Below are 57671 nucleotides of genomic sequence, written 5' to 3'. Positions count from 1 at the left end.
AACTCCGGAACCATTGATGCACCTTTTCAGACAATAACGAAGGCCAGGGATGTAGTACGTACTATAAACCAAAATATGACCGGTGACATTTATGTTTATTTAAGAGGAGGAGACTATCGTTTAACCAGTACCATTACTTTTGGCCCGGAAGATTCAGGGACAAACGGATTCAGGATATTATACCAGGCATATCAGGGTGAAATACCTGTTTTAAACGGTGCAACAAAGGTTACAGGGTGGACTCAATATAACGGAAATATATATAAGGCTACCTTGAACCGCAATACCAAATTGAGATACCTTTTTGTAAATGACAAGAGAGCTCAGATGACCAAAAAAACCGTGAAAGCCCAAGGCGGATATGGGACTTATACTGTTACAAAAGGACAGGCCAGCTGGGCTTGGACAAGCGGCAGCAATAGTGACGGAGTTAAGTATAATGCGTCCGATGTACCGGAAATCACAAGCAATAAGGATGACCTTGAGATAGTAAACGGTTCAACTTGGAACGAAAATATTGTTTGTACAAGGGATGTTATTACGTCCGGTACTTCCAGAATACTTCTTTTACAGCAGCCATATGGAGCAATAGCGCAACTGCCCGGTTGGGGTGCAGCTTTTACCACTACCAGTACCCATACAATTTACAATGCATTTGAATTTTTAAATTCTCCGGGACAATTCTATTTTGATAAGACTACAAAAACCCTATATTATTATCCACGCTCAGGTGAGAATATGACTACTGCTGATGTTGAGGCTCCTGTTTTAGAGAGGCTCATAGACATCTCAGGGAAGTCAAATACAAACAGAGTTAAGAATATTACCTTCCAGGGTATTACCTTTGCAAATACGGACTGGAACCTCATTAAAGTCGGAGACTCCTACGGCAGAACAACTTGCCAGAGTGCTGACGGATTTATAGCTTATTATAATGGTAATTGGCATGACACCAAATACACTCTTCTGGATACATATCCAGGCATGATAAACGTAAGCAGCAGTGATTCAATTAACTTTACAGGCAATGTAGTAAAGCACAGTGCTGCCGACGGAATTACTATGGTAAACGATGTTATAAATTCAAATCTTATCGGTAACTATATTTATGACATCACGTCAAGCGGTATTACAGTAGGCCATCCACAGCATGTGTACTTGGGAGATGGCGGAGAACACCAGAAGTACGCACCGGGGGTAGAAGGTATTTGCACCAATGTTGTAATCAACAATAATATGCTGTGGGACTGCAGCACTGCTCCCGGATTCGGGGGATGCGCCGGTGTTACGGCATTCTTTGTAAACAAGCTCAAAGTAACGTATAACACGGTTCACACCACAGGCTATAACGGTATTACACTAGGGTGGGGCTGGTGTAATTTCCTGGACTCAAATACCTGTAAGGACAACGTAATAAATAATAACCGTGTATATAATGCATTAAACAGGCTCCATGACAGCGGAGCAATATATACAATCGGGCAAATGCCTTATACTACTATTAATGAGAATTATGTCAAGGGAATTCCTGATAACTCAACTGGACCAACTTATGGTTTGCATAACGATGAAGGAAGTGCATACATAACTGAAAATGACAATGTACTTGATATTAGTCCGGGGGTAACATATACAATCAACTGTGAGGATTACGGTCAAAAACACGACTTAACAATACTTAGAACCTATGCAACAGTTAACAAAATGGGTAAAAACCCTCCAAGCAGCACAATTGATACACCTATTGCAGTTCCGGATAATGTATGGCCTTTAGCACAGTACAATATAGCTTTGAAGGCTGGAGTTCAGGAAACATACAGAAGCATTCTGCCAAATAATCTGTTCCCGGTTCAGGATTATGTATTTCCTGCAAGCTGTGCTACAAAATGTGGAGCTGATTTAGATATAAGAAGTAGCGGTAATGCAGGAAATTCAGTATGGTTTGCTCCCGCCGGGACAACAAATTTTGTTGTGGGGCCAACTATGACCAAGGCAGCAGGAACTGCTACATCAATTGTAACACCTGAAACAGCAGGGACGTACAAATTATTTGTAGTAAATTCGTTAGGTGCTAAGATTGGTGAATCGGATGCATCGCTGAGAGTAAGCGGTTCGGCTTCACAAATTGAAGCTGAGAGTTTCTCCTCACAATCAGGAATTCAAACTGAAAACTGCAGCGAGGGCGGACAGGACGTAGGATATATTGAAAATGGAGATTATACAGTTTACAACAATTTTGATTTCAGAAACGGAGTTACGGCTTTTAAGGCCAGAGTAGCCAGTGGTGCCAGCGGAGGAAATATTGAAATCAGGCTGGACAGTATTACAGGGCCATTAGTAGGAACGTGTCCTGTGACCTCCACAGGGGGATGGCAGACCTGGGCTGACGCTACATGCAATGTCAGCGGTGCCAGTGGAATACACAATTTGTACCTTAAATTCACCGGAGGCAGCGGATACATATTTAACCTTAACTGGTTTCGGTTTACAGGTGGAGTCACACCCCCTGTACTTACAGGAGATGTCAATGGAGATGGTAGCGTTGATGCAACAGACTATGCCATGATGAAAAAGTACCTTCTCGGTTTAATCGATGATTTCCCTGTAGAAGACAAACTCAAAGCGGGTGACCTGAATAAAGATGGTGTTATTGATGCAATTGATTTGGCCCTGCTAAAGAAAAACCTGCTAAGCGGTATTTAGAAATTATAAAAGTGTTAATACCAATAAAAGCATCTATCAAATGATAGGTGCTTATTTCTTTACTATTTACCAATAATAGGATAATATTTTGATATAGGTGAGATACTTAGCTCATAAATTTGAATTTTTGGAGAATTCATATGAAGATTGAACATGTTGCATTATATGTAAATGATTTAGAAAATGCGAAGGATTTTTTCATTAAATATTTCAATGCTAAATCAAATCAAGGATACCATAACAAGAAAACGGATTTTAGGTCATACTTTTTGACCTTTGACGATGGGGCAAGGTTAGAAATAATGAATAAACCCAATATGTCTGATAAAGATAAATACTTAAACCGGACCGGTTATATTCATATTGCCATTAGTGTTGGGAGTAAGGAAACGGTTGATATCTTGACTAACAAATTAAAAAATGATGGATTTGAGGTTGCTAGTGAACCAAGAATGACAGGCGATGGTTATTACGAAAGTTGTATTGTTGGCTTTGAAGGAAATCAAATTGAAATAACTTTATAAACGTAACAACTCACTGGTGTGCTTTAGAAGGAGATATAACCCACATATTAGTTCGATACGGAAAATGTTAAAAATCTATTATTTATTTTCCTATTTTTTGTGACATAGGGTTGGCAAACCATCAAAAATTTTGTCTATAAATTTACTGCAATATATATTTACATAACAAATTATTTGTGTTACAATCAAGCTAAACCGATTAAGCAAAATACGCAACTAGTTTTGCTAATTGCTAAACCGCTATAACAAAATTTATTCTATTACATTTGTACAATATGGCGCCGGACGAATGTCAATATGGAATAAAACCAGCGGTAGTTCAATTGTTAAAGTCTAAAATGCTACTAATTAAAAACAAAGGACATTCAGGAGTGTGAAAAAATGTATCAGACGGTCAATGGTGCAACTCTCTACTACAACGAATATGGTTCGGGAGATAAATATATTTTGTCTTCCCAAATGGGTTTTGATTCTGATGAAATAGGATGGCCAATGGATCTGGCCGATGAAGGCTTCCATGTTTTTACGATCCAAATCAGAGGTTATGGAAAATCAACACTTGTTTCCGAGGATCTGGGCGGTGAGTGGTATAATATCTGGGCAGATGATGTTTATGAATTTGCTAAAAGCAAGGGAATAGAAAAGTTCCTTTATACCGGACAGTCCCATGGTGCAGGTATAGGCTGGCATCTGGCGCTGAGGCATCCGGAAGTTCTGGTTGGCTTTGCGGCTTTGGTGGGCGGACCTCATTCCAGAAAAGGCGGGGAGACTTCTCCCGGAAGACTTAAAACTATTATGTCCGCAGATGATCCCGAAGCAAGGATAAAGCGTGCTGAGGCAACTAAAATATATTTTCTTTCCTTTGCGGAGAAATTTTCCGATAATCCACAACTGAAGGCAGAATTTGAAAGGAAAGCTGAAAAAGCATATGAATGGGAACTTGAAAGGACAGCTGATGAAGTCCGTGTTAATCCCAGAAAACCGCTTTCATACCTGAAAACAGATGAGGAAGTTTATCAGGAGCTATCCAAAATTCAGATACCTGTTTTAATGATTAACGCGTATATGGATAAAATAGTGCCGGTAACAGATATTTTATGGCCGGTAAAAGTAATCAAAAATTCAAAATGCATAATTTTCAATAATGCCGGTCACGATGTCCATTATGATTGCCGTAATGATGTGAGGCGTGAAATAGCTTTATTTGCTTCAGAGTTATTCTAGATTTTACATATTAAATCAAGTAGGATGTTATGTTTACCAATTACTCAAATAATTCCAGAGGAGGAAAATCGAGTATGAAAAAGTTTATGAAAGTAATTAGCTTGTTAGTAATTACATCACTTTTATTGGTGAGTGTAGCGTGTTCAGGCTCAGGAAGCCCGGCTGACACAACGAATACAGCTAATGAGTCTGCTCAAGCATCAGGTAACGAAACGGCAAGTGATAAGCAGGGTGGAGTTTTAAGGATAGCATACGGTGATAAATTCAATTGTATAGGGTATCCGGCAGGAAGTACGACATACTATGAAAACCAAGTAATGGATGCAGCTTTAGAAACTTTGGGAAGATATGATGAATCAGGCGTTCTTGTTCCATATTTGGCCGAGGGATTTAAAATGGATGCCGATGCATTGACATTAACCATTAACTTGCGTAAGGATGTTAAGTTCCATGACGGTACGGTATGTGATGCGGAAGCAGTAAAATGGAACTTTGAAGAATTTAAGGCATCAGGACGTAGCGAAATCAATGATGTTGCCAGTATCGAGGTTAAAGATCCACTGACATTGGTGCTTCATCTTTCAAAATGGAATAATTCCATTGCAGATGCTGCCTTGTTTACAGCAGGAAGAATTATTTCACCAACTTACTTTAAAGCAAATGGAAAAGATGTAGCAATTGCAAACCCTGTTGGAACAGGACCATTTAAGTTTGTTAAATGGGAACGTGATGCTAGGATTGTTTTTGAAAAAAATAAAGACTACCGTGTTAAGGGACAACCATATCTTGATGGCATTGAAGTTGTTTTCATGCCCGATACTACAACCATTGTTTCTGCTATGAGAGCAGGAGAAATTGATGTAATTGCAACTGTTGACGGCACTGTAAGTGATGCAATGGAAGTTGACGGCCGTGCTCCTATAAGTCGTCCTCTTACAAGCGGAACTATTATGAATGGTCTTATGCCTACCAGCAATGACCCGTCACTACCTTTCCATAAATTAAAGGTGAGACAGGCAATTGCCCATGCCATTGATAAAGAAGCTATCGTTGCAATGAATAAAAAGCTTGGATGGGCATACTCAAATCAATGGACGCCTCCTGGATCATGGTCATATAACGAGGCTACTGTCGGCTATCCTTATAATGTGGCAAAAGCAAAGCAGTTACTTGCAGAAGCTGGCTACCCAAATGGCTTTACTTGCAAAGGATATGTAAATTCAGGTGATGTTAAATTAATGGAAGTTACCCAGGCATATCTTGCAGAAGTTGGTATTAAGATGGAAATTGTACCTATTGAATCAGCAAAAGAGAATGAGATGACCGGAATCAAAGGAACATGGGACGGCATTTTGCGTTGGGCTGGAAGAGGAGAAGCAGATATTGCACCGGTATATGCCAGAACTTTGACAGATGAGGGCGTTCGATGTGTTGGTGGAGTTATCCATCCTGAAGATATAAAGAAATTAATTGATTCTGCAGTAGCAGCAAAAACATTTGATGAAAAAGTGGCGATAAGCAAAGAGCTGTCAAAGAAAGTAATCGATGATTACTGCCTGCTTATCCCATTTGCTTCAATTAGCAGTCAGGTTTATTCAACAGATAAGGTTAAGGACAGTCATTTAGGATATTATCATATCTCTCACTGGACACCTGAACTTGTCTGGATAGAAAAATAATCGGATGCATTTCTGAATTTATATGAAGGCTGACCGGTGCAACCTAGAAACGTATCGGTCGACTTCATACTTGGAAACCTCGTTAATCTATTTTAAATAATAAGTGATATTAGTTAAGAACCTGCAGATTGGGGGCACATTGAAGGATGGCTCAATTTATTATTAAAAGGCTGATACAATCAGTTATTGTTATATTTATCGTTTCGATATTTACATTCCTACTGACTTACCTTATGCCGGGAGATCCTGTGTACGCAATGCTCGGCGGTGATATCACCCAGGAACAGTATGATATCGCTTACAAAGAGATGGGTCTTGATAAACCGATTTTTATAAGATATGTAAATTGGTGCGGAAACATCTTGGAGGGCGATTTCGGAAAATCATACAAGTACAGGATGCCTGTTATAGACCTTATAAAAGAAAGATTGCCAATTACCATGTATTTTGGGGTATTGTCAATAATAATAAGTACTACGTTGGGCATAATTCTAGGCATTCTTTCCGCAACAAAAAGAGGAAAATTAACCGATACCATTATTACATTACTGGCCAATCTGGGTGCGGTTATGCCTTTATTCTGGTTAGCTGTACTGGGGATGTCACTTTTCGCAATGCAGCTTAAATGGCTTCCCTCATATGGTTTTACATTTCCGACAGATAATTTTGTAACTAGTGTTAAGCAGACAATTTTACCTTTATTTGCATTGAGTGTTGGTGCTATTGCAGGTACGACACGCCAAATGAGGTCAAGCATGCTGGAGGTTATCCGTCAGGATTATATCAGGACAGCCAGAGCAAAGGGCGTTAAAGAATCCAAAGTCATTTCAGGACACGCATTAAAAAATGCCTTGATACCTATTGTTACATTAACAGGTATGTCTTTTAGAAATGTAGTCTCAGGATCTACTTCCGTTGAAATTATATTCAGCATTGCAGGAACCGGCCAGTTGCTGGTATCCAGTGTACTTAGCAAGGATGTTGCAACAACACAGGCATGTATTCTCATTGTAGCCGTCGTAGTGAGTATAGCAAATCTTATTGTCGATATTTCCTATGGCTACATTGATCCACGCATTCGTATACAGTAGGAGGTCGTAATATGAACAAGAGAGGGACAAGTCACTTCATGTCCGGCATCACAAGATTTTTAAAGCGGTTGTTCGGGCGCAGGATTGTAATTTTCGGTACAGTTCTGGTTGTATTATTTGTTATGACTGCACTACTTGCACCATACATCAGCCCACATAATCCATACAAGCAGAACCTGGCATTGTCATTTGCCAAACCGTCTGCAGAGCATATTCTGGGAAATGACGAGCTGGGAAGAGACATATTGAGTCGCTTGATTTACGGAACAAGAACATCCCTGTCAATTGGTTTTATTGCAGTTATGATTGCTGCAGGCTGCGGAATCATTCTTGGATTGGTGGCAGGTTACGTGGGAGGGGTAGTAAATTCAGTTATATCTCGTATTATGGATGCACTATTGTCAATTCCGGCTATCATGCTGTCACTGGGTCTTGGAATAATTTTTGGTTCAGGTATGGCAAGTCTTATGGTGATTCTGGGATTATCAACTATACCTACATATACAAGGTTGATGTGTGCTCAGGTGCTTGCAATACGTAATTCTGATTATATAAATGCGGAAAGGGTATTGGGAGCCGGCAGTATTAGAATTATGTTTTCTCATATTTTACCTAACTGTTTATCTCCGATAATCGTTCTTTTTACAATGAATATCGGTGGAACAATCCTTGCAGAAGCCAGCTTAAGCTTTTTAGGCCTTGGAGTAAAAGCGCCCATGGCGTCCTGGGGGGCTATGGTAAACGAAGGATATAGCAGGCTAATTACAAATCCTGTGTTTGCACTTGCGCCAGGTGTCTGCATTATGTTACTTGTGCTTGGATTCAATATTTTGGGAGATGGTCTGAGAGATATTCTTGATCCGCGCTTACGCGGGTCTATATGAGGAGATGCAAATGAAACATTTACTACAAGTCAATAATTTGAGCGTTTCGTTTAGAATTGATGATTCTGTTACAAAAGCTGTAAATGACGTATCCTATTATATAGATCAGGGCGAAACAATCAGCTTTGTAGGTGAGAGCGGGTCGGGGAAAAGTGTGAGTCAGTTGGCTGTATTGCAACTGATTTCAACACCGCCCGGGAGCATTGATAATGGATGTGTAATGCTCGAAGATGAAGAAGTGTTTAAATATTCGGCCAATGGTCCGGAAATGCGAAAAATACGTGGTGGAAAAATTGGAATGGTATTCCAAGAGCCGATGACCTCATTAAACCCCGTAAAAACCATTGGCAGCCAGCTTATGGAGCCAATATTAATCCATACTGGCGTTAAAGACAAGGAAGCCAGAAAACGTGCTATTAGTCTTTTAAGTCAGGTAGGAATACCTGATGCGGAGAAAAGAATGGGCGATTACCCCCACCAGTTTTCCGGGGGTATGCGCCAGAGGATCATGGTAGCCATTGCTATTGCTGGCAATCCAAAGCTTATTATAGCTGATGAGCCTACAACTGCACTGGACGTTACCACTCAGGCCCAAATACTGGAGCTGTTGAAAACTGTATCAGAGAAAAATGGTACTTCTCTGCTCATCGTTACACACAATTTGGGTATTGTAGCCCGCTATGCCCAGCGTATCTATGTAATGTATGCCGGAAGGATTGTGGAGTCCGGCTTATCACGGGACATTTTTGCCCATCCGTCACATCCTTATACAAGAGGGCTGTTGAATGCGATTCCAAGGTTGGATGACAGCAAGGAAAGAAAACTTCAGCCAATTGATGCTCCGGCAAAAATGCCACTGGATGATGGAAAGCGTTGTCCTTTCCTGCCCAGATGCAAATATAAATGCGACATGTGTTTTAGTCAGGGTATACCGGATTTGACCGAGTCAGTTGAAAATGGACATTTTGCAGCTTGCCGCCTGAGTCGTGAAGAACTTGACCAGATAGATAAAAACAGTCAGGATAGCACCAGGATAGATCGCAGGGAACCGCTTAAGGACAACATACTCGAAATCAATAACCTGTCTGTTCATTTCCCTATTAAGCATAGCGTACTGAGTTCGAAATCTACCAAACTTACTGCAGTAGACAAGGTTTCATTTAAAGTAAGACGTGGCGAAACTTTCGGTCTGGTTGGCGAATCCGGTTGCGGGAAGACAACTGTTGCAAGAAGCATCGTGCGCTTAATCAATGACAGTGAAGGCGAGATTAAATTTAACAATCTTGATTTTAACGTTCTCAAGTCATCTGAACTGCGCAGACAAAGGCATAAAATACAAATGATATTTCAGGATCCATATAGTTCGCTGGACCCCAGGAAAAGTGCAGGAAGTCTTGTGGGAGAGCCGTTAAAAATCCATAAACTTATTTCTTCCGGGCAGGAATATGATCGCAGGGTTGATGAACTCTTTACGCTTGTAGGATTATCGCCATCTCTAAAAAACAGAGTGGCTCATGAGTTTTCAGGAGGCCAGAGGCAACGTCTGGGAATTGCTCGTGCGTTGGCCAGCAACCCGGATCTGATAGTATGTGATGAACCTATATCGGCTCTCGATGTATCCATACAGGCGCAAATTATAAACTTGCTGGAGGATCTGCAACAGGAATTGGGATTGACCTATTTGTTTATTGCCCATGATTTATCTGTAGTAAAGCATATAAGTGATACCATTGCTGTAATGTATCTGGGAAAAATCGTAGAATCAGCACCTTGCGAAGAGCTATACGCCAATCCGATGCATCCTTATACACAGGCATTACTGGCGGCTGTTCCCATACCGGACCCAGAAATTGAATTAACCCGTGAAAAAATTATTTTGCCCGGAGAAGTCAAAAGCTTGATGAATAGGCCTGCCGGATGTTGCTTTAGCGACCGATGTCCTTATACTATGGACATTTGCCGGAAACAGGTTCCTTTAGTTAAGAACTATGGAAACGAGCACTACGTTGCATGCCATAAATTGGAGCAATGAAAAAAAGATGAAATAACGACATTTATTGTTTAGCGTGCAATAGAATTTTACTTGATATATAATTATGTATAATCAACTGCACGCAATGGAGATATATTACATGAAAAAATTAACTATAATTGCGACAGGAGATATTATTCTCGGGAAAGAACCGGAACAATTTTTTTCCAGTGTCGATACCGAGATAACTAAAGCTGATATCGTACTTGGCCAGCTTGAAGTTCCATACAGCGACAGAGCACCCGAACTTGCGGATTTAGAAAGACAATTAAAGAATCTGGCTCCCCTGTCGGGAAGGTTTGATGTTCTCTCCTTGGCGGGGAACCATATTTATGACGCAAAAGATATTGGTGTAAAGGATACTCTAGGTTGGCTTGAGGGAAATAATGTAACTTACACCGGAGCTGGGTTGAACATCGAACATGCGAAAAGACCTGCTATTGTTGAAAAAGAAGGCGTACGCCTTGGCGTTCTCAGCTACAACTGTACGGGACCTAAGGTTATGTCGGCAACTGAAACAAAGCCCGGATGTGCTAATGTAGATATTATAACACATTATGAATTGGGAGATGTAGCTAATCCGGGAGGAAACCCGACCAAAATATACACATACCCGGAACCGGAATCTTTCAACAGCATGTTGGAAGATATACGTGAATTGCGCAAACAATGCGATGTTCTGGCTGTGTATCTTCATAAGGGAATCGTACATAAGCCGGTAGAACTGGCCGACTATGAGCAGGTGGTGTCGTATGCAGCCATTGACGCCGGAGCGGATGTGATTTTTAGTTCTCACTCACATATATTGCACGGTATTGAAGTATATAAAGGAAAAACGATTTATCATGGACTAAATAATTTTATTGCATGGGTTCCTTCATTAAGCCCAAATTTCAGAGCTGAAAAAGGAGTCCGTAACGAGGTTTTTGATCCCGAGCAGTGGGCGCGTAAGCGTATAGAAATGTTTGGCTTTGTGCCGGACCCGGAATATCCAACTTACCCATTCCACCCGGAATCGATTTATACAATCATTGCTAAATGTATAATCGAGGATGGTATAATTAAACAGACCCGCTTTATTCCAATGATCGTAAATAAAGCAGGAGTGCCCGTGGTGGTAACCCGTGAGTCCGGAGGGGAAGAGGTCTTGGAATATATGGTCAAAATAACATCCGGAGCAAATTTGAATGCCACCTATGAATGGGATGAGGATGAAATAGTTATAGGATACAGGTGATATTATGGTAAGTATTTATGATATAGCGAATGCTGTGGGGGTCTCAGCCAGTACGGTGTCTTTTGTACTGAATGGCAGGGCTGAAAAAATGAGGATTTCCAAGGCGAAACAAAAAATGATACTGGAAGTTGCCAACCAGATGGGATATATCCCGAATATGACAGCTCGAAAATTAAGTTTACGTAATATCCAACATATGCCTGAGATTGCACTATGTTGGTCGCCTGCGCAGCATTCACAGTTTCTGAATACTTTTATCGATATGCTTCAGGATATGACCTTTAGCGGAGAGGTAAGGGAAATGCGGTTCACAATACTGCCATATAAAAATGGTGAGCTGGAAAAAATGGAACCTGTTTTATCGGCGAACTATTATAATGGCATTATTGTACCGCCCGTATCCAAAGAGGATATTGAATTTTTGACTAATACGAGCATTCAGGTTCCGACAGTCCTCTTATATGGTGACATTCCCCAATATCATCAGGTATCGGTGGACAATCTAAGGATAGGAACGGATATTGCCGCTATTTTTGGCAGGCATGGTCATAAATCTGTGGGAGTCATGCAACCTGTGTACAAACATTCAAGTATTACCATAAATCAGAGAATTTCAGGCTTTATGAAAACTTGTAGCTGTCTGGGAATGGAAGCAGAGTTGATTACCAGCGGATTGGATTGTCCTTCATCAAATAAAGTAGAAGAAGGAAAGATTGCAGCTAAAAAGATGGTTAAGGGAAATAACCTTCCTTCAGCGATATATATCCAAAACGACTCACTAGCCCTGGGAGCACTCTCTGTTTTCTGCGAACACGGAATTCGTATGCCGGAAGATATGGAGATAATTGTTTACGGTAACAATGATTCATTGGAGATTCATCATCCATCTATCACAACTGTTAATTATCCGACAGAAGAGATTGCGAGGACATGTATCACGCTTATGGCAAATGCATTGGACATGCCCGGTTCTGCACCGGTGCATAAAATTATTGATACACCTTTTGTTTTTCGTGAGAGCTGCCCGCGTTAATAACGGGCATCATACCATTTCATAAAAACTGTTCTTAATTCCGAATATTACAATTTTATTATAGAGGAAACTGCTGTTTCCTGTCATCGTGTTTTTGCCTTGGTGGCGAAAAATTCTTTTCCTGCCGAAGGAGGGTATGCTTTCGGCTTTTTTTGCATTCTGAAATATTAAATTGACAGCATATGGAGGTAGAAAAATCGATATGAATAATGACAATGTTCTAATTGAACAGGAAGAATCAGGCACCGTTAAAAGTGAAAAGCTATGGACGGTGCCATATATAACATTAATAAGTTTGGGAACTTTTGTTGGCATCAGCTTTTACATGGTCATGCCCCTTCTTACTAAATATGCAATAAAACTGGGGTCATCACTTCCTATTGCTGGTGTTATAGTAGGGATGTTTTCCTTTGTTGCATTGTTTGCAAGACCGGTTTCCGGTATTATTTCAGACCGGTTGAATAAAAAGGTAGTCTTTATCGTCTCAACAGCTTTAATAGGCCTATCCCTTTTAGGATACACTATTTCAACGAATGTAACTGTATTGATTTTCTTTCGTGTTACTCATGCACTGGCTTTTTCCGTAAACGGCATAGTCAACCTTGCACTGGTATCAAAGTTTATTCCAAGGAAGAGAATAGGAGAAGGTATTGGATATTTTGGACTGGGGCAAATTATTGCTACCGCGGTAGGCCCAACTCTTGGGCTGTATATAGGAGAAAAATATGGCTTATCGGTTTCGTTTCTGATTGCAGGAATTATTATGATTTGTGTGTCTGCATTGATGTTCGCACTGCCCAATACAAAGCATAAAAAGGAAAGCTGTGAAAAACAAAAGAGAAGAATTTGCTTTTCGGATTTTATTGCCATGAATGTATTGCCCTATGCATTTTTCGGGGCGGTTTTTTCTATGCTCAATGGTGTTATAGGTTCATACCTGGTCCTCCTTGGTGACGAAAGGGGAATAAAAAATATAAGCTTGTACTTCACCGTCAATGCCATCAGCCTGATTCTTGTCAGAACATTTGCAGGCAAGATTTATGATAAATATGGGATTTCGACCGTAATTATCCCGTCATTCATTCTTGCGTTAGTAGCCTCCATGTTTATCGGATATGCCCAGACACTGGCCATTATTTTGGTAGCATCAGCATTGAAGGCTTTTGCTCAGGGTTCGGGACAACCTACGATACAGGCCGAATGTATAAAAATGCTTCCGGAAGAAAAAAGCGGGGTTGCCACAAGCACATACTACATTGGAGCAGACCTTGGACAGGGTATTGGTCCTATGTTGGCCGGAGTTATAGCATCAACATGGAATTATAAAATTATGTTTGTAGCATGTGCGGGTGTATTTTTGGTATCACTGATTCTATACTTGCTATTTCAACATAAGAAAAACTTTTCGCTCCAACAAAAGATATAGTCTTAGTTTGTATTTAAAGCCCGCCTAAGCCGTATCTGACGGTTTGGGCGAGCGTGGTGTATTAACCTCCTGATTGTTGTATTTTTCAAATCTATTTCTTTTACATATCTCTTTAAGATACATTCAAATTTTATTAGATGCCATTTCAGATATTTCTCATTAAAAAATCATTGACTCTCACATTATGGTACACTTTATACTAGAAATGAGCTCAGGAAAACACACATATGTGAGGTGTAATAATGTTAAGAATAGGTGATTTTTCAAGGTTATCAAGGATTAGTATACGAATGCTACGGCACTACGATGAATTGGGATTATTGGTGCCTAAAAGTACAGATTATTATACAAGCTATCGCTATTACAGTGAGGAACAGTTGCTGATTGCATCCAGAATTACGGCACTCAAGGAAATGGGTTTCAGTCTTGCAGCTATTTCTGAGATATTGAAAAACTATAATAATCCTAAAGCATTGTCGGAGTTTTTGACAATAAAACGAGCTGAAGTTCAGGCACAAGCCGAAGAAATCAGTCAGCGTTTACTTCTCCTTGATACAGCCATAATGAGGTTAAGAAAGGATGATAACGCTATGAATTATAATGTTATATTAAAAACATTACCTGAAAGATATGTTGCAAGTGTAAGAAAAATAATACCGTCATATAATCAAGAGGGGATACTATGGAATTTGCTGATGACGGAAACAGCACCAGATATGAATCTTCAGCAGGTTTGCTGCGGTGAAAGTCTTGCTATTTTTCATGATGAAGGATTTAAGGAAAACGATGTAGATGTAGAAATACAGATGCCAGTAAAAGGACTGTATAAGGATACTGAGAATGTGGTATTCAAAATGGTTCCGGCAGTGGAATTTGCCTCTGCCACTTATAAAGGCAGCTATGATCAAATTACGGCAGTAAATCAGGCAGTTGCAGGTTGGGTAAACGATAATGGTTATGAATTCAATGGTGCAATGTTCTGTATTTACCACGTCAGTCCTGCACAAACAAATAATCCTGATGAATTAGTAACCGAGGTTTGCTATCCTGTGAAAAAGAAATAATACCCTATTATTAAAACTAAACAGTAACTCATACTTGAAACGCCGCCCAATAAAAAGGACGGCGTTTTGTCGTTATCGGGAGTAGAAAGCAAAAGAGGCTGCCTTTGGCTCAAAAAACGTTTTTGAATCGACAATTATAGTATTTTGCGGTAGACTAGGTCGAAAAATAAAGTTTTAAGGTGAGAATATTAATTAATGTTTAAATAGGATTGTTATTTTGGATAAGAAGGAGGAGAAAACTTGCTTCACATTGCAATTTGTGATGATATGAAAGAGGACAGAGATTCTCTAAAATATGTGCTGGCAGCATTTATGAATTCGAAAAAATATGAAATAGAATAAAGGAATACTATGATGGCGTCGAGCTTTTGGCAGAAAAATCCGAAGTACTTACTGGCTTTAGCCTTTTTTTCTTGATATATTTATGAGGCACTCTAACGGCATGGAGGTTGCCAAGGCCGTGCGCAGCAGTGACATATCTGCACCGATTGTCTTTCACCTCTCAGGACTACGCGTTGGATAGTTACGATGTAGAGGCACTTTCTTATTTGGTTAAGCCCTTCCAAACGGAAAAGCTGAACTAACCTTTGGAACGATTTCTCAAAGGTTATCGCCCCAGGAGTATTTTTCTTGCAGGGAGACTAGTTGTTCTTGATGGTATCGTCTTTGCCGAAAGTAATTTAAAAAAGAGTACACATCCACTTTAAGGATGGAACAAAATTAGAATTGAGAGAGAAGTTGGACACCATTGAGGAACAAATCTCAGGTCAACATTTTATACGTTGTCACCAGAGCTATGTTGTTAATTTAAACTACATAAAGTGCATTGAAAACGGAATTTTTATCACTACATTAAATACCCCTGTACTCATACGCAATAGCAATGATTTTAACCTTTTAAAGGCTGATTATAACTGGCAAGTATACTTGCACAATACCGTTATGATCCTAAAGGCACAGCAACTCGAGCCGAAATTGCAGCTGTTGTTGAGCAGTTTGATAAACATATATTTGAGTAGACTTTATGGGAGCGATTTAATGCAGACCAAGATGTTGGTGAAAAAACCGGAGCCGGTAGATAGTCGTTCACATTCTTAATACCAATTTCCCGGGGTCAACAAAGCAAACTGTTTCTACAGAAATCCTTCTACAATTTTTATACTATGTGATGAATTGTTTGCCGCTTACACAGCTCAGCAGTTCGATCCCACTTATCTCCACCAAAAGCAGCTTGAAACATACAGAAAACCAAAAGCTTGCATCGGTGGGCTTTTTCTTTTGACGTGCGTCCAGCGAAGCTGGAGCACGCTTGCTTGTGAAAGTCCGGCACGGGTAATTATCAAGAAGCCCGTTTGCTAATCCCGATGCATAGCAGGAATGGTATGTGCTGAGCGGATAGGAATTATGTGCCTCATTTTCTGGGTGGAAGCATAATTTTCAGAGTAAATACACCATCCTCAGCGCTGAAAATTGCCTGACCGCCATGGGCATCGGCGATGGCTGCGATGCTGCGCGTTCCGTAGCCATGTCCCTCAAGAGATGATTGGGGAAGTCCGCCTTTCATTACAATTACGCCCGCATAGTGGTTTTCTATCAAAATGAGCAGATTGGCCTTATGTATCGTGGCCTTGACAGACACTACCCTACGCTCGGAATCGAGACGGGCAGCAGCGAAGATGGCATTTTCAAGACCGTTTGAGAGCAAGGAGCAAAGCTCTGTGTCACTTAAAGGTAATGAACGCGGCAACTTCGCGTTTACAATCATTGTAATTCCCGAATGCTTTGCCTTGGTAAAAAAGGTTGACAAAATCAAATTTACCGTTTCGTTTTCGCAAAAGCGAATCGGGGTGATAGAATCTATATCGGACTGTGCAATATTTAGATACGTTTTGATTCTTTCTATACTACCTTCGAAAGCCATGCCCTGCAAAATTGCAAAATGATGTCGCATGTCGTGTCGGTAGGTGGCAGCAATATTCTGCATCTGCCGCAGAGACACAAGCTCTGAATGCGCACTGTAGAGCTGAGCGGCCAGCATATCCCGTTCTCTATGGGCACGTATCTGCTTTTGCATTTCGACGTAGTAAAGGATAATAAACACGAAATAAACGATTGAAAACACAGAGGGCATGAACTGAACCGCGCCATTTACGCCTCGGTAAAGCAAATCGGTATAAATCGTGGTAATATAATCGAATAAATAGTAAAACAGCGGAACAGCGCCGAGCAGGACACAGGATTTGGTGGATTTCTCCATCAGTTGCCGAAGAGTATCTGCCACATATTTTTTAAAGAGATAATATGCCAAAAACACTGCCGCGATATAGCAAATATGCTCGCTGAGCCTGCTGCTGAAAACTGCGCCTCCTATGCTGCCGATCCATCGGGGTACCTGACAGCAAAGGTAGGCCGAGAGCACGCTTACGGTGGAAATCAACCAAGTGCGTTTAAGATATATGATGAGAAAAAGAATCATTGGCAGATGGATAATCAGGGGATATAATTTTGACGTTAAATCTATGCCAAAAAACCACCAGCAGGAGGACTGCACAAAAAGGAGAATTACGCAAGAGTAGCCAACAACAAGATTGTTCTTCCGCGTATGTTCTATGCCCGCGAAGCAGACCGAAAGTGCCACTCCGAAGAGCAGAGAAAAACCAAATCGTATGAGTCCAATGTAAGTTGTTAACATTCAACACCGCCTCTCTTGTCCTGCTCCAGCTCTTCTGCCTCGGAGAACAGGAACTTTGTGTAGGCAGTTCGCACCTGAGTATAGGCCGCTCTGGACACAGGCACACGCCGCCCCGACGCGGTGATAAGCTCTCCCTGCCGTAACTCCTGCACCCACTGCAGATTCACGAGATAGGAGCGATGCACCTTCATAAAACAGGGTCTTTTCAGCAGGGCCTGTTCAAAGTCTGCCAGTCTGCCCGTTACCTCCCGCGTGCCGTCGTCAGTCAGATAAAAATACAGTTTTTTTGCGCTGACCTCTATGTATTCTATTTTCCCATAAGGGAGGCTGAACACGCTGGACTGTGTTTTGATGCATAAGGCGTCCTCCGGCTTTTTGAAATCGTCCAGCAGTCTGTCCAGAATCGGAAAAAGCTTTTCCACAGAGGCGGGCTTTAAAAGATAATAGTGTGCCCGCACGCTGTAGCTCTCCACCGCGTATTCCGGAGAGGAGGACAGGAATACAATCTGAATCCGACTGTTACGCTCTCGAATTTCGCGGGCCGCCTGCATACCGGTAACGCCTGGCATCAGAACATCCAGAAGCAACACATCGTAGTCCCCGTTTTCCATAGAAACCAAAAGCTCTACGGCGTTCTGAAAGCTTGCATAGGTGAGTTCTGCCTTGCTCTCATGCCGGTACGATTCCAGTAGAGAAGCTATCTGCAGCAGATCCCTATGATCATCGTCACAAATGGCAATTCTCAAATGCTCCACCTCTCCCCAGTTAAAATTTATAACCATATTACTATACTTTTTAAATTTCATCAACTGCCCAATTACCGTTCAGGCCGAAATCCACTACCGTTCAGGCCAGAAACAGTTTTTTAGCAATATTTCTGGTATTCTGTCGTTAAATACAAAAAAAGAGGTGTGACGCCATATGCCCACGTTTATCGCTTGCTTTGTTGCGGGCATCTGTGTGGCGGGATTCGTGACCATCTGGTTTACAACCGCCTATAAGGAGCTATTAAAAAAGAGAAACAGCCTTACCGATCTTTATGAGCAGTTGCGCCTGCACGAGGGGCTATATGCCAAGGCAAGGGACGGCCCCGATGTGAGGTCCGCAAATGGAATGGTGGAAACCAGCAGGATGCTCTGTCGAGAGGCGGCTAAAAGCTATAACCGCATTCTGCACAAGCCAATTAACCGCGTTCCGGCCCTGCTGATGGGCTTTAGGGCTGTGAACGAGGAAAACGAACAAGGTAAAAAGAGGGGAGAACCAACATGAAAAAAGAATTATCAGCGTCCTGCAAATTCTTTGCATGTGACTTGCCCTGATGCCATGAACGGTACTGACGGAGACCGATACGTTCTGCTCCGGCGGCGAACTATATCAGCTGTATAAAAAACAGGGGGTTATCGCTGATTTTATTCTGCTAAATTGAAAAATCGTGGTGCTTTATGATGATGCACTTCGCCGGACCATGGAGAAGCAACCCATCTCAAAATAAATCAAGAGATCGAAGGGAGAACAAACAAGATGAAGAAACGACTCGTGAGTCTTTTCCTCTGCCTGTGTTTGCTGATTACAACGTTTCCCGCCACAGCATATGCGGCGCAGGGTGACGGCTTGATTAGAACAGCGCAGACTACATACGAAAAGACAGAAAATCCTTTTACCGATGTAAAAAAATCGGACTGGTTTTACAGCGCAGTGCAGTACGCACGTGAGAAAGGATTTTTCTCAGGTACCTCTACAACCACATTTGAACCAAACGGAACAATGACCCGCGGTATGTTTGTAACCGTTTTGGGTCGTATGGCAGGGGTGGACACCGCAAACTACAAAGGTGAATCTGCCTTTTCCGATGTGGCAGCAGATGCCTATTATGCCCCCTTTGTCGTGTGGGCAGCAAAACACGGTATTACATCAGGTGTTGGTAACGACAAATTTGCACCTAATGAACTGATTAATCGCCAGCAGATGGCAGTATTCTTTGTACGCTATTTTGAGATCTTTGGTGTGGACTACGAAACCGGGGCCAAAATCACCACTACTCCCGCAGATATTGACAATGTTGCCGGTTATGCCAAGGATGCTGTTTTGAAGTTGTGGAAAACCGGCTTGCTGGCCGGTGACGGAGTGAATTTTAATCCTCTGGGCAATGCCAGCCGTGCACAGGCTGCAACGCTGTGTATGCGGACAGATGAGACTGTGAAAACATGGTATAAGGAACCTGGTGTACCAAAGGAGGAGACACCTGTTGTTATACCGCCTTCCGGTGGCAGTTCCTCCGGTGGCAGCTCCACAGTCTATTACGGAGTGACCTTGAAATCGGGAGAAGAATCTACGAACAAGCTTTATCCCGCCGGAACACTCCTTAACACAATGCCCGTCCCTGCTCAGAAGGGCGGAACGGTGTTCCTTGGGTGGTATTATGATAGTGCCCTGACCAACATGGTAGCCAGCACGGACATCCTTTCAAGGAATCTGACCCTGTATGCGAAATTTACTGAAGCTGTGTCACTGAGTGAGAACGGCGAGTTGAACTTCGTGACCAAGCAGGATGTTGCTGCAAACTTCACCATCAAAATGAATGCGGGCAGCGCGCCTGCCTCCGGTAAGGATTTCAAATTCCGCAACATTACAGACCCCTCTGTGACCAACGGAACGGACGGCGTAGAGCAGGAGAATGTTTCTGTCACCGGCAGCTCAGGCAGCTTTACTGTTGCTTCTGCCAATGGCGGCTTTACTCCCGGTCATACCTATCAGATCGAGTTGATAAATGATGCGCTCTCCTTTGCTGGTGAGAGCGAGGAAATACGATACTATAACTTTATTATCCAAAAGGATGAAGTTCTGAATCTGGAGCTCAAAGACGGCATAAAGTACATTGCCGCCTCCGCTCTGTCTGAAACCGACCGCAACAATGTGCTGGAATATGCCGGTTTGTATCAGGCTGTCACCGATGCCCAGGGCGTAACCACTTATACCGCCAACAATGGCAACGGCAGTTTTAAATATTCCGGCGGCGGGATCATGGTGGGAGACACTATAGCTGTTTATACCGGCAAAAAGCCAGACAAGAGGAGTGTAGAGGATGACGGCGCTGTGGCATATCTGGAGATCACACGCATCGATGGCACAACTTGTTATTATCAGTCTGCCAAGTCTGAGGATGTATTGTTTACCCCCGATTTGTTGCCCATAGATCTGGATGCCGGCGATGGTGTGACGGCCGGAAACGAGGTTGCCACCAGTGGAACCGGTAGCATCACAATTACTAACAGCAAGTTGGATTTCTCTGCGGAAACATACGCCGATATGGGTTTGAGCGCGGAGACTGTAGTGGAGCCTGGTGATTATCTTAGCTTCTTTAATAACGGTGATCTTGGCGACACGAATGCCACCAAGCAGGGTTATGGCGAAATTATCAGTATTACTACGAATGGTGGCAGCGCTATTATCACCTATGCAATAGTAGGCGAAGAATCCGTGCTCTCTGCCATGGAGCTGTACAGCGAAAGTGAGCTGACCGATGCACAGATCGAAGCCGCCTACGATGAGCAGCTCATCCGTGAAGCGGTGGAATCCCAGCTCATGTCCAGCGGCTTTATCCAGGAGGCTGGCGAGTATCTGGCCGATTTGGCCATCCAGACCGATGAGGTTAAGGAGATCTTCGGCAGTGATGACAACCTGACCCTGAAAGACTATATTATTACCTATAGTGACGGTACTCCCGTCAGCGAAGACGAGCTGTCCCTCATGGGCAACATCGTGAATAAAGAGGGCGGCATAAAGACTAGTGTGTCCGTTTCCCCTCGTCTGTCCCATTTTGAAGGCAGAAAAGGCATTCGCGCGGAAGTGGCCGTGAAATACAAATTTGATATTCAGAAATCCGGCTCGAATAAAAAGGTGGAAGTTGAACTGACTGCTTTCTTCGAGCAGGAAGTACTCTTTGGTTTCAGCGTTAGCGGCGGCGCAGTTTGGAAATGGAAATGGATCTTCCCCTACATCTCCGACTACCGCATGACCGGCAACATCGACCTTGGTACCTATACCGGCGTAGGTATTACCGCTACCGCCAAGCTGGCTGAGGATAAAGAACCCTGGGGCATGCCCTGGCCGACAAGTGCTAATGAGGCACAGGCCACCAAAAAAATCTTCAGTCTTAGTGAATCCATCAAAAAGAAGATGGAGGATGTTAAGTCTGTATTCCCAGAGGCTGAAGCCTCTTCTTCTGGCGGTCTGGCAGAAAAGTATGCGGCATTTATGAAGGACGCCAACGAGAAGTGGGTGGATCTGTTTGTAGTTAACTTGATCGACCTGCGTGGCGGGGTAGATCCCCTCCATATTCTGGCCTACGGTATTCAGGTGGACTTTGTGGTGTCCGCCAATTTGAATGTGGCCATTGGCTTGACCTTTCAGTATGAAAACTCCAAGCGTCACTCTTTCAGCTTGTCTCTGAAGAGCAAGAAGGCCGACAGCGAGACTATCGACCTGAGCACCAACGGTTATCAGTTCGACTTCTATGTCATGGGTACTCTGGGCATCCGTGCCGGTATCCGAGCCAAAGCGTTGGTGGGTTTATTCTCCACAAAACTGGACGGAATCGGGTTACAGATTGAAGCAGGCGCTTATGCCCGATTATGGGGTTACTTCTACTACTCTCTGTCAAACTATAAAAAAGGGGGAGTCTGGGAAAAGAACAGCAGCTCCTCCGGAGCACTGTTGGTGGAACTTGGTGCGTATCTGGATGTAAAATTTGTGGCCGAGGTTTTGAACGGCAAATACTCCTACGCCCCCACCATCTACGCTAAAGAGTGGCCCTTCTGGTCGGCGGGCCAGCGGGAGAACGTCTATGACTTCGCCTATGTGAAGGCTCCCACCTACGCTATCCAGAATGTAACCACGTATACTATCCCTAACACGGTATTCGAGATGAAGTGGATGGATCTGAAAACCGGCGACTTAGGTGAGGATAACAAACCCAAGACTAAAAACTTCGACGAAAATACGGAAAACAACACGAAAGACGAAAAGTATTTTGCAGTGGAGCTGTCCAACCCTGCATTTACATATAACCCAGTAAACAACCAGGTCACCGTCAGCCGAGCCTCTGGAGACAGTACACTTAACTGCGAAATGAAGCTGACTTGGAAGGGCGCTCCTCTGGCATTCTCAACAGAGACCATTAGCCGTACCATTACGCTGAAATGGAGTGATCTGCTCAATGGAAAAACCATGGTCTTTGATTCTAACGGCGGCAGCGCAGTGGATATGATATGCAAGTTGTCCGGGGCAAACATATCTGCATGGAGACCTGCAAATCCAACCAAAGCGGGTTATACCTTTGCTGGTTGGTACTCCAACAAAGATTGCACAGGGACAGCGTATACCATCCCTAACACTATGCCCAACGAGAATGTGACCCTGTATGCGAAGTGGACCCCTAATGTGGCATCGTATACCGTGGAACACTATAAGAAGGGACTGGATGGCATGTATGTGCTTGCCGAGCGCCAGACCATGAGCGGAATCAGCAACCAGGCCACTGCCGCCCAGACAAAGAGCTATGCAGGCTTTACACCAAAGACCATCCAGCAAAAGACCATTCTTGCAGATGGCAATACGGTGGTTCAGGTCTATTATGAATGCAATAGTTATACCGTGACCTTCAACTATGGTACGGAAGCGGACAACAGAAGTGTGGCCATCAAATACCCCGTGGGTGCGAAAATCGAATGGAGCAACCCCATCGCCCCCGGTTACTCCTTCCTGCGTTGGAACAACACCATCCCCACGGTTATGCCAGCCAATGACTTGACATTTACCCCTGTTTGGGGTGCACGGACGGACACAAATTACACCGTGGAGCACTATCAGGAGAACTTGAACGACGACGGTTACACTCTGGCTGAGCGGGAGGTCCTTGAGGGACAGACCGGAACCGGCGTGACCCCCGACGTTAAGGCCTACGAAGGCTTTACCGCACCTGCGGCCCAGAGCGTAACCATCAAGGGTGACGGCTCAGCTGTGGTGAAGTATTACTACTCCCGCAACAACTATACCTTTACCTATGTACTGGGGAATGGCGAAGACAATGCCGTACTTCCCATGAAGTTCGGCGATTCGGTCCTGCAGCGATATGATCCTACCAGAACCGGCTATACCTTCGGCGGTTGGATGGAAAACGGTGCGGCAGCTTCGATACCAACCACAATGCCTGCAAGAGATGTCACTCTGAGCGCACAATGGAATGTGAAGCAGTACACCATTACCTTTGATAGCAATGGTGGCAGCTCCGTATCCCCCATTACTCAGGAATACGACACAGCCGTTACCGAACCCACAGCACCTATCAGAGCAGGCTATACCTTTGCCGGCTGGAATCAGAATGGTGATGATTATACTTTCAGCACCATGCCTGCGGAAAATATCACCCTGACTGCCGCCTGGACAGCCGACAGTAATATCGCTTACACGGTGAAACACTACAAGGCGGAACTGGACGGAAGCTATCCTTCCACGCCAAGCGAGACGGAGAATTTGAAGGGCAGCACCGGGGCTACGGTCACCGCCACTGCTAAGAGTTATACCGGCTTTACCTGTGATTCCAATGTCATTGGCACGGTTTCCTCCGGTACAGTCACGGCAGATGGCAGCTTGGTATTAAAGGTGTACTACGCCCGTAATAGTTACATTGTGAATTGGAATGGTAACGGCGGCACAGTGGACACCAACGGAGCAACTACAGGCAGCGTGAAGTACGGTGCGACCATTACTAAGCCGACTAATAACCCCACCAAAACAGGGTATACCTTTAACCTGTGGTCTGGCTATACTGAAAACATGACCATGCCTGCGGAAGATACGACATTTACCGCCGACTGGACAGCAAATCAGTATACCATTACCTTTGACAGCAACGGCGGCAGTGAAGTTGCAGCTATTACAAAGGCTTATGGCTCTACAGTGACCGCTCCTACAGCACCTACTAAGGAAAACTATAGCTTTGTCGGTTGGCAGCTGAATGGTACGAATTATGCCTTCACTACCATGCCTGCGGAGAATATCACATTGGTGGCGGTATGGTCTGACAAACCGACCTATACTGTAAGCTTCGATGCCAATGGGGGTACGGTTGGCACAGCCTCTAAGTCTGTTTCTGTAGGCAGCACTTATGGTGATCTTCCTGTTCCCGCCTATGACGGGCACTATTTCCTTGGTTGGTTTACGGCAACAAGCGGCGGCACGAAAGTCACCAGTGCCACCAATGTAGAGCTTTCCGCTGACCAGACCCTGTATGCTCGTTGGGCTACTACAGGTTATACGGGCAATGTACAACTGGTGCTCTTTGTTGCAGGAATAAAAGTGACCACGGAGAACATGAACGACATCCTCGGTGATGGTTCCGCCAGCGTGCAGTTTGATCCTAGCACGGGTACGTTGCACCTTAACAGCGCGACGATAGCCGGGACCTACAGCAACGGCTATGTAAGTGCAGCAATTTACAGCGAAGAAAGTCTGACCATCGAAAACACGGGCACCAGCACAGTGACAAACACCTACAATGCACCTGCTGCTACCCTGAGCAATGTATGTGGTATTTATGCACACAGCGCACTGGTCATTCAAGGAACCGGTACTCTGACCGCCACCAGCGGCACAGGGGGAACCAGCTACAACTGCGGCATTCGAGCTGGTATCGCCGGAAATTACTTTACCATTAACGGACCCACAGTGAAAGCCTTTGCCGGCATTGCGGGAAGCGGTGGCAAGAGCTATGGCGTGAGTGTTGGTCCCATAAGTCTTACGTATACTGTCAAACTGAAAAAAGGCACCTTGGAGACTCATGGATACGATAGCGCGGCATACTGTGGTCCTCTGGACAGTACTGTTAAGTATTTTGTTGAAAATGGAAGCTATCAAAAATTTGAAACCATCACTGTCAGCGAAAGCTACGATGGTACCCCGGCAACTTCTGTAACACAGGATGAAACCTACCGGAACTACAAGTATATCACTGTCACAAATCCGTAAAGCTTTAAACAGAGGCGGGGGAGACCCCGCCTCTTTACCCCAAGGAAAGGGTGAGTACATGAGACTGCGTATATTTTTTGCCGTAGTGCTGACCGCCATGTTTTTGACCGTACCTGCTTTGGCCGCCGAGTCTGAACCTGTACGGGTGGCCGTCATCGATACCGGCATTTCTGAAACAGCCATCCCTAAGACAAATTTGTCCCCTGGGCAAAACTATATCCTGCCCAATAAAACCACCGCCGACACAGTTGGCCACGGCACGGCAATAGCTTCTATCATCGTAGGCAGCGAGGCGGCGGGGATAAAGGGGATTTGCCCGGAGGCTATCCTGGTTCCGTTGGTCTATTACGGAAAAAACCAAGATGGCGGCACCATCAAGGGTGACGGTGCCATGATGGCAAAGATAATTCGGGATGCGGTGGAGGTCTATGACTGTAAAATCCTCAATATAAGTTCCGGTGTTTTGACCGACACACCAGCTTTGCGGGATGCGGTGGCATGGGCGGAGAAACAGGGAGCATTGGTCATTTCCAGTGTAGGAAATGACGGGAATGACGCCGTTTACTATCCTGGTGCATACAGCAGCACTCTGTGTGTGGGTGCGGTGAATGAAGCGAACAGCGCTCCGGCTGACTTCTCCAACTCTAATGAGGCAGTGGATCTGTTGGCTCCGGGAGAAAAGTTGCCCACAGCCACCATGAAGGGCAATCGCCTGCTGGCTACTGGCACCAGCTTTTCCACGGCATATATTTCAGGTGTTGTAGCTAAGCTGATGACCGAATATCCCGACTTAACAACGGCACAGGTACGGCAGATTCTCTATGCCTCTGCCACAGATTTCGGCACTACCGGCTATGACAGAGCTTCTGGTTGGGGCATTTTGAATCTGGAGCAGGCGCTTGTCTATGTACGACAGGGATGTCTGTTTCGGGATGTGGAACCTTCAAAATGGTACTTTGATGGTGTGAATAAAGCGGTAAAACTCGGACTTTTACAAGGGACGAGTGCAGTTGAATTTTCCCCGAATCAGCCAACGACCCGTGCCATGCTATGGATGATGCTCTACCGTTTGCAAGGACTCAAGCCTACTAAAAACACCGCAATCTGGTATAGTGATGCTCAGTCGTGGGCAAAAGCGAATGGTATTTCTGACGGCACAAACCCCAATGGCACCATTACACGGGAACAGATGGCCGTCATGCTGTATCGTTATACCTCAGCTTTCGGTCATGATTTAGGTAACCGGGGGGATTTAAGTAAATTTTCCGATGCTGACAGCATTAGTTCCTACGCAAAGGATGCTCTTTCCTGGGCTAATGCCATCGGACTCATCAACGGAACGGGTACGCAGACTCTATCCCCACAAGGCAGTGCTACCAGAGCACAGTTGGCGGTGACTATAATAAAGTTTTATGATTTCGTATTGGGTGGAATAAGACATACGTGACAAATCTCTACATATAATGTTTCTGACATGTGGCAATAAAGATAAGCCGGAATAAAATATGCTCCCTTTTGGGTAGACAAGTAAAATAATAAAAACTTGTCACTTAGAAGGGAGCATATTATATGTACTATTAAATTTTTTGCTATTAAGCAGGTATAAATCTGAACTCTGCATGATTAGGTGCATTTGTGTTCTCGTATGTCCATAAAATAATCCATGTACCGTCTGTATTTTTCTGTCCTGATGCATTTACCACCATTTTCAAATTGGAAGCAGGGCGTAAGCTGAAGATATCATTATTATTTTCGGAGTATAATGTCCACAAATAAGGAGAACTGACCTCCTTCAGCTGAATTCCGTCTTTAATTGAATCAGAAATACCTAAATATTTGCCACTTGAGGTTTTGATGGTGTAATTACCGTCAGTTTGTCTTTTAATCTCATAGGAGGGACTTGGAGTTACATTTCTGAGCTCTGCACCTCCTGTTGTTGAAATGTTGACGTAATTATTCATGCAACGCAAGCTATAACGGCCATCTTGAAGCACCTTGGTATAGTTGCTATTATCTGAACCGTTACTTGAATTACTAACATTGATATTGTAGCGAAGTACTGTACCTGCAATATTTACACGAACCTCAATCTTTCCCGCTTTAGTCAGCGGTTTACCCCTGCCCCATGCATCAGTGAGGTATGTACTGAGTTGATCTGTTATGATAAAAAATGCCTGCTTATCATTATAGTATCTTATTTCCTTGCCGTTTTTTGTACATTTAACTGCACTGAAGCCTTCGGTTTCAAAAGGTTCGCCAAGCTTATAATTAGTTTTTGGCATTTTAATGATATAGGTTCCGTCAGCTTTTGGAGGAGTAACCTCTACCACACAGCTTGCAACATTTATCGTATCTGTGGTGTGAAAATAGACTGTAGCAGTGCCGTATTCAACTCCAACTAGCTTGGTGGAATCCTTTATTTTGACAATGGACTCGTCAGAGGAGGTAAGGTAATACTCAGGCAATTTACCCGAAGAAGATTTTAACTGAACATTGCTTATTTGTTTACCTTTCTCCAAGGGGTAATATTCCAATGCGCTGTACAATCCAACTTGCTTATCCTTTGGGGTGGTTGTAGCTGCCTTTCGTACCTGTGGGTTAGGGGCCTTTGGTGAGGCATTGGTTGTTATCTGCACAGTAGTATAAATGCTTTGGTCTATTTCACTCTGAGCAAAAATTTTATTTGTTGCACCACCTTCAAGTGCAGTAACATAGCCATCCTTTGTTACACTATACTTACCACTATTCCCGGATAACCAGATAATTTCGTCAAAGGGACTGCTTGTAGGATATACCTTGGCCGTTAGCTTAGTTGCATCACCACGGCCTAAAAATACATTCTTTTGTTCAATTACGACAGACTGTGGACGTATACCCTCAACCCATTTTGGGGAAGAAGGAGAGCTGATATCAACTTCAAACAGGTAGACATGCCCAGTGTCATCAAATTTATATTTATAGATTTTTGTATTGTTTAGATAATAAAAATCCATTCCTGCTGCCCATGGAGCAATCCAAATGATCTTATTATCTTTTAGTAATGGGTAGCTATTTGAATAAAATGCTGTTTTGTCTTTTTTGTTTCGTGCCAGTATTTTTCCGTTTTCTTCCACTGTAACAAACTCTGTGTAGGTAGTATCTCCTTTGGAGACTGAGTACACTACGACAAATTGCTTGCCTGATTTGAAGATTCGTGGGTCAGTGATAGTAATATCCTTATTACTAGGGTCAAAAGTAGTAAGCCAAATGTGCTTTGGTGACATGCTTTTTTTATTAACAACTGAAAGATATACATTGCGTCCTTTGTACCATTCACCTGCTGGACTAAACTTTCCATTTACAGGCCGGTTGTGAGTTACAGAGGTTCCTGCTACCAGATAAGTACTTTGTCCAATTTCCAAGCCTGATACAGTAGAGCCAGTTTCATTTTTTCCAGTAGCACCCTTAAATGAAAAAATATCTGACTTGTTGAAATTACCTTTGCTGTCCATAGTAGCCAGGCGAATTGCTCTTGGGTAGGCATCACCATGGGACAGGGTGACAATAGTACTTCCGTCCAGTTTCAGCATTTGATTGAAGCTATGGCTAACGTAAAAATTACTTTTTACCTGAATCGGCTTCAGGGAGCCCCCATCAAAAACAAAGAGGTTAGCAGCCTGATGATTTTTTCCGTCCTTGGATCTGAACATTTCATGGGACATATGTATATAAATCTTTCCGCTGCTTTCTACTAGTTCTGCTGTACCGGCATTAAAGGGAACGGTTATGCTGGATAATGCAGAACCAAATTGCTTTGCTTTTAGCTCGCCCTTTTTTATTACATCACCTGATTTAGAGGAAATCTTGAGTAGACTTACAACTGTCTTTCCCGCATTTTCTTCTTTATTTTTATGACCAATAACGACATAATAATTACCGTCAGAAGCAACAGCAAATGTACCAAAATAGTCGTGGGAGGGAAGGTTTATTACTGTATCTGAAATAACCTTGTAATCCTTATCAAAGATATAAGCTCTCGGTTTATTTCCATTTTTATAGCTAAATAAACCAACATTTCCGTTTTTGTCTGTAAACATTACGCTATTTTTACCGATAACCCAGTTGCCCGAAGGAGAATATTGATAGTCAAACCCGTTAACATATACATCCTTTAGTTTTGTGCGTGGATACACAACGCTTTTGTTTACCGCATTTGCAGGTAATGGCAGTAAAGGTAACACCATGCATAGTATAAGAAGGATACTAAGTAATCTTTTCTTCATCTGTTTTGTCCTCGCTTTCTGTGATTGGAATTGGATACATTCTTTATAATAAACAAGAATTACCGTAAAAAGTTTGAGTTTGCCTGAAATGTATTGGTTTGCGCCCTGAAATGTATTGGTTTGCGCCCTGAAATGTTAAAAATGTAATGTTTTATGACAAAACAGAAGTATTTTGCTATGACTTTAATGAGAAAAGGATTTATCTGACTGAAACAGAGATGAATGAAAAGGATAGTGTAAATTATAATGACAAAGCATTTTTGTATGCGGACATAAATCTCAGCAAGAAATCTAGCACAGACAATCTTAAAAAAATGTATACAAACAAGAAAGCATCTAATGGCAGAAAACAGACTGAGGGGATTTACAATTCTGCTAAAAATATTATAAAAGACAGCACTCAAAGGTATGTGGAGATATTTGGAGTAATGTCACAATTAATCTATTATCAAAAATAAAGGAATTGGAGACGCTGGATTTAAATATGAAGAGAATGATATTAGCCTTATTAATAACATTTATGTTGTTTATTGTTGTACCGTTGTCCGGTACTGTAAATGCAGCCGGAGTTTCAGCTAAGCCAGTAAATCAAGGATCTATACAAATGGAGCTTACCAGCCTACCCCATTGATTTTGTCAATGTGTTCTTAGAATTTGCGAGAATAACCAGTAATATCTGATTATTGACAAAGAACACGAAAAGACATAGAATGAACATGCGTTCAGTTTATTATACAGAGAAGGGAAAAATATGGCCCGTACACAGGAGCAAAATGATAAAATGTCATTGGCAACAAAACATAAGATTATGGTAGCAGGACTTAGATTGTTTTCACGAAAAGGCTTTTCTAAGACCAGTGTAAAAGACATTGCGCAAACGGCAGGCATAAGTACTGGCCTTATTTATTGCCATTTTTCTACAAAAGAAGAACTGTTCGGTGAAATACTGAAGAAAACTATAAAAGAAATGTCAAAGGCAGTTCGATTTCTTGATGATTCAAATATTTCTCCCACCCAAACTTTTGCTGGGTTAACAGCTAACTTATTAAAAGATATCCAATCAAGCGAAGATTTATCTGACTATTTTCTTTTGATAACCCGTTGTATTTTAGAGAAAGACGCGTTAAATCAGATGGAAGAATTTAAAAAGTCTGATTTATTATTATTCGAGAATACTGCAAAATTAATTGAAAAAGGCCAGGATTTGGGTGAATTTAAACAAGGTAATTCATATAAATTGTCACTTATGTTTTTTTCGGTAATCCAGGGAATTGCGGATATGAAGTTATTTATGGGAGATAAATACATCGCCCCTGAAGTGAGCGATATTATGGCTTTTTTATTAAAATAAGTTAATGGTGGCAACTCATTAATACAACATGACAATATCACAAAAGAATGAGGAATTGGGCGATGGATAAATGGTATAAACTTGACCATGCGGGGAAGTTGTTTCCGGCGGTTACAAATAATAAAAATACATCTACATTTAGAGTGTCTATGATATTGAATAGTCCGGTTGCTCCGCCTATATTGCAGCGAGCACTGGATACTGTGATGGAAAGATTCCCTATGATGGCTGTAAAACTTAACTATGGTGTTTTTTGGCGCTTTTTAAGTGGTAACGATAATCGACTGCTGATCAGGGAGGAAACAAACTATCCCTGTGCGCCTATTACCGTAACAGAAAACAGTGGTTTTCTATTACGGGTACTTTACTATAGACACAAAATTTCTGTTGAAATATTTCATGCACTAACCGATGGCACAGGAGCAGTGGAGTTTTTAAAAACGCTGGTATTTCAATATCTTAATCTTATGGGAGAGAAAGTTAGCGACGAGGAAGGGCTTATTTTGCTGCCAGAAACATTTTCCAGCAGATCAGAGGCTAAGGACAGCTATGATACATACTATGCATCAGCTGACAAAACTGTAAAACAAAAACAGAAGGCATATCATATCCAAGGCTCAAGGTTTGTTCCTTATGGACATAATGTTATACATGGATTAGTAAGTGCACCGGAACTGCAAAGTATAGCAAAGCAGAATGGAGTTACAATAACGGCATATCTTACCGCTCTGCTTATCTCTGCTATCCATACCAGTATGCTTCCCGATGAATATCATAAACCTATTATGATTACCATTCCGGTAAATCTCCGAAAGATATTTATTTCTAAAAGTCTCCGCAATTTTTTCACTGTAGTTAATATAGGCATGAAAGTTACCCAAGATATTACATTCACAGATATTCTTGCTGAGGTTTCAAATCAGTTAAAAGAAAGAACTGCAAAAAATTATCTGGAAAAAACTATAACAGAAAGTATGAAATTTGAAAAGAATCTGGCTTCAAGGCTTGTTCCGATAGGTCTTAAAGAGCTTGCAATACGTTATGGTTTTGATCATCTTGGAGAGAATCTTAAAACCATTACTCTTACGAATATTGGAAATATAAAGCTTCCCCAAAGTATGACACATCACATTGATGCTATGGAAGCTACAATCTACCCTACAAATAAAAGTCCTATTAATTGTGCTGTCTGTTCCGTTAATAATCAGCTTGTAATTACTTTTGCACGAAATATTGTGGAAAGTGAAATTATACGGGAATTTTTTCATTTGCTTTCATCACAAAGCGGTCTTGAAGTGCAGATTGTCAGTAATAATTGGGGGATACGTCTATGAAAAAATGTTCAAACTGCGGTGTTTCAGTTTATTCAACAAATACAAAATGCCCACTTTGCCAGAGATCCCTGTCAGACGTGGATACAACTGCAGAAAAAAACTGGTATCCGCTTTATACTGTTGCCGAAACCCGGCAGCCAAATCGTCTTCTTTCAAGATTGACTGCTTTTATTGCTATAGCCGTTATAAGTATTTGTGCCTTCACGAATTTTTTCGCAACACCAGATACTTTGTGGTGCCTCTATGTTATAGCTTGCGTACTTTACGGATGGCTTCTGATAAGACATACATTTTTATCTAAGGTACATTTAGGACAAAAAATTATCGTCCAAGTTCTTGGATTGACAGGAATACTGCTCATATTAAATATGTTAGAAGGAGGCAGCCGCTGGTCGGTAAACTACATTTTCCCGTTTTTAATCATTGGTGCCACATTTCTGATAACCGTGATTGTCATTATAAAAAAGATGCTGTGGAAGGAATTTGTTGGTTTCATTATTGCGCTCATTCTGCTTGGATTTTTGCCGTTGATTTTATACGTAATTGGTATTTCACAGATATTATGGGCTGCAGCGACATCAGAATTATATGCATTTTTGACCTTTGCGGGTATGATAATTTTTTCCGATAAAGGCTTTAAAAATGAGATGCTTCGCAGGTTTCATTTTTAACGCGTATATGCGTAAAATGGTGCCCGTAACAGATATTTCATGGCCGGCAAAAGTAATCAAAGATTCAAATGTGTTATTTTTAATAATGCTCATGATGTCCATTATGATTGCCGTGATGATGTGAGGCGTGAAATAACCTTATTTGCCTCAAATTTGTTCTAGATTTTATATTGTATTATAATAATAGACCCTTACACAAAGGTGTAATGTTCTATATTTACCATGTCAGTACTGCACAAACAAATGATCCTGATGAAAGTGTAACCGAGGTTTGCTATCCTGTATGAAGAAATAGTATAAGCTTTATATTAGACCGTTTGCCTAAATTACCAGCAGACGGTTTTTTAATTTGGAAATATTTATTTTAAAATTGGATGTTAAAATATCCCATAAACTTACATATATTTGAGTAGACTTTATGGGAGTGATTTAATGCAGACCAAGATGTTGGTAAAAAAACCGGAGCTGGTTTCAGGGTTGATAAGTAATCCTGTAAATAATAAACAAAAAGATAAGCCTGCTTCAAGTAAAAAAAATGTAAGGACAGCGGATTACAAGAAATTGTTGCAGATAATGCTCTTTGATCCTGATGCCATAACAAGAGAAGAGTTTATGTTCCTGCAATCTATAATTGGGTATCGACAGGCAGTGGATATAAGAGAGGAGTCAAAACTCCGTAAAAAACAGAGAATGTTAGAACAGGCTAATCTTGCCATGAAGCCAACTGGTTTGGGAAAACCAAAACCGGAAGTTAAAAAAGGTGAAAATGGTAAAACTGAGGCTAAAACCCCATTACAAATGAAAAAGAGTGACAGTAATACCTCCGGGTTAACTTCGGACATGCCGCAAAATTTGCGAACAGGACTTGAAAAGATATCGGGGGTTGACCTGTCAGATGTTAAAGTACATACAAACTCCGATAAGCCACAGCAACTAAGTGCATTGGCATATACTCAAGGTAGCGATATACATGTTGCACCCGGACAGGAAAAGCATCTTCCTCATGAGGGCTGGCATGCTGTACAGCAAAAACAGGGAAGAGTTGAACCTACCGTACAGATGAAGACCGGAACACTTTTAAATGACGATGGGGGTTTAGAAAGAGAAGCGGATGTGATGGGAGCGAGGGCTGTGGAAGCCGCTAAAGGTATGTCAGCAGCAGCTACCAGTGAGGTAAAAAATAGAGATAGTGGAAATAAAGGAACCGGTAATTTTGTAATACAAAAGAAGGAGGATAGTACTGGGACAAAGCCAAAAATTAAAGAATCAGACCTTGAAGAAATTCAGCTAAAGGGCATGACCAATTTTAAGGCTCAGACAAAGACCGCAGAATATTTAAAGGAAAACCCCTCCGGAGCAAGGATAAAAGTAAAATACGGAAGCTTTGCTCAAGGTACTGTTAAAATATCAAGAACAGGGGACAGCTATAGAATGCTTCCTCAAGCACTATCATTATTAAAGAGTCCATTTTCATTTCAGAGTGACATTATCAAAGCATATAAGCCTTGTCTGGTAGTAAGCTTGAATAATGGAAAGCTTGACGGGTTTTTAAGTATATGGGATGGCGCCAATGTCCCTAAAATGGGGTATCTTAAGTCACAATTCATATCTGATCCGACCATGCTTGGATTGCGGGGAATAAATCTTGACAATTCTTTACAAATAGTTAATAGTATAGACAGAGGAATACTGAAGTTTGGTATAAACAATGCAGCTGCAAAGGTTGGCAGAGCTTTCACTTGCCGAATATCTCTTAATTTTGAACCTGATTCCGGCAAGATTGGTTTTTCTGGAAGTGCAGATATAAATATCAAGGGGCTTGCAACCGGAACTCTTGGTCTGGAACGCACAACGCAGGGAAAAGTTATTGGTACTGTTGGACTTGCAGTTAATCTTACACCGCATCTTACCGGAGGAGTGCAGGTTAAGCTTGATGGAGAAAGCGTTACAGGTGAAGGCAAGGTCGGATATGCCGGTGAAAAGCTATCCGGTCAGGTGATTTTAAGAATCGGGGATAAAAATAACCTTCACAAGGATGGAAATAAACAAGCAAAGCCTTCAAAAGGAGGGAACAGTCAGAAGCCTCAATATGTGTTATCAGGTGAAGGCGATCTGATGTTCCAATTCACCAATTGGTTAAGCGGAACTGCTCATTGTGAGGTTGACGAAAAAGGAAATGTAACAATAGTCGGACAGATAGTCCCACAGGCTGAACTAATACTTTTTCAACAAAAGGATTATATTAAGCCCCTTTTCAAAGTAGAGGCAAGGGCTAGCTATGGAATTCCTATTGTAGGAAATATATTTGTATTTGCAAACCTGGGACTTGAAGCTTTTGCAAAACTTGGCCCGGCTAAGCTCTATAATATAGCTGTAAACGGTACATATTCAACTGATCCTGCAAAATCTAATGATTTTAGCATACAAGCATCCTTAAACATATCGGCCTCTGCCGGAATAAAAATGATTGCAAAAGGCGGAGCAGGACTTGAAATACTCGGACATGATATTAAGGCGGGGGTAAGCTTAACTGCAATTGCCGGACTGGCTGCTTATGCTGAGGCTACGCCAATAATAGGATACAAGGAAAATGCAAAATCCGGACAGGACAAAAAAGGCGACTTCTTCATATCTGGGGAGCTTGAAATAGCGGCACAGCCTTTCTTTGGATTAGAAGGAGACCTTTTTGTAGAGGTAGACAGTCCTTTGTTTTCACCTCTTGGAGATCATGAATGGAAATGGCCACTCTTCAACAAGAGCTATCCTCTTGGAGGAAGTTTTGGCATACTGGCAAAAGTTAATCATGTTCTGGGTTCAAATCAGGTTCCTGAGATAGAGTTTGGAAAAGTTGATTTTTCCGCTGAGAAATTTTTAACTGACCTAATGAATGATAAAACAGGTGGTAAAAAGAGCGAGGAAAAGAAACCTGGCAAATGGAATGAGAAAAATAGCAAAGCCGCACAGCCACCTAAAGTCAAAGGTAAAAGCAAGACTGATGATAAAAAGGCAAAGAAGTCTTCAACCTTAGATGTCAAAGCACCAAAATATACAAAACCGAACAAGAAGAAGGCTGTAGACCCCAATGCAAGAACGGCTGACGGTAAGACAGTCAAGCAACATCAAAATGAAACAGTAAAGCGTGGAAGCAAGGGCAAGGCCAAGTTCAACAAGAAAAAGCCTACTGATAAGACCAGCAGTGCAAAGAAGAACCGTGACCAACAGGTTATTAATGGACTTAGAGAACTTGAAACCTTAACACGCAAATATGAAAAGAATAATGGAGCTACCCTTGAGGAAATCAGGTATGATGCAAATGCAGTAAAGAAAAAATATGGTGCAATTAGTTCAATTAATATATCAGATGGCGGTAAGGACTGGGATTATAAGTACACGTACAATCCGACAGAGACAAAGGACGGGCCTAAGAAGGGTAACAAAATACTCAGTCCTAAGGCAAAATACAAGCAGGGTACTAAAACCAATGAACTATGGGTTGAAAGAGGTAAACCGGGAAGTAAAGACAATGTAGTAATGACCACAGGTCAGAAGGACATTGAAAAAGACAAAACTGTTTGGGATAAATTGGATAAACCTTCCAAAAACAAAGTATACAAGCTGAAACAGCCCAAAAATAAGAAATTTACGCAGAGGCAAACTGATGAGGCGGCGAAAGCGGCTGAGAAGTGTTTGGTAGTTAAGGCGGACCCCGGTAAGAAAACCGGCTCCATTATTGGCAAAAAGCATAACTTTAAGTTAGGTAACGAAAACCATAAGCTGTGGGTTGAAAAGCAGAACAATAAAAATGTCGTAATGGTGGCAAGCACACCAGTAAAGGCAAGGAATTCTAAATATGCTAAAGACAGTAATACTTTAAACAAAATAGATTACACTGAAAAGCAAAGTGACAAAATTCTGCAAAAAGGTAATCCACAAGAAGATGTTATAAAGGCAATAAAAAATGCGGGAGTAAGTGAGGTTAATCAAAATAAATATAATGCCTTTAGGAATAAAAGAGGTAATATAGAAGGTGATTTTGCCAATTTTGATTGGTCTGGTTATAAATTTACTGCTTCACCTCATCCAGCAAATATGCACTATGGAAATGTAAATAGCTCTCCAATTAAAAAACCAACGGGAAGATATGAAATATCGGGAGAGACTCTTGGAAATATCCATACTGATGATTGGCGTGATAATGTGCTTAAGCCAATGAAAGATGGGTACAAAGTTGAACTTCAGAAGTTTGTTCGTCAATTTGGTAAGGATAGTATTACAGCGAAAACACAAATACTGACTAAACTCAATAAAGAAGAGGATTCCAGTTGGCAAAGCAAATCAATGATTCAAATACTTGAGGATGGGGCAAAACTCCAAGTCGAGCGTAAATATAATATGGACTGGCTCAATCTTTACCTTTCTGGATGGAGTGAACACCACATTCATCCTGTTAACTGGGGCGGTAATCAAACAAGTACAAAAAATTTACAATATCTACGTGATGTAGAGCACTCTCCCATAACTGGATGGTGGAATAGCCGCTCTGCAGATATTAAAAAGATAGTTAAAAATGAAAATGGGGGTGCTTAAATGGATCGTATTGGTAAAATGATAAAGCAACTTAATGATTCTGACGAGAAAGCTGAAGAAATAATTCGAGAATTGATCGACGAGGGTGTAAGTGCTCTTCCACAAATACTAAATGCTATACGTAATGGTCCTACACCAGCACATATTTTGTTAAGACAAGTAATATTACAAATTAGCGATTCAACAATGATGGATGAAATGAAGGTTTTGCTTGATGATAAAAATTCATATATTAGGTCAATAGCATATCGTATTCTAGGTAGGTCAAGTGACCAGAGTATAACTGATAAAATTGAACAGTATTTAGAGGATGATATCTTATTAGAGAGTGATAGAGTTTGGGCCGCTAAAGCTTTAGGAGATGGGCTGCATTTTCATTCTCTGCCTATACTAAGAGAACAGATCAGGATATTGGATAAAGATGATGCAATCCATTACTATCCTGAACTTACTTTAGCCATATCGTACGCAATGGCAAGATTGGGAGATAGTTCAGCATTGCCTCACGTTTTAGAACTTTCTAAAGAACAGGATATCTCAGTTCGATTATCAGCCTTAAAGCTGTTGCGCTTTTTTTCAGGGTCTGGCGTATTTGAACAGCTTAAAAGTGTATTAGTAGACTCCATTCTTGAAATAAGAAAAGATGCCCTTGATGCGTTCTTTCTACTTGGAACCAAAAGTGCTACATATTGTATTTGGAAATTATGTAAAGATGAAAATCAAGTTATTGCTCAGCATGCAAGGAAGAGATTTGCTCAAATAACTGGTACTGAAATTCAGGATGAAGATTTAATAAAAGATTTTAATAAATACTTAGATGATAAGGGAATAGAGATAAATAATAAGGTATGCTTTAGGTCAGGTTACCCTATCAATGTACAATCACTTGTAAAGAGTATTATTGATTCGAAGCCGTCAGTGGATCTTTTAGATGAACTTTTTGCCATTACAGGTAACCGATTTGGACATGATCCAGAAATTTGGATTTACGCAAATCCGCCTGACTATAGCTCACTTGTTAGTTCCTGGTTGGTAGAAAACGGGAGCAAATATTCAATTGGTTCACTCAATAAATTGGGTTTTGCTCAAAGTTTTGCCCCGATGCTTGAGTGAATTTAGGAACTATTTAAATTTCAATTCAAATAAACCACAATCAGGTCTTAATGAAGATATATTCTCTGTTGAGACCTTTTCTTTTTGTCCCCGTAAAAGCCACAGGTGTCAGTAATGACCACCTTGCAACCCCTTGGCGCTTGCGACCACCTCTCTTTATCCAGCACCAATATAAAAGAGGGGTTCAGCTCAATTTGTTCGGGATATGTGAGGATTTGTTCAAAATAAGCGCATAAAAGAACAGTCGCCAAATTGCCCTCAAATTCCTTTTCAGTCTTGGCAAAGGTATTCATACCCTACAGCCGATTTAAAATCGGAAACAGTGGTAACACATCGCCAAACAGGGGCAAGATATTCTGGGACAGAATTCTTATAGTAATTAGGCTAAAGATTAAGCAAGAGAAGTCGGAACGAAGCAGCACCCATAGTTCATGGTGAACCCCTCCTTGACCGTCTTTTTGACTCATGATAAAATGGGACACAGCCGGGGGTTTAAGGGGGAAAATTCCTTGGAGTATCCCGATAATGCAAGACATAAAAACAAAATAAAACAACAGATACAGGCAGAGAAGATTAAACGATAATGTTTTTCTTCTCTGCTTTTTTGCATTTATCTTTTTCAGAATTTACTTGCAATCATTTCTTACTAGAGTTAACATCACACACAATTGAAATTTGTACTTTTACAAATAGTAAAAATCAAGCATCGGAGAACAGAATAAAGGCTCGTGATGCCTGAAATCACGTAATCAGTCACATGAAAAATGGATAGGCTAAAACTCCCTTGCGAGGATTAAGCTCAAGGGACAGACCTTTACAGGATATGTCCTAATCAAATCTAACGCTCATAAAGTGCGGTTGCCGGCAGATTTTATGGAGACAAACAACGAAATGGAGGAGATATTATTTATCAAAAACGTAAGATGGCTTTTATAGGTATTGATATGCATAAGGACACACATACAGCGGTGGTTATAGACTGCTGGACTAATAAGATAGGCAAAATCACATTCTCCAATAGACCGTCGACATATGATAAATTCATGACTGATCTGAAAAAGCTGTATGGTGATTTACGCCTATATTTCGATTAGAGGATACCAGAGGATTTGGAAGGAATTTTTCTTCATATCTATTAGGGCATAAGTTTACAGTTAAGCACATTAACCCTGCTTATACTGATGCTATGAGGTCAAGTGCTCCCATGTCCAAAAAGGATGACTCCTATGATGCTTTCTGTGTAGCAAAGATACTTAGGGATATGTTGGACACACTGCCAGATGAGAGCCATGATGATTTATTCTGGACAATCCGTCAATTGGTAAAACGAAGGGATTCGCTTGTACAAGGGATTATTATTGCCAAAAATCAGATAAATGCCCAGCTTACATATGTTTATCCAAGCTACAAGGAATATTTCTGTGATGTGGACACCAAAACTGCTATGTACTTTTGGGAAACATATCCTCACCCAAAGCATCTTAAAGGCGTTCAACCAAAAGCTCTTTTGGAGGAATTGAGGACGGTGCATAGGGGTACAACTGTAAAGAAAGTGAATCAAATATTGATATTATCAGAGTAGAACAGCCCTAAAGAGAAGGATTATCAAGATGAGCGTGACCTTGTTATCAGGAGCCTTGTGCGGGAATTAAAGTTCAGAAAGCAGGAAAATGAGGATATCGACAGAGAATTGGACAGGCTGATTCAGCTTACAGGCTATAAGCTTCATACCATGCCGGGCATTAACCTTATCACAGCAGCAAGCATTATTTCAGAGATAGGTAATATTGAAAGGTTTCCTAACTCTAACAAGCTGGCTCAATTTAGTGGGGTAGCTCCAATTAATTTCAGTTCTGCCGGAAAGGGTAAAGACCAACGCAGCAGACAGGGCAACAGGGTTTTAAATGCTATATTTTACTTCCTTGCAATCCAATTGGTACAGGTAAATCCAAACGGTAAAGCAAGGCATCCGGTATTCAGAGAGTATTTTGAAAGCAAGCTTAGAGAGGGTAAAAGTAAGCCTCAAGCTCTTGTTTGTGTGCCAAGAAGAGCTGTAAGGATTATTTACGGTATGATGCGGACAAAGACCGAATACAAGCCTTTTAAAAAAGTTAGAAGTTTGATTTGTTTGGAACTATCATTATGGTAAAATGGAGCAGTAAAAATTGTAAAAAATCCTCTGGAAAGAGGATTAATATAGATTGTGCTTTTATAGTGGTATAAAGTGCTTACAGGATTGAACCGCAGTATAGAATATTTATAATGCGGGAGTAAGTGAAGCTGAAAGAATTATTGATATTGAATTAAAGTATAAGGATGGTTGGACGGACGCACAGAGGGCAGAGGCATATGCAAAAGTAAAAGCATTAACAGCCGCAGACACAGTAAAAACTGCTCCTAATAGAAGTGTAACTTCTGTGTCATCAAGATATAAAAAGGCTAATGGACAAGACTCTGTTCCGAAAGAAAAAGATGTTGACCACACTGTTGATTTACAATTGGGTGGTGCGGATGATATATTGAATATGAATCCGTTAAACAGCAGTGTAAATAGAAGTTTAGGTAGTCAGATACAGAATAAGATTAAGAATGATCCAATTGGAACAAAGTATGGAAAATATACAATTAAATAAGTAAGTGGAGGTATAAAGAATTGTATAAGAATTTTTGTAAATACTTTGGAGTAAATCATAAAGCTATAAATAGCACAGTTAAAAATATTAGCAGTTCTATGCATGGCTTAGAAGAACTACAAAAAGCCTTTGGGGGACAATCTTTTAGCAAAGGTCTTTATAGAATACATACACCAGATGGTGCTGAGAAATGGAACTCTATAGTAACTGAGGCTTTTCCTGAGTTTAGGAGGAGAATAATATGCTTTGGATATGATTGGCTTGGTCGACAATTTGCTCTTGATAATCAAAGAGTAGAGAATGGTCAACAACGAGTGCTTATGTTTGAACCAGGTACAGGGGAAGTTTTAGAAATCCCTTGTAACATTGTTCAATTCCATGAAGAGGAGATACCTGAGTACACTGATTCATGCTTGGCATCAGAAGCCTTTAAAGAATGGATATCTAAAAATCCAAATGAAATAAAAATAAGTGAATACGTTGGTTATAAAACAATGTTGTTTTTAGGTGGAGAAGATATAATACAAAATCTAGAAAAAGGTGATATGGATGTTTATTGGAGCATTTGTAGCCAATTAATTCATAAAACTAAAGGATTACCTGAAGGAAGGGTAATTAAAAACCTAGGAATTTATGAATAATTATTAAGGTTCTTCTTACTAGGTCTCAATGGGGATATATTCACTGTTGAGACCTTTTTCTTTATTTCTGTTTTGTAGAAATATTGATAATGGGTTTAGGATGAATAACATTAAAATATTTGCAGATATTATTGCAACATAATTGAATTTAGTAAGGTTAGTTTGTGTTTTTAGCAATATAGAATTCAAGCATTCCGGAACTTAATTTTTCAAGCACCCTATACGGGACTGCGATAAGATGAATGTATGGCCCAGTTTTTACAAAATAGGTTAAGGAGGGAAATGGATAGTATATATAAATTAAAGTTAGAGGAAATCTTAAAAAAGTTCAGCCAAAGCCCAAAATATTTAGTCAGGATGAAGTTGCTAGTATAATGTGTAAGCCCAACCAAGATACTATCATTGGTCTATATTACCATGAACACAGGGAGTTTACTGAATATTTTAAGGGGCTAAAGATGTTAATAAAGAGATTGAGACAGCTTGGGATAGCCAATAAACATATTATGTGTAGGATATACTTTATATGTATAAAATTAAGTCGAAGCATAGCATTGGTCTTAATGGGGATATATTCTCTTTTGAAGCCTTTTGTTTCTGTCCCTAAAAGAAGTTTGGTTTTTTTGAGGAATTTGGTTATTCACAAGATCCTGAGTAAGAGAAACTGCAAGAACAGGTTGGAAAACTTGAAGATAGATTGCTTAGCGGATTTAGTGAAGAAATTAAAGCCATGTATAAAGAAATCATGGATGTAAGATTGCAGGCTGATTTTTTATGATTTAGGGTCAAGAAGGAACAGGAAAAACCATAAAAAAATCTGGAGGGTATTATGGGAAAGTATACAAGAGAGGAATTAGGAGAAGCTCTGCGTACTGTTTCTTCAATTATTAACAGATGTGAAAAAGCACAGCTTAAATTTGTGGAGGGTACCTCTCAGCATACACTGCTTTCTAACAGGATAAAAGCAATGTACATTTCCAAACTTTTGTTAATTAATGAAAATGTTATAGACATGTTTACAAAAGAAGAATTAAAAGCTGCATTAACACCCATATCTTCAGTTATCAGCAAATGTGAAAAAGCACAGTTTAAATTTGACGAGGGAACATCACATCATATTCGCTTCAATAAGATGATAAAAGCTATGTATATTTCAAAATCATTGATAGTAAAGGTATTAGAATAATTTTTATAATCCTGTTGCACTATCAAAAATAGTTTTATTAAAATCCTGTGATAAAAAGATGCCAGCTTCCAAATGGCATCTTTTTTATACCTTGCTAAATTGTCAAAATCCAAACATACTGGTATCATATAATAAACGCTTGAACATACAGGCTCAAACGGGCCGTGAATTATATATACAGGCAGACTAAAGGATTTGGAAATCAATCATGAAAAAACTAATCATTGGAATATTGGCACATGTTGATGCAGGCAAGACGACATTATCAGAGAGTATCCTTTATCTTAACGGTAAAATTGGAAAATTGGGAAGAGTGGACAACAAGGATGCATATTTGGATACCTATGAGTTGGAAAGAGCGAGAGGTATCACTATTTTTTCCAAGCAGGCCGTATTTGAAACAGGTGAGGTAAATATTACATTATTGGATACACCGGGGCATGTAGACTTTTCAGCTGAAATGGAGAGAACACTACAAGTATTGGACTATGCTATTTTGGTTATAAGCGGTGCAGACGGAGTGCAGGGACATACAAAAACACTATGGCAGTTACTGGATATGTACAATATACCTGCCTTTATATTTGTTAATAAGATGGATCAGAATGGAACGGACAAAGACAAATTAATAATAGACATGAAAAAGCAGTTAGGCGATGGGTGTATTGAATTCGGGCAGGTTGAGACAACAGAGCTTTACGAGCAGCTATCCATGTGCGATGAAACAATTCTTGAAACCTATCTGGAAAAAGGGAGTATAGAGACTGAGCAGATTAGTAAAGCTGTGAAAGAGCGAAAAGTATTTCCATGTTTTTTCGGTTCAGCTTTGAAATTGGATGGTATTGAGCAATTAATGCAGGGCATAGCAAAGTATGCAACGATACCTTCTTATGCCGAAGAATTTGGGGCTAAAATATTTAAAATAACAAGGGACGAACAAGGAAACCGTCTTACCCATCTGAAGCTTACGGGGGGAAAGTTAAAGGTAAAAGACCTCCTGACAAACGAAAAATGGGAAGAAAAAGTGAATCAAATCCGTATTTATTCGGGAAAGAAATATGAGGTAGTAAGTGAAGTAGAGGCAGGTTCGGTATGTGCAGTAACAGGGCTCAATCAGACCAGGCCGGGAGAGGGTTTGGGAATAGAGTCAGCTTCGGGCTCACCGCTGTTGGAGCCTGTGTTGTTTTACCGGATTATACTTCCGGAAGGCTGTGACCCAAGAATGATGCTTCCAAAGTTACGGCAGATTGAAGAAGAGGAACCGGAACTTAACATTGTGTGGGATGAGCAGTTACAAGAGATACATGCACAGATTATGGGAGAGGTGCAGATAGAGATACTCCAGAGCGTAATACAAAGCCGTTTTGGAGTGTCGGTATCCTTCGATGCAGGGAGGATTGTGTATAAGGAGACAATTGCGAATACTGTTGAAGGAGTAGGTCATTTCGAACCACTGAGACATTATGCGGAAGTTCATCTTTTATTGGAGCCGGGAGAGCCGGGAAGCGGTCTGCAATTTGAGACGGAATGTAGTGAGGATATATTGGGCAGAAGTTGGCAGAGATTGATTTTTACTCATCTGGAAGAAAAAGCCCATAAAGGAGTGCTTACAGGGTCAGTTCTTACCGATGCTAAAATTACTCTTGTTTCGGGAAGAGCACACAATAAACATACAGAAGGCGGCGACTTCAGAGCGGCTACTTACCGTGCGGTGCGACAAGGCTTAATGGAAGCAGAATCCATACTCCTTGAGCCTTATTATACATTTCAGCTGGAACTGCCTGAAAAAATGGTAGGCAGAGCTATGACTGATATTGAAAAAATGCACGGCGTAAGCAGTATATCACGGACAAACGGCGAAACTGTCGTTTTAGTGGGGAGTGCCCCTGTTATTACAATGAGGAATTATCAGAAAGAGGTAAATGCGTATACCAAAGGTGTAGGAAGACTATTTTGCAGCGTGAAAGGTTATGAACCCTGCCATAATGCACAGGAAGTCATAGATAGTATCGGGTATGACCCCGAAAGAGATTTGGCAAATCCTACGGGTTCTGTATTTTGTGCAAATGGGACGGGATTTTCTGTGCCTTGGGATCAAGTAAAAAACTACATGCATGTAGAAAGCTACCTTAAAAATAAAGATAATCCATTAAAAGAACAGGAAAAAAGGCATGGAATTTCTCAAGAATTGTCTATCAGTTTGGAGGAGATTGACCAGATTATCAATAGAACCTATTATGGGAATCAGGGTAAAAAGTCTGCCTGGAAAAGACGCAAAACAGCGGAGGAAAGTTATTATGAAAAGGCTTCCTATATGAGTGCACATAAGGAAATCAAAGAAGAGTACCTTCTTGTGGACGGCTACAATATTTTATTTGCATGGCCAGAACTTAAAGAGCTTTCGGATAAGAATACAGATGCTGCGAGAATGAAGCTTCTTGATTTACTCAGCAACTATCAGGGAATTCGCCAATGCCGGATTATAGTGGTATTTGATGCTTACCGCGTTCAAGGCCATCGTGAGGAAATAGTGAGTTATCATAACATCTATGTGGTATATACTAAAGAGGCACAAACGGCGGATCAGTATATTGAAAAATTCGCCCATGACAATCAGAAAAAATATAATATAACAGTTGCAACATCCGACGGTTTGCAGCAGATAATTGTAAGGGGTGCAGGTTGTGCCTTGTTATCTGCCAGAGAGTTGAAAATTGATGTGGAAGAGGCCAATAGAAGAATAAAAGAGAAGTTTCAGGAAATACAGGGAAGAGACCGCAGTTATCTGATGGATGCATTGCCGGAGGAAGCTAAACATCAAATGGAGGTATTAATTAAAGAAGACAAGGGTAGCAAATAAGTGAATCAAAGGAGCAGTTTAACATATGAAATTTTATTTTGCACCAATGGAGGGTTTGACCGGCTATATTTATAGGAATGCACATAAAACTTTTTTTGATAGCATAGACAAATACTTTTCTCCTTTTATTATTGCAAATCAAATAGATGGCTTTAAAACCAGAGATCTTAAAGATATTTTACCTGAAAATAATCAAGGGCTGGTTTTGATTCCCCAATTGCTTACAAATAATGCAAAAGACTTTACTTATACTTCAAAGAAAATTAAAAATATGGGTTATACTGAGATAAATTTAAATTTGGGATGTCCCTCCGGCACTGTTGTCTCCAAAAACAGAGGCTCCGGATTTCTTGCAAAAAAAGAAGAGCTGGATACTTTCTTAGAAGAGATTTTCTCTCAAGCAATAACCAAAATATCGATTAAAACTAGAATAGGCAAAGACCAGCCTGAAGAATTTTATGATTTAATAAATATATTTAACAAATACCCTATTGAAGAGCTTATTATACACCCAAGAATACAAAAGGATTTTTATAAAAATAAGCCTAATATGAAGATTTTCAAGGATGCCTTGACGCTGAGTAAAAATCCTGTCTGCTATAATGGTGATATTTTTACAGCAAAGGATTATACAGAGTTCTGTGATGATTTCCCAAGTGTAAATACTCTTATGTTAGGCAGAGGCCTGATAATGAATCCTGCATTGGTGTATGGTGTTAAAAATGTTACTAAATTGGAAAAGGTAGTACTAAAGGAGTTCCACGACAAAGTATATAATGATTATAATGACATAATGTCCGGGGAACGCAATGTTCTGTTTAAAATGAAAGAGCTTTGGTTTTACATGATAAATGTATTTACCGACAATGAAAAGTACTCAAAGAAAATTAAGAAAGCACAAAGATTATCTGATTATGATGAAGCTGTTTCCAGACTGTTTAAGGAACAGGAGATTGTTTAAAAGAGAAATTTATGAGGTTACAAGATAATGAAAAAGATTGATAAGTATTTAATGCCCCTTGGCATGGTCGGAGTTCTATTTTATTTTGCACATACTATTTTGGGAAATATTTTATGGAAAGAATATAATCCGATTACAACAGATATTAGTTCACTTACAGCAGATGGAGCACCTAACGCACAATTGCTAAAGATATTAAGCTTTATTTATGGTATTTGTATGGTTTTAATGGTAATAGCCTTGATTATAAAATCATTCAGACAATACCATATCATGTTAAGAATCGGATATATAATTTTGATTATAATGCAACTGACATCACTGTTTGGTTATAGTTTGTTTCCTCTAACTGAGGATAAAGCAGAGATGAACTTTCAAAATACTATGCATATTATTGTGACGGTTATTGTAGTATTTACAACAATTGCATCTGCTTTTTTGATCTCATTGGGGTATTTAAAGCAGGAAAGAATGAAGAACTTGGGGAAACTTACTTTAGTTATGGCTGTACTTATTACCATTTTCGGAATGTTTAATCCCATTTCTATGAGCTTGAAATTAGATATCCTGGGATTAACAGAGCGATTAGTGATTTACTCAATACAGATACTTATGTTTATCTTGTCATACTATTACACCTTTTTAGATAATAAGTACAAGGGTTTAGTGTAATCCAATTTTATGGTAAAATATTACTATCGTTTTGTTATGGAGGTCGATAGTGAAAATTTCGGAGCAATAACAAATCCCCAAATAGATAAAATCAGCGTAACAGAACTTAGCAGAAATATCAAAAGGGGTGCAGAAATATCAGGAAGCGGTGGTGTTAGGGTATGGCATATATTAATGAGCAATTTAAGGGGCTCAAAATTTGCTATCAAAGCATATTCAAAGGAAGGAAAAGAACTCTCTTCCGTTTATGATAATACATCCCCTTATAGTGCAGACCAAAAGCCTATGAAGATGCAAAGTACATCACAATTTTTAAAGGCTATGTTTGGCGGTATAAAGAAATAAAATTAAAGGAGACTTACAATGAATAAAATAATAGAAAATATGTTAACAAGAAGAAGCGTAAGAAACTATAAAAAGGAGCAGATACCTGTAGAAGATTTAAACACGATTCTATTGGCAGGAAGCTATGCCCCAAGCGGAATGGGGATGCAGAGCTGGAAATTTACTGCCATTCAAAATGCGGATACAATGAAAAAGGTCAATGAGGCTATCCGTCAAACCCTATTAACTATTCCGGTAGTGGCGGAAACCCATCCTTATATTGTAAGCCTTATTAAAAAAGCAGAAGACGAGAACTCCAACTTCCTGTATAATGCACCTACCTATATTATTGTCTCTAATTTGAAAGACAACGGAAACGCAATGCCGGATTCAGCATTGGCCATTGGTAATATGATGCTGGCAGCACACTCATTTGGCATTGGCTCATGCTGGCTAAACCAATTGCCGGGGCTTACTAATATGCCTTTGATTCGTGAACTAATGACGGATTTGGGAATCCCGGAAAATCATATTATATATGGGTCTGTTGTAATAGGTTATGCGGCAGAGGAACCCGCGCCGGCTGCTCCTCGTAAAGATGTAATACACATTATCTGATAACCCATGAAATTAAACAATTCGATAATAGTATCTATAAAAGCTAAAATTTAGGGTGTTAAATTACCTGAAGTTTTAGCTATTTTTTTTCACTGAACTTTCAAAAAAGGGTAATAAGTATAAAGCTTAGATAAATCAATTACAGTTTTGCCATATAGTTGACAATATGTTAAAATAAGTAATATAATAGTATTTGATATCAAATTATTACATAAATTGTATATAATATAAAAAAATAGGGAAAATCTGTTTACATATTTTGACAATACTAATCTGATGAACTGCTAAAAGAAGATTATTGTTTACCAAGGAGACTGATTATATTGAAATATATAGATGAGTTTCATATAAATATTTTGCAGGTAGTAAATATGATAATGAAATTCCCGGGTCGGAAGATGTACTTTTTCGAAAAACTTGTCAAAAAGTATTCAGAGAACCCTGAAGACTATGAGTTATTAATCACTTATGGTTTTTTCAAATATTTTGAAATCACCTCTTTAGTACAGGGTGAGGATCTGGCAAATTCAGATATATTTGAAGTCATAGAAATTTATAACAAAGCTTTAGTAATAGAACCGGATGATTGGTTTGTACATATATTAAAAATCCTTCTATACAGTAAATTACCGCTAGGAATGGTAAATGAAAACGAGATTATCAGTAATCTGGATTTGTTAATTGAAATTCAAAGTAAAGCAGAAAGAAAAGAACCGTATTTTGTTTTGCCATATATTTTTTACGCACAATATTGGTATGACAAAAATAACTTCGAAAACGTATCCCAATACCTTGAATACGTATTAAAAATGGCTCCACAAAAGGAAATCCCATTCAAACCATTAAATTGTCATTTTTTTATACCTGCGAAGGAATTATATTATCGGTTATATTATTCGGAACAGACAGGACTTGCTTTCAAATTGGAAAAAATTTGTATGATTTATTTTGAAAAAGAATCTAGAAAACTAAATCACTCAGAAGACTTAAAAATAAGGATATAATCAACCACATTGACCAAAAAGTGAATGATAATTTTGGCTTTAATCGGAGGTAGTATATGAAATTGAGTCAAGCATTGAAAAACCAGCCAAAAGTGTTGTCTTTGGAAGTAACTACGCGATGTAACCTTGATTGTATATATTGTACAAAAAAAGCAAAGAAAATTGGCGATATTGATTTATCTGCTGAATTGCTGGAGAAAATATCAACGCAACTGGAGCAGTTTGAAAGAATTATTGTATGCGGTATAGGTGAGAGCTTTTTATATCCGGAAATTTATAATCTGGTTCAGGGCAATAAAGCACAAAAATTCAGCATAGTTACTAATGGAACAATACCAATCGATTATAAGCGTCTTAATGCAAACGGAAATGTAGAAATGCTTATATTTTCTATAGACGCACTTGAGCAAGAGGTACTGAACCAGATAAGTGGAAGATATAAACTTGAAAGTCTCCTTAGAAATCTTGATGAGTATGACAAATACTATAAAGAAAATAAGGTAAAAATTAATCGGGTTCTAAACTGTACACTTAATGAACACAATCTAAAAGAAATTTTGAAACTTGTTGATTTCGCTCGTCAAAGAGGGTTTGGAACAATTCATTTTTCTTTTCCAAGGGGTAACGAGAAATTCATAGACGACAACCAACAAGAAATAAATAATATATTAAAATGTGCCGCTAAAAAGGCTGCTGAATACGGACTTTATTTTGCAGATCCGTATACAACTTGCTGTGTTTATTTAAAATGGGTTACTCCCTATATGGCAATCAATGGTGATGTGTTTTCCTGTGCCGAAACTCTTTACATTGATAAAAAAGTTGGAAACATTGATGATATGAGTTTTAGCGATATATGGTTATCAGAGAATTACAGAGCTTTTCAAAATGGTGAAGCTTGTAAAGAGTGCAAATTCTTATCAAACTGCAGATTAGAATTTAAGGATAAGTAACCAAGTCTAAGAGTGCGATCAAAAATAAGGATTTAACATAAGCAGGCAGTTAATGCTTAGAAGGAGTAAAATGACAGGCATTGAGGATTCAATAATGCGTAAAATGAAAATAAAAAATAGCACGGTTTTTATAAATATAACGAATCAGTGCAATGCAAAATGCCGGCATTGTATTAACATTGGTGGAAAAACGGTGCTAGGCGAAGCCAGTCCCGAAGAAGTAATGAATTGGATTGAAAAGGTGGCAGAGTCTAATTACAAAGCCATTAATTTTGTGGGTGGTGAACCATTTCTATTGATAGATGACTTACGACGCTACACTGAAAAGGCAGATAAATTGGGATTGACTCCGGGGGTTACAACCAATGGCTTTTTTGCAAAAAGTGAAGAGGAAGCAACCGATATACTTAATTCCCTGCCTGCACTTAAAAACATTCTAATAAGTACAGACTTGTATCATCTTGAGTGTATAGATATTAAGAATATCCATAATTTGATAAGAGCATCCTTGAAGCTAAAAAGGTTTGTTGCCGTAAATTCTGTATGTGCAAACATGAAAGATGGAGAGAAAATTAAAGAATTGTTTTCAGAATATAAAAAGGTTTTTGTAAATATAAGTCCGGTAATACGAGCAGGAGCGGCAAATGCACTTGATAGAGAATTGGAAAAGTTCAGTTTATTTCAAGATCCTGAGGCTGTCAGTGACTTTTGTGGAGTCAGGGATCATTTTGTAGACTGTCAGGGTGGAGTGAATGCATGCTGTATGGCTACACTTGGACTGGATACAAAATTCCTTTATCTTGGAAATCTGAATAAACACAGTTTTTCAGAAATTATGGAGAACAAGAGTAATAACGCAATATACAAATTGCTGGAGGAAAAGGGGCCGCGAGGATTACTGAAATTAATAGCTGGAAGTCAGTATCAGGATTTATTTAAGAACAGTAAATATACCAGTGAATGTGAGCTTTGTGTTGATATACTTAACCGTTCCTTATGTTACGAATATATACTGAAAAGATTGTCTGAAAAGGAAAATACGTATGAAACGTAATAAGAATCTTATTTTTAATATATGTAATCAATGTAATGTAAAATGCCGTCATTGCAGTAATGCAGAAACTTTGAATGATGGTAGGAAGGCTGAACCTTCGTATATTTTAAAGTGGCTGGAGGATGCATCAGAAGCTGATTTTTCAGAAGCTACTTTTGTCGGAGGAGAACCGTTTCTTTATGTTGATGACTTGATACTATACTGCAAGAAGACACATGAGCTAGGCATGAAAAGCTGTATTATTACAAATGGGTTTTGGGCAACAACTTTTGAAAGGGCGGTTGAATTATTAAAATCAATAAAAGGACTTGATTCTATATTAGTAAGCAGTGATTTATTTCATATGGAATACATAGACAGTGAGATAATTAAAAACGTTTTTAACGCTTGTATTCAGCTGAATATAAATATTGCCATGAATGCAACCTGTTCCTCTAAGGAAGATAAAAAGAAGATTTGGGATATATATAGTGAATATAAAAATTCAGTTTTTATAAATACACATATGCTTATGCCCATTGGAGCTGCTAAGAGCCTACCGGTAGAGAGATGGTGCCTTGAAGATAAAATAACTAAACTTCCTGTTGTATGTGGGATAGATAATTTTTTAGTTGATATGGATGGGGATGTTCATGCCTGTTGCAATTCTATTTTATCGAAAGAACCTCTTTTCTATGTCGGAAACATGAAAAAGGAAAGCTTATCGCTTTTACTAAAGAATTTTATAAGAAACCCTTTGTATTGTGTAATGAAGGAACAAGGACCAAGAGGCCTTGGCAAGTTTCTAGTGAACAGCCCGTACTATCAGGAATTCAGTCAGCAAGAGTATACCTGTGAATGTGATTTCTGTATAAGTGTCCTTGAAAGCAATAAATTACGAAAATATATAATTAGTAAAATTTTAACAACATAGAGGAGGAGTTTTTGTGTCAAACAAAATTCAGGCTCTCTTTAAAAGTGCAAATCCAATAGAATGTATGCAGATTCTTAACGGAGGGGTATATATAAGTCCGACTATGAAATGTAATGCCCAATGCAGGCACTGTGTAGCAAACAATATTAGAAAAATGAGCGCAGATGCTAGTGAAGAAGATGTACTGGAATGGATTGATCAGATACATGAATGTGGGATTCAGGGAGTACATTTTGTCGGGGGAGAGCCATTTGTGGTGCGACAAAGTCTTAATACCTATATAAAAAAGCTTAATGAATTAGACATGTTTGCAGGAGTGGTTACAAATGGGTTATGGGCAAAGACAGTTGAAGAGGGTATTGCTGTTCTTGAAGAGATGCCGGGATTGGATTTATTAATAATCAGCTCAGATAAATATCATTTGGAATATATCAATGCAAGTATAGTTAAAAATGCAATTGAAGCAGGAATAGCAACAGGCAAATTTGTAGTTATAAATGTTACATATGTAGAAAGCTCTGAGGTTAAGGAGATAAATCAAATATATAAAGAATACAGAGATAAAATCCTGATTCAATCAGTAAAGGCAATGCCCTTTGATGATGAAGATTCACAAAAAATAAAGCGTTCCCAGCTTTTTAAAACACCATCTAAAGTACCTGCTTATTGCGGTATAGGTAATTACTTTGTTGATAACAATGGAAGCGTAAGCGCCTGCTGCCAATCAAGCCGTTCAAAAAATACAAAATGTTTTTACCTTGGGAATATGAAAGAAAAAAGACTTTTAGAATTGCATAAAAGTTTTAAATCCAGCAACATATACAGATTCTTTAAAAAATATGGTCCAAGGGGACTGGTGGAGATATTTTTACAGAGTAATTTTTCAAATGAACTGATAGAAAAGCAATATACAAGTGCCTGTGAGATTTGTAAAGAGCTATTGGATGATAGAGAAAAGCTGGATTATTTTTTGACTCATATAAAGGAAAGGCTTGACTGAATATGAATGCTATACAATATGCCTCCGATTTTATTGAAAAGTACATAGGGCCTGTAAGTAAGCTGGTATCCAAAGTACCTCAGGCAATATCTCTTGAAGTAACCACTCGATGTCAGCTGGACTGTATATACTGTACAAGGGATAAAAACCACCCGAGGGATTTTCCATTGGAAAATTTAGAAATGCTTCGTGCACAACTTAAAGGTGTTAAAAAACTCGTAATTTGCGGAATCGGGGAATCCTTCTGCTATGTGGATATATACAATATGATCTGGCGACAAAAGGATTTAAAAGTATCTATTATAACAAATGGAGCTGTACCTATTGACTTTAAGAAGTTGAACCGTGAACGGAACGTTGAGCTATTGGTTTTTTCCATTGATGCTACAAAAGAAGAAAAAATCAAAGCTATTTGCCCCGGCTACAACTTCAATGTGTTAGTGGAAAATTTGTCAGAACTCAAAAAATATCCCAATATAGCAGGTATAATTAACACTACCATAACAGAACTGAATATAGATGAAATACCGCTATTGGTTGAGTTCGCAGCAAAACATAAACTATTGGCTGTAAATTATGAGCTACCGATTGGAAATGAAGAATTTGTAAAAGCCAATAAAGAGAGTATAAATAAAAACATTAAAGAAGCTATCAAAGTGGCAAAAAGAAATAATATTGTTTTTAATCAATTCTACCGGCTGTCATGCAATTCCGGTGGCTGTATAATTCCCAACATACAGCTTAACGGGGACTTTTATCCGTGCTGCAATGGAATGCACAAAGGAAAAAAGCTTGGAAATATATTTGAAGAAGACCTGGAGGTCTTATGGAATGGAAGGGCAGAGCCACTGCTGTCAGACAGTGAATTTTGTCTGAAATGCAGTCTGGCAAGGAATCTTTTTGAGGTACTGAATTGAAAGGAGAAAATAGCATGAGATCAATAAGTGTACATTTAACTGATCAGTGTAATAATTCCTGCATTTTTTGTGTTGTAAATTCCCATAAGGAAAAGCGAGAAGGTGTGAATAAAAAGGTTCTCTATAAATTTTTAGAGGAAAATGCCAACAAGGGATATGAATCTGTAAATATTCATGGAGGCGAAGCTACCGTACTTGATGATTTCTTGGAAATTCTGAAAAAAATACAGGAATTAGGGTATCCACAGGTAAGCCTTCAAACAAATGCACGAAAACTTGCTGACATAGAGTATGCAAGAAAGCTATATGACAAAGGGGTTAAGCTTTTTGTAGTTTCAGTCCATGGTAAGAATGCTGCTCAACATGATTTTGTTACACAGATTCCGGGAAGTTTTGAGGAGGCAATGGCAGGAATAGTAAACGTTAAAGCTCTGGGGGCAAAGGTTCGTACAAATACAGTGGTCTACAAAGACAATATAGACAGCCTTACCGATATTGCAGAACTCGTATTAAATGCCGGAGTGGATCATGTTAATATATCAGCTATTCATCCTGTAGGAAAAGCGTACCAAAACTTCCATAAGGTAACACCACGCTATACAGAAATGGTGCAGTCAGTTTATAAAATGGTTGATGCCTGCGCTAAAAGTAATAAAGTTGTTACTTTGGAGGGCTTTCCGCCTTGCATAATTCCAGGGTATGAAAAGTACCAAATTCCGTGGGATGAAAACAAATTTAAGCTACTATTTCATAATTTTGTTCTTGAAGACTATGCTACTTTTATGGAAAAGGAGACAAAGAAACAGGGACAAGAATGTAAAATGTGCATTTTCAATAAGAGCTGTGGTGGTGTATATAAAGAATATCTTGAATTTTATGAATGGGATGAATTTAAGGCAGTACAAAATATTGAGGGTTAAACAATGTACATATTATTTATAGTCACTAGTTTTTGGGCATACGGTGAGGTCACAATTGCTTGTGAATTTGCTGCAAGAGTGAGAGAATCGGGATATATACCTTACTTCTTAATTCCTCCTTCCCATGAAAAAATAATGAATAAATATAAGTTCACGTATACTACGCTAATACCGCGAAATGGGAAGGTTAACAGGCTTTTAATGCGGGATTTGGAGCATATGTATCATCCCGGACTGGTAATTCTTGCAGACTTTCTCAACTATAATTTTTGCGAAGCTCATTATGGTTTGACTCCCGGAGACTTGGAAGTTTTCTCAGGTAGGATTGGAACATTTGATGACTTTGACTGGGTGATTACCGGTAAGCAAATGGATACCTACGGATTTAAGGCAGCGAAATTCGGTGATATAGACATACGCAAGTACGGTTTCAGACTTTGTCCATGCCCTATAGTTAACCCTAACAGTGGATATCGTGAAGAAACTTACCATTATCAACTTACAACAGATACTCTGCCATACGATATTTATAGTACGGATAAGTGGAAAGCAAAGCTTGGCTTGCCAGTTAGTAAAAAGATGATACTGTTTACTTCCGCAGCATGGCAGGAATCATACAGGCAATATACTGATGTTATAGCCTTTGTAAACGCAAATAACCAAGTATTTTACCATATAATGCAAGAACTTACAAAAACGTATACTGTGATATGTGTAGGGGCTAAGGGAGGTTTCTCAAATAATCCAGAGGATGGACTAGTTTTTTTAAATCAGCTTCCACCGGAAGTTTTTGATGAGTATTTGCTGGCAACAGACCTTTTTATATCCAGAAACATCACTGCAACTTCATTGGCAAGGGCTGTGTTGTCGGGTATACCGTCAGCAAATTTTGAAAATTCTATTTTCTTCTCAGCTGAGAAACCGCTTGATAAAGAGAAGATTACATTTGAACCGGTACCATTTGTAGACGAGCTTCTCAAAAATCTTGAGAGATGTTATCCATACAGAATGTTTCCGGTAGGATGGTATAAGTTCCTAGCTCCATTGGTAAAAGGAAATTCTTATATGAAGACGTTTATACGCCTTGAGCAATTTAATGTAATAGATTCAATGAGGCAAATACACGAAGTACTGGAATGTGAGGAAAAAAGGGAAGAACTGCTGCAAAGTGCAGATCGTTACAAGAAGACACTTGAAAGCTTGCCCGATGTAAGAAGTATTATAGATTCACTAATAAATGAAAGGAGGGAATAAACATATGATTCAAAGAATTGGTTTTTTATTGGCACCATGTGAGAAGGGGATATCTCCTCATGGATATACAAATATTCCACCTTTGAGCCTTGGAATTCTGTCCGGATATTTAAAAAATGAAGGTTATGACGTTGAACTTTATGATTTGAACTCAGCTTTAGCTAAAATTTATAGAAATGATGAGCAATTTGCTTTTCTATATGACAAAGACACTGTTCTAAAGTGCTTAAAGGGAGAAGAAAACGATAAAGTAAATCTCTTTGCAGAGGAATTACTTCAAGGGGTTTCAATTAAAGATTATGATGTAATAGGAATCTCCTGCGGAGCAGACTTCTCATTTTTCCAACTTCATAGTGCTTTTCTTTTAGCAAATTATATCGAGCAGAAATATAAAATTCCGGTTATTCTTGGAGGAAACAACATTACATATCTGGGTATTTTTAAGGATACTTTTAATGAGTTGCTCAAAACTATACTTGAAGTTTTCCCATATATAATAAAGGGACCCGGAGAAGTTGTAATAGCAGAACTAATACAAGTTTTGAATGGTAAAATGCAGAAATCCATATATGAACTTGATGGAATGGTATACCTAAAGGATGGGCAGGTTTATATGAATCCTGAGCATGAGCCGGTTGTGGTGTGTCCGGACTGGTGCAATCTGCCTATGGAAAATTATTATTCGAAAATAAAAAATCCCAGCTATAACGGAAAATGGAATGAAAAAGTGGAAGAGGAAAATCTATTACAGGTTTTCAAGTGGCCATTCTTTCTGACTCAGTACGTAAGTACGGTAAGAAAAAAGCGACCCAGACCTGAATATATGGAT

At 39.8% G+C, this 57671-nt stretch carries 42 protein-coding genes and 2 pseudogenes (2 of these 44 running past the window's edge); 41 read left to right on the top strand and 3 right to left on the bottom strand.

All coding sequences use genetic code 11. The features are described 5' to 3' along the window. From L323_RS33950 to L323_RS40850, 13 genes and pseudogenes are all read left to right on the top strand, one after another. Positions 1-2703, top strand: the 3' portion of a protein-coding gene (locus L323_RS33950) for a carbohydrate-binding protein (protein WP_020816125.1). The gene continues 153 nt to the left of window position 1, outside the view; the window shows 2703 of its 2856 coding nt (coding positions 154-2856); its start codon lies beyond the left edge, outside the window; the stop codon is at positions 2701-2703. Positions 2704-2843: 140 nt separating this feature from the next. Further along, the gene (locus tag L323_RS33945; RefSeq protein ID WP_020816124.1) at positions 2844-3227 is read left to right on the top strand and encodes a VOC family protein; all 384 of its coding nucleotides are present in this window, start codon (positions 2844-2846) and stop codon (positions 3225-3227) included. A gap of 381 nt (positions 3228-3608) precedes the next feature. After that, positions 3609-4451 carry an alpha/beta fold hydrolase gene (locus L323_RS33940; RefSeq protein ID WP_020816123.1) on the top strand — a complete coding sequence of 281 codons (843 nt, stop codon included), beginning with the start codon at positions 3609-3611 and terminating at the stop codon, positions 4449-4451. A gap of 74 nt (positions 4452-4525) precedes the next feature. Then, positions 4526-6130, top strand: coding sequence for an ABC transporter substrate-binding protein (locus L323_RS33935; protein WP_020816122.1), 1605 nt, complete (start codon positions 4526-4528; stop codon positions 6128-6130). A 146-nt stretch (positions 6131-6276) separates the two neighbouring features. Continuing rightward, positions 6277-7221 (top strand): ABC transporter permease, encoded by a 945-nt coding sequence (locus tag L323_RS33930; protein ID WP_020816121.1) that lies wholly within the window; start codon positions 6277-6279, stop codon positions 7219-7221. Between the two features lie 11 nt (positions 7222-7232). Beyond that, entirely contained in the window at positions 7233-8105 is an 873-nt protein-coding gene (locus L323_RS33925) for an ABC transporter permease (RefSeq protein ID WP_020816120.1), read from the top strand. A gap of 4 nt (positions 8106-8109) precedes the next feature. Further along, positions 8110-9072: pseudogene (locus L323_RS42125) on the top strand (ABC transporter ATP-binding protein); the annotation flags it as partial. Positions 9073-9138: 66 nt separating this feature from the next. Further along, complete coding sequence (locus L323_RS42120) at positions 9139-10137, top strand: ABC transporter ATP-binding protein (protein ID WP_431602534.1); 999 nt, start codon at positions 9139-9141, stop codon at positions 10135-10137. Between the two features lie 100 nt (positions 10138-10237). Next, positions 10238-11374, top strand: coding sequence for a CapA family protein (locus tag L323_RS33915; RefSeq protein WP_020816118.1), 1137 nt, complete (start codon positions 10238-10240; stop codon positions 11372-11374). 4 nt (positions 11375-11378) lie between these two features. After that, positions 11379-12407 (top strand): LacI family DNA-binding transcriptional regulator, encoded by a 1029-nt coding sequence (locus L323_RS33910; RefSeq protein WP_020816117.1) that lies wholly within the window; start codon positions 11379-11381, stop codon positions 12405-12407. Positions 12408-12609: 202 nt separating this feature from the next. Further along, positions 12610-13833: an MFS transporter gene (locus tag L323_RS33905; protein ID WP_020816116.1), complete on the top strand. Its 1224-nt coding sequence runs from the start codon at positions 12610-12612 to the stop codon at positions 13831-13833. A 242-nt stretch (positions 13834-14075) separates the two neighbouring features. Beyond that, complete coding sequence (locus L323_RS33900) at positions 14076-14897, top strand: MerR family transcriptional regulator (protein WP_020816115.1); 822 nt, start codon at positions 14076-14078, stop codon at positions 14895-14897. A 696-nt stretch (positions 14898-15593) separates the two neighbouring features. Then, positions 15594-15995: a LytTR family transcriptional regulator DNA-binding domain-containing protein gene (locus tag L323_RS40850; protein WP_081665716.1), complete on the top strand. Its 402-nt coding sequence runs from the start codon at positions 15594-15596 to the stop codon at positions 15993-15995. Between the two features lie 313 nt (positions 15996-16308). Here L323_RS40850 and L323_RS33895 read toward each other — a convergent pair whose 3' ends face one another. Beyond that, positions 16309-17589, bottom strand: a complete 1281-nt coding sequence (locus tag L323_RS33895; RefSeq protein ID WP_020816113.1) for an ATP-binding protein — start codon at positions 17587-17589, stop codon at positions 16309-16311. Further along, complete coding sequence (locus L323_RS33890; RefSeq protein ID WP_020816112.1) at positions 17583-18395, bottom strand: LytR/AlgR family response regulator transcription factor; 813 nt, start codon at positions 18393-18395, stop codon at positions 17583-17585. The genes L323_RS33895 and L323_RS33890 overlap by 7 nt, the downstream gene beginning before the upstream one ends. Positions 18396-18510: 115 nt before the next feature. Here L323_RS33890 and L323_RS33885 point away from each other — a divergent pair, with 115 nt between their 5' ends. The 3 genes from L323_RS33885 to L323_RS33875 all read left to right on the top strand — a co-directional run bounded on the left by L323_RS33885 (position 18511) and on the right by L323_RS33875 (position 27061). After that, on the top strand, positions 18511-18858 hold the full coding sequence (locus L323_RS33885) for a hypothetical protein (protein ID WP_020816111.1): 348 nt from the start codon (positions 18511-18513) through the stop codon (positions 18856-18858). A 252-nt stretch (positions 18859-19110) separates the two neighbouring features. Then, on the top strand, positions 19111-25614 hold the full coding sequence (locus L323_RS33880) for an InlB B-repeat-containing protein (RefSeq protein WP_020816110.1): 6504 nt from the start codon (positions 19111-19113) through the stop codon (positions 25612-25614). A gap of 58 nt (positions 25615-25672) precedes the next feature. Continuing rightward, complete coding sequence (locus tag L323_RS33875) at positions 25673-27061, top strand: S8 family peptidase (protein WP_031342181.1); 1389 nt, start codon at positions 25673-25675, stop codon at positions 27059-27061. 145 nt (positions 27062-27206) lie between these two features. On the opposite strand, the gene L323_RS33870 is transcribed toward L323_RS33875, so the two are convergent. After that, positions 27207-29876, bottom strand: coding sequence for an RICIN domain-containing protein (locus tag L323_RS33870; protein ID WP_020816108.1), 2670 nt, complete (start codon positions 29874-29876; stop codon positions 27207-27209). Positions 29877-30022: 146 nt separating this feature from the next. Here L323_RS33870 and L323_RS33865 point away from each other — a divergent pair, with 146 nt between their 5' ends. From L323_RS33865 to L323_RS33735, 25 genes and pseudogenes are all read left to right on the top strand, one after another. Further along, positions 30023-30334 carry a hypothetical protein gene (locus L323_RS33865; protein WP_020816107.1) on the top strand — a complete coding sequence of 104 codons (312 nt, stop codon included), beginning with the start codon at positions 30023-30025 and terminating at the stop codon, positions 30332-30334. Between the two features lie 26 nt (positions 30335-30360). Beyond that, positions 30361-30507 carry a hypothetical protein gene (locus L323_RS41415; RefSeq protein ID WP_020816106.1) on the top strand — a complete coding sequence of 49 codons (147 nt, stop codon included), beginning with the start codon at positions 30361-30363 and terminating at the stop codon, positions 30505-30507. Between the two features lie 120 nt (positions 30508-30627). Continuing rightward, positions 30628-31227: a TetR/AcrR family transcriptional regulator gene (locus tag L323_RS33860; RefSeq protein ID WP_020816105.1), complete on the top strand. Its 600-nt coding sequence runs from the start codon at positions 30628-30630 to the stop codon at positions 31225-31227. Between the two features lie 62 nt (positions 31228-31289). After that, the gene (locus tag L323_RS33855) at positions 31290-32561 is read left to right on the top strand and encodes a hypothetical protein (RefSeq protein WP_020816104.1); all 1272 of its coding nucleotides are present in this window, start codon (positions 31290-31292) and stop codon (positions 32559-32561) included. Continuing rightward, positions 32558-33232 (top strand): DUF6320 domain-containing protein, encoded by a 675-nt coding sequence (locus tag L323_RS33850; RefSeq protein WP_020816103.1) that lies wholly within the window; start codon positions 32558-32560, stop codon positions 33230-33232. The genes L323_RS33855 and L323_RS33850 overlap by 4 nt, the downstream gene beginning before the upstream one ends. Positions 33233-33664: 432 nt before the next feature. Next, positions 33665-37819 (top strand): eCIS core domain-containing protein, encoded by a 4155-nt coding sequence (locus L323_RS40590; RefSeq protein ID WP_020816102.1) that lies wholly within the window; start codon positions 33665-33667, stop codon positions 37817-37819. Next, entirely contained in the window at positions 37820-38932 is a 1113-nt protein-coding gene (locus tag L323_RS33835; RefSeq protein ID WP_020816101.1) for a HEAT repeat domain-containing protein, read from the top strand. It abuts the gene before it with no gap. Between the two features lie 923 nt (positions 38933-39855). Then, a pseudogene (locus L323_RS33825) lies at positions 39856-41081 on the top strand (IS110 family transposase). Between the two features lie 268 nt (positions 41082-41349). Further along, the gene (locus tag L323_RS33820; RefSeq protein WP_020816099.1) at positions 41350-41565 is read left to right on the top strand and encodes an HNH endonuclease; all 216 of its coding nucleotides are present in this window, start codon (positions 41350-41352) and stop codon (positions 41563-41565) included. A 20-nt stretch (positions 41566-41585) separates the two neighbouring features. Next, on the top strand, positions 41586-42206 hold the full coding sequence (locus tag L323_RS33815; protein ID WP_020816098.1) for a T6SS immunity protein Tdi1 domain-containing protein: 621 nt from the start codon (positions 41586-41588) through the stop codon (positions 42204-42206). An 829-nt stretch (positions 42207-43035) separates the two neighbouring features. After that, positions 43036-43392 carry a hypothetical protein gene (locus tag L323_RS33805; protein ID WP_020816095.1) on the top strand — a complete coding sequence of 119 codons (357 nt, stop codon included), beginning with the start codon at positions 43036-43038 and terminating at the stop codon, positions 43390-43392. 208 nt (positions 43393-43600) lie between these two features. Next, a complete protein-coding gene (locus L323_RS33800) occupies positions 43601-46252 on the top strand; it encodes a translation factor GTPase family protein (protein ID WP_020816094.1) in 2652 nt (883 codons plus the stop codon). A gap of 25 nt (positions 46253-46277) precedes the next feature. Continuing rightward, the gene (locus L323_RS33795) at positions 46278-47213 is read left to right on the top strand and encodes a tRNA dihydrouridine synthase (protein WP_020816093.1); all 936 of its coding nucleotides are present in this window, start codon (positions 46278-46280) and stop codon (positions 47211-47213) included. Positions 47214-47240: 27 nt separating this feature from the next. Beyond that, positions 47241-47885: a DUF998 domain-containing protein gene (locus L323_RS33790; RefSeq protein WP_020816092.1), complete on the top strand. Its 645-nt coding sequence runs from the start codon at positions 47241-47243 to the stop codon at positions 47883-47885. A gap of 9 nt (positions 47886-47894) precedes the next feature. Further along, positions 47895-48230, top strand: coding sequence for a hypothetical protein (locus L323_RS33785; RefSeq protein WP_020816091.1), 336 nt, complete (start codon positions 47895-47897; stop codon positions 48228-48230). An 18-nt stretch (positions 48231-48248) separates the two neighbouring features. Further along, positions 48249-48827 carry a nitroreductase family protein gene (locus L323_RS33780; protein WP_020816090.1) on the top strand — a complete coding sequence of 193 codons (579 nt, stop codon included), beginning with the start codon at positions 48249-48251 and terminating at the stop codon, positions 48825-48827. A gap of 398 nt (positions 48828-49225) precedes the next feature. Further along, the gene (locus tag L323_RS33775; protein WP_242835301.1) at positions 49226-49831 is read left to right on the top strand and encodes a hypothetical protein; all 606 of its coding nucleotides are present in this window, start codon (positions 49226-49228) and stop codon (positions 49829-49831) included. A gap of 56 nt (positions 49832-49887) precedes the next feature. After that, positions 49888-50784 (top strand): radical SAM/SPASM domain-containing protein, encoded by an 897-nt coding sequence (locus L323_RS33770; RefSeq protein ID WP_020816088.1) that lies wholly within the window; start codon positions 49888-49890, stop codon positions 50782-50784. Between the two features lie 52 nt (positions 50785-50836). Beyond that, positions 50837-51838, top strand: a complete 1002-nt coding sequence (locus L323_RS33765) for a radical SAM protein (protein ID WP_031342179.1) — start codon at positions 50837-50839, stop codon at positions 51836-51838. Continuing rightward, positions 51828-52751 carry a radical SAM protein gene (locus L323_RS33760; RefSeq protein WP_020816086.1) on the top strand — a complete coding sequence of 308 codons (924 nt, stop codon included), beginning with the start codon at positions 51828-51830 and terminating at the stop codon, positions 52749-52751. Before L323_RS33765 ends, L323_RS33760 begins: the two co-directional genes overlap by 11 nt. Before the next feature lie 13 nt (positions 52752-52764). Then, a complete protein-coding gene (locus tag L323_RS33755; RefSeq protein WP_020816085.1) occupies positions 52765-53751 on the top strand; it encodes a radical SAM protein in 987 nt (328 codons plus the stop codon). Positions 53752-53753: 2 nt separating this feature from the next. After that, positions 53754-54668: a radical SAM protein gene (locus tag L323_RS33750; RefSeq protein ID WP_020816084.1), complete on the top strand. Its 915-nt coding sequence runs from the start codon at positions 53754-53756 to the stop codon at positions 54666-54668. Positions 54669-54682: 14 nt separating this feature from the next. Next, entirely contained in the window at positions 54683-55588 is a 906-nt protein-coding gene (locus tag L323_RS33745; RefSeq protein WP_020816083.1) for a radical SAM protein, read from the top strand. A 3-nt stretch (positions 55589-55591) separates the two neighbouring features. Further along, positions 55592-56842, top strand: a complete 1251-nt coding sequence (locus L323_RS33740; protein ID WP_020816082.1) for a DUF6365 family protein — start codon at positions 55592-55594, stop codon at positions 56840-56842. A 4-nt stretch (positions 56843-56846) separates the two neighbouring features. Further along, on the top strand, positions 56847-57671 hold the 5' portion of the coding sequence (locus L323_RS33735) for a B12-binding domain-containing radical SAM protein (protein ID WP_020816081.1). It continues 846 nt past the right edge of the window; the window shows 825 of its 1671 coding nt (coding positions 1-825); its start codon is at positions 56847-56849; its stop codon lies beyond the right edge, outside the window.

The organism is Ruminiclostridium papyrosolvens C7, from assembly GCF_000421965.1.
Classification (GTDB): Bacteria; Bacillota; Clostridia; order Acetivibrionales; family DSM-1351; genus Ruminiclostridium; species Ruminiclostridium papyrosolvens_A.
This window is presented reverse-complemented; position numbering and strand designations above follow the sequence as displayed.

Bases quoted from the DNA above. Each gene is read 5' to 3' on its own strand.
- L323_RS33945 (WP_020816124.1), top strand. From the start codon at position 2,844: ATGAAGATTGAACATGTTGCATTATATGTAAATGATTTAGAAAATGCG.
- L323_RS33940 (WP_020816123.1), top strand. From the start codon at position 3,609: ATGTATCAGACGGTCAATGGTGCAACTCTCTACTACAACGAATATGGT.
- L323_RS33935 (WP_020816122.1), top strand. From the start codon at position 4,526: ATGAAAAAGTTTATGAAAGTAATTAGCTTGTTAGTAATTACATCACTT.
- L323_RS33930 (WP_020816121.1), top strand. From the start codon at position 6,277: ATGGCTCAATTTATTATTAAAAGGCTGATACAATCAGTTATTGTTATA.
- L323_RS33925 (WP_020816120.1), top strand. From the start codon at position 7,233: ATGAACAAGAGAGGGACAAGTCACTTCATGTCCGGCATCACAAGATTT.
- L323_RS33915 (WP_020816118.1), top strand. From the start codon at position 10,238: ATGAAAAAATTAACTATAATTGCGACAGGAGATATTATTCTCGGGAAA.
- L323_RS33910 (WP_020816117.1), top strand. From the start codon at position 11,379: ATGGTAAGTATTTATGATATAGCGAATGCTGTGGGGGTCTCAGCCAGT.
- L323_RS33905 (WP_020816116.1), top strand. From the start codon at position 12,610: ATGAATAATGACAATGTTCTAATTGAACAGGAAGAATCAGGCACCGTT.
- L323_RS33900 (WP_020816115.1), top strand. From the start codon at position 14,076: ATGTTAAGAATAGGTGATTTTTCAAGGTTATCAAGGATTAGTATACGA.
- L323_RS33895 (WP_020816113.1), bottom strand. From the start codon at position 17,589: ATGTTAACAACTTACATTGGACTCATACGATTTGGTTTTTCTCTGCTC.
- L323_RS33890 (WP_020816112.1), bottom strand. From the start codon at position 18,395: ATGAAATTTAAAAAGTATAGTAATATGGTTATAAATTTTAACTGGGGA.
- L323_RS33885 (WP_020816111.1), top strand. From the start codon at position 18,511: ATGCCCACGTTTATCGCTTGCTTTGTTGCGGGCATCTGTGTGGCGGGA.
- L323_RS33880 (WP_020816110.1), top strand. From the start codon at position 19,111: ATGAAGAAACGACTCGTGAGTCTTTTCCTCTGCCTGTGTTTGCTGATT.
- L323_RS33875 (WP_031342181.1), top strand. From the start codon at position 25,673: ATGAGACTGCGTATATTTTTTGCCGTAGTGCTGACCGCCATGTTTTTG.
- L323_RS33870 (WP_020816108.1), bottom strand. From the start codon at position 29,876: ATGAAGAAAAGATTACTTAGTATCCTTCTTATACTATGCATGGTGTTA.
- L323_RS33865 (WP_020816107.1), top strand. From the start codon at position 30,023: ATGTTTTATGACAAAACAGAAGTATTTTGCTATGACTTTAATGAGAAA.
- L323_RS41415 (WP_020816106.1), top strand. From the start codon at position 30,361: ATGAAGAGAATGATATTAGCCTTATTAATAACATTTATGTTGTTTATT.
- L323_RS33860 (WP_020816105.1), top strand. From the start codon at position 30,628: ATGGCCCGTACACAGGAGCAAAATGATAAAATGTCATTGGCAACAAAA.
- L323_RS33855 (WP_020816104.1), top strand. From the start codon at position 31,290: ATGGATAAATGGTATAAACTTGACCATGCGGGGAAGTTGTTTCCGGCG.
- L323_RS33850 (WP_020816103.1), top strand. From the start codon at position 32,558: ATGAAAAAATGTTCAAACTGCGGTGTTTCAGTTTATTCAACAAATACA.
- L323_RS40590 (WP_020816102.1), top strand. From the start codon at position 33,665: ATGCAGACCAAGATGTTGGTAAAAAAACCGGAGCTGGTTTCAGGGTTG.
- L323_RS33835 (WP_020816101.1), top strand. From the start codon at position 37,820: ATGGATCGTATTGGTAAAATGATAAAGCAACTTAATGATTCTGACGAG.
- L323_RS33805 (WP_020816095.1), top strand. From the start codon at position 43,036: ATGGGAAAGTATACAAGAGAGGAATTAGGAGAAGCTCTGCGTACTGTT.
- L323_RS33800 (WP_020816094.1), top strand. From the start codon at position 43,601: ATGAAAAAACTAATCATTGGAATATTGGCACATGTTGATGCAGGCAAG.
- L323_RS33795 (WP_020816093.1), top strand. From the start codon at position 46,278: ATGAAATTTTATTTTGCACCAATGGAGGGTTTGACCGGCTATATTTAT.
- L323_RS33790 (WP_020816092.1), top strand. From the start codon at position 47,241: ATGAAAAAGATTGATAAGTATTTAATGCCCCTTGGCATGGTCGGAGTT.
- L323_RS33785 (WP_020816091.1), top strand. From the start codon at position 47,895: ATGGTAAAATATTACTATCGTTTTGTTATGGAGGTCGATAGTGAAAAT.
- L323_RS33780 (WP_020816090.1), top strand. From the start codon at position 48,249: ATGAATAAAATAATAGAAAATATGTTAACAAGAAGAAGCGTAAGAAAC.
- L323_RS33775 (WP_242835301.1), top strand. From the start codon at position 49,226: ATGTACTTTTTCGAAAAACTTGTCAAAAAGTATTCAGAGAACCCTGAA.
- L323_RS33770 (WP_020816088.1), top strand. From the start codon at position 49,888: ATGAAATTGAGTCAAGCATTGAAAAACCAGCCAAAAGTGTTGTCTTTG.
- L323_RS33765 (WP_031342179.1), top strand. From the start codon at position 50,837: ATGCTTAGAAGGAGTAAAATGACAGGCATTGAGGATTCAATAATGCGT.
- L323_RS33760 (WP_020816086.1), top strand. From the start codon at position 51,828: ATGAAACGTAATAAGAATCTTATTTTTAATATATGTAATCAATGTAAT.
- L323_RS33750 (WP_020816084.1), top strand. From the start codon at position 53,754: ATGAATGCTATACAATATGCCTCCGATTTTATTGAAAAGTACATAGGG.
- L323_RS33745 (WP_020816083.1), top strand. From the start codon at position 54,683: ATGAGATCAATAAGTGTACATTTAACTGATCAGTGTAATAATTCCTGC.
- L323_RS33740 (WP_020816082.1), top strand. From the start codon at position 55,592: ATGTACATATTATTTATAGTCACTAGTTTTTGGGCATACGGTGAGGTC.